Below are 55,675 nucleotides of genomic sequence, written 5' to 3' on the forward strand. Positions count from 1 at the left end.
GCGAGCACGAGGTCGGACACCGGGCCGTTGGCGGGGACGGCAGCCGTCGAGACGAGGTGGTCGATGGGGCCCGCGGCTTCGGCGAGCGCGGCGATCGAGTCCTCGTCGGTCAGGTCGGTCTGCTGGATGCGGGCCGCTCGCGGCCCGGGCAGCGCGTCCGCCGTCGCGGCCAGCTTGTCCGCGTCGGGGCCGGCAAGGACGAGTTCGGCACCGGCGGCCGATGCCGTGCGGGCCAGGGTGCGGCCGATGTGCGAACCGGCGCCGATGACGACGAGCCGCTTGCCGTCGAGGGAGTCCTGGAGGAGGGCAGTGTTCATGAAGGGCGTCCTGTGGTCCGTGGGCCCTGGGGCCCGAATCTCGGGGTGGAACGGTGGAACGGTGGAAGGGTGGAGCAGTGGAGCGGGAGCCGGCCGGTGGCAGTGGGGGCCGCCGGCCGGCGGTAGCGGCGGGGGCCGCTGCTCACGACTCTCCCTCGCCCGGAGTCCATACGTCCAAGACTTGGTTTCTACTGCTGCCATAACATTTGCTCATGACTACGTTGCGGCAGCTCGAATACCTCGTCACCGTCGTCGACTCCGGCTCCTTCACCCGGGCCGCCGAACTGCTCCACGTGTCCCAGCCCGCCCTGTCCCACCAGGTCCGTGCGCTGGAGCGGGCCACGGGCGGAGCGCTGCTGGAACGACTACCGCGCGCGGTCCGGCTGACCCCGATGGGCCGTGCGATGCTCCCGCACGCCCGCGCGGCGCTCGCCGACGCCGAACGGGCCCGCACTGCCGCCCGCCGCGCCGTGGGCCTGGACGGCGGCGAGATCCAGGTCGCCGCCGTGTACTCGATCACCCTCGGGATCCTGCTCCCCGTCCTGCGTACCTGGCACGAGCGCCATCCGCAGGTACGCATCCGCCTGATGGAGTTCCCGCACACCGACGCCCTGCTGGCCGCCATGGCCGCGGGCCGCGCCGACCTCGCCGTGGGCCCGGAGCCCCGGGCGTGGGACGGTCCTGTACGGGAGTTGGGGCGGGAGGAGTTCGTGGTGGCCGTCCCCGCCGACGATCCGGCGCCGGACCGGGTGAGCCTCGCGGACCTGGCGGACCGCTCGTGGGTGCACTACGCCCCCGGCAACGGGTTGGCCGATGTGGTGGACCAGGCCTGTGCGGAAGCGGGCTTCCGGCCGCGGGCCGCCGTGCGGACCGAACAGACCGCCGCCGCACCCCTGTTGGCCGCCACCGGGCTGGGCCCGGCCCTGGTCCCCGAGAGCGTCCTACCGCCCGGATTCGCGGGCCGCGTCCTGCGCCCCGAGCCGCCGGTGCGCCGGATGCTGGCCGCGTACACTCGTCCGTACCCCGACCCGCTCACCACGGCGTTCCTGGACGCGCTCACCGGGCACGCGCTCACCGGGCAGGCAGGTGCCGGCCCCACGGCGGACGCGTGACCGGGGTACTCCCGCTCCTCCGCCCTCCGGCGCTCCCGGGCTCGGCCGGGGCAGCCCGACCAGCCCGACCAGCCCGACCAGCCCGACCAGCCCGTTCAACCTGTTCAGCCCCGCCGGGCCGCGGACTTCCCGCGGACTTCGAGGGCGGTGCGCCAGCCGGGCGCCTCGGGTTGCGGCTGCGGGGTGGTGCGGCGTCCGCCGGTGGCGAAGAACGCCGACAGCGGGAGCGTCGCCGCCCCGACCGTGACGGCGTCCGGGCCCAGTGAGCCCAGGTCGATGGAGACGCGCTCGGCGGGATGGCGCAGCGCGTACCTCGTCGCGTGCTCCCGCACTGCGGGCAGGATGTGCGGGCCCAGCAGTAGCCCCGCCCAGCCGCCGATCAGGATGCGCGCCGGCTGGAACAGGTTGATGAGGTCCGACAGGCCCGCGCCCAGGTACTCCGCGGTCTCGTCCAGGACCTCCTGGGCCACCGGATCCGCCGCGACCGCCGCCGCCAGCAGGGCCGACAGGGCCTCTTCCTCGTCCACCGTGTCGGCCATCGCGCCGTCGACCGGTTGCACGGCGCCGCCGCCCCGCTCGGCCCAGCGGGCCAGCAGGGCCTCGGCCCCGGTGTACGCCTCCAGGCAGCCGAGCGCCCCGCAGCGACAGCGTCGTCCCCGGACCGACACGGTCAGATGCCCCCACTCCAGCGGGGTGCCCTCGGTCGTCCCCCCGTCGGGCGAGCCGTCCGTGATCAGGCTCGCACCGACACCGGAGCCGAACAGGACGACGACGGCCTCCCGGGCTCCGCGCCCGGCCCCGAACCACATCTCGGCCTGGCCGAGGGTGCGCGCGCCGTTGTCGATGATGTACGGGACCTCGTCCGGCAGGGCTCCGGTGGCCCGCAGCAGCGCCTCCAGCGGCACCGCGTCCCACCCAATGGTCTGTCCGTACACCACCGCTCCGCCCGGAGCCTCCCGGTCCACGATTCCGGGGACGCCGACGCCGACGCCCAGCAGCCGCTCGGTTCCGATCCCGGCCTCGGCGAGGACGGTGGCGATCCCGGTCCGGACGTGGTCCACGATCGGGCCGACGTCGTAGCAGCCGCGGGGCCGCAACGGCAATTCGGTGCGGGCGAGTTCGGTCAGCGCCAGGTCGAACAGCTCGACGCGGACCCGGGTTTCGCCGACGTCGACCCCGATCATGTGGGCGCTGCCGGGAGCCACGCGCAGCAGGGTGCGCGGCCGGCCGCCGTCGGAGTCGACGATGCCGGCCTCCTCCAGCAGTCCGTCCGCGACGAGTTCGCCGACCACGTTGCTGACGGAACCGGAACTCAGCCCTGTGGCGGGCCCCAGTTCCTGCCGGCTCATCGCGCCGCCGAAGTACAGCCGCTGGAGTACGGCGCTGCGGTTGCCGCGCCGCAGGTCCCGTACCGTACGGCCGCTACGCCCTGTGGTCATCTGGCTCCTTCCGCCCTGCCGTCGCTCGCAACATACCCTTGCGGGACCCCTTGACGCGACCCTTTCCCGAGGCTTAACTCACGTCCTAAATTAAGGCCTGGATGGAGCGGGCGTCGGCGAAGTGCCCGAGCCGAGAACACCCCGCCGGCCTTCTCTCGACCTTGCCGAAAGGGGCCGATCCGCCATGCGCAGAACCCGAGCCGTCGCTGCCACCGCCGTCGCCGTCTCCCTGCTCGCCGCCGGTGCCACCGCGTGCGGCGGCGGCACCGCGGACCACGGAGGCGGTACCAACACCGCCCCGAAGGAGCTCACCTATTGGGCCTCCAACCAGGGCCCCGACCTCGCGGCGGACCGGGCGGCCCTCGGCCCGGAGCTGAAGAAGTTCGAGGAGCGGACCGGCATCAGGGTCAAACTGGAGGTCGTCCCCTGGTCGGACCTGCTCAACCGGATCCTCGCCGCCACCGCCTCCGGTCAGGGCCCCGACGTGCTCAACATCGGCAACACCTGGTCCGCCTCCCTCCAGGCCACCGGAGCCCTGTTGCCCTGGGACGCCGAGAACTTCGACGCCATCGGCGGCAAGGACCGCTTCGTGGAGTCGGCCATCGGTGCGGCGGGCGCCGCCGGACAGGACCCGGCCGCCGTCCCGCTCTACTCCATGGCGTACGCGCTCTACTACAACAAGAAGATGTTCCAGGAGGCGGGCATCGAGAAGCCCCCGGCCACCTGGGACGAGATGGTCACGACCGGCCGCAAGCTGTCCAAGGACGGCAAGTGGGCGCTGGGCGCCGAGGGCTCCAACCCGTCCAACAACATCCACCAGGCCTTCGTCTTCGCGAAGCAGCACGGCGCGGACTTCTTCGACGCGGCCGGCAGGCCCACCTTCGACGGCCCGGACGCCGTCGACGCGGTCAAGCAGTACGTCGACCTGATGGCCAAGGACGGGATCATCGCGCCGGGCAACGCCGAGTACGCCCAGAACCAGTCCCTCCAGGACTTCGCCCAGGGCAGGACCGCCATGGTCCTGTGGCAGAGCGCCGCCTCCTCCTTCAAGAGCCACGGCATGAAGGAGGGCGACTGGGGAGTGGCCCCCGTCCCCGTGCCCGCCGGCGGTACGCCCGGCACCGGCCGAACCACCAACTCCATGGTCGCCGGCATCAACCTGGCCGTGTTCAAGAACACCGACAACATCGACGGCTCCCTCAAGTTCGTGAAGTTCATGACCAGCGACGAGGAACAGAAGATCCTCAACAAGACCTACGGCTCCGTACCGCCCGTCAAGGCCGCCCAGAGCGACCCCGCCTCCGGCGACGACGACCTCGCCGTGCTCCGTACCACCCTGGCCACCAGCGCCGCCCCGCTCCCGCAGGTCCCGCAGGAGTCCCAGTTCGAGACCGCCGTCGGCACCGCCGTCAAGGAGCTCTTCGCCGACGCCGCGGCGGGCCGCCCGGTGACCACCGATTCGGTCAGGGCGAAACTCACCAAGGCCCAGCAGCAGATGGCGAGCTGAGTCGGCCCGATGAGCCTCCGGACCGCACGCCTGCGCCGCGGCGCCCTGCCCTACCTCCTGCTCCTGCCCGCCCTGCTCCTGGAACTGCTCATCCACCTCCTCCCGATGGTGATGGGCGTCCTGATGAGCTTCCGGCAGCTGACCCAGTTCTTCATCCGGGACTGGACCCGGGCCCCCTGGACGGGGCTGGCCAACTACGAACTCGCCGTCGACGTCAACCGGCCCGTCGGAGAGGCCCTCCTGCGCTCCTTCCTCACCACCTGCCTCTTCACCCTGCTCTCCGTCGGCCTGTGCTGGCTGCTGGGCACCGCGGCGGCGGTGTTCATGCAGGAGGGGTTCCGTGGGCGCGGCATCCTGCGCGCCCTGTTCCTGGTCCCGTACGCCCTGCCCGTCTACACGGCCGTCATTACCTGGGCGTTCATGTTCCAGAGGGACAACGGCCTGGTGAACCACGTCCTGCACGACCAACTGGGTCTCGTCGGGGGCGAACACACCTTCTGGCTCCTGGGCGACAACAGCTTCTGGGCCCTGCTGACGGTCTCCGTGTGGAAGGGCTGGCCCTTCGCCTTCCTCATCGTGACGGCCGCCCTGCAGAACGTCCCCGGGGAGCTGTACGAGGCCGCCGCACTGGACGGCGCCGACATCTGGCAGCAGATACGGCGGATCACCCTTCCCTCGGTCGGCGCGGTCAACCAGGTCCTGGTCCTGGTGCTGTTCCTGTGGACCTTCAACGACTTCAACACGCCGTTCGTGCTGTTCGGCAGAGCGGCTCCCGAAGCCGCCGACCTGATCTCCCTCCACATCTACCAATCCAGCTTCGTCACCTGGAACTTCGGCACCGGATCGGCGATGTCCGTCCTCCTGTTGCTCTTCCTGCTGCTCGTGACCGCCGGGTACCTGCTCGTGACGACACGAGGACGGAGGAACGCGGATGCCTGAGCGCCGATCGGCGACGGACCCGCCCGCATCCTTCCGGGTGGTCCGCGCCGTCTTCCTCACCCTGCTCTCCGGGTTCGTGCTGCTGCCCGTCTACGTGATGGTCACCAGCTCCCTCAAACCGCTCCAGGACGTCACGGGTCGCTTCCGGTGGATCCCCAGCGGGCTCACCCTGCGCCCCTACGTCGACATCTGGCACACGGTCCCGCTGGCCGAGTACTTCGTGAACTCGCTGATCGTGGCGTGCTCCGCCACGGCCGCCTCCGTCATCGTCGCCGTCTTCGCGGCCTACGCGGTCAGCCGGTACCGCTTCCGCGGCAAGCGCCTGTTCACCGTCACCGTGCTCTCCACCCAGATGTTCCCCGGGATCCTCTTCCTGCTGCCCCTGTTCCTGATCTTCGTGAACATCGGCAACAGCACCGGAGTTGCCCTCTACGGCTCCCGCGGCGCGCTGGTCCTCACGTACCTGACCTTCTCCCTCCCCTTCTCCATCTGGATGCTCATCGGCTACTTCGACGCGGTGCCCCGCGACCTCGACGAAGCGGCCACCGTCGACGGCTGCGGGCCGCTCGGAGCCCTGCTGCGGGTCGTGGTCCCGGCCGCCGTCCCCGGCATCGTCGCCGTCGCCGTCTACGCCTTCATGACCGCCTGGGGCGAGGTCCTCTTCGCCTCCGTCATGACCAACGACACCACCCGCACGCTCGCCGTCGGCCTGCAGGGCTACTCCACGCAGAACGACGTCTACTGGAACCAGATCATGGCCGCCTCGCTCGTCGTCAGCATCCCCGTCGTCGCCGGATTCCTGCTGCTGCAGCGGTACTTGGTGGCCGGACTCACCGCAGGAGCCGTCAAGTGACCCTCTCCGACACCCGCGTCGACCGAGCCCCCGAATGCGACCCCATCGACCTCGCCGCCCTGCCCCGCGACTTCGCCTGGGGTACCGCGACCTCCGCCTACCAGATCGAGGGGGCCGTCGACGAGGACGGTCGGGCCCCCTCCATCTGGGACACCTTCTCCCACACCCCCGGAGCCGTCGCCGGCGGCCACCACGGCGACACCGCCTGCGACCACTACCACCGGTGGCGCGAGGACATCGCGCTGATGCGGCAACTCGGCACGAACGCCTACCGGATGTCGGTCGCCTGGCCGCGCGTGGTTCCCGGCGGGGACGGCCCGGCCAACCCCAAGGGCCTGGCCTTCTACGACCGGCTCGTCGACGGCCTGCTGGAGGCCGGGATCACCCCCAGCGTCACCCTGTACCACTGGGACCTACCCCAGGCCCTCCAGGACCGAGGGGGCTGGCCCGAGCGGGCGACCGCCGAGCACTTCGCCGCGTACGCCGGTCTCGTCGCCGGCCGACTCGGCGACCGGGTCACCCAGTGGGCCACCCTGAACGAGCCGCTGTGCTCGGCATGGATCGGCCATCTGGAAGGCAGGATGGCTCCCGGCTGGACCGACCTGCCGGCCGCCGTCCGCGCCTCGTACCACCTGCTACTCGGACACGGCCTCGCGGCCCGGGCCGTCCGCACAGCCGCCCCCGGCGCGCAGATCGGGGTCGTCAACAACCTCTCCACCGTCGAACCAGCCACCGACGGCGCAGCGGACCGGGCGGCTGCCCTCCGCATGGACGGACACGTCAACCGCTGGTGGCTCGACCCCGTCCACGGGCGCGGCTTTCCCGCCGACATGCGCGAGGTCTACGCCGTGGACCTCCCCGAACGCCCCGGCGACCTCGACACCATCGCCGCCCCGCTCGACTGGATCGGCCTGAACTACTACTTCCCGCAGATCGTCCGCGCCGACCCGGCCGGCCCCGCACCGTACGCCTGCCAGGTCGAACGGCCCGGCGTGCCGCGCACCGGCATGGACTGGGAGGTGGACGCGAACGGCCTGGAGACCCTGCTGATGCGGCTGACCGAGGAGTACGGGGCCCGCCGAATCCACGTCACCGAGAACGGCTCCTCCTACGAGGACCGTGTCGCCCCCGACGGCAGCGTCCACGACCCCGAGCGGTCCGCGTACCTGACGGGTCACCTGGCCGCCTGCGCCCGCGCCGCCCGCCGCGGCGCTCCGCTGGCCGGGTACTACGCCTGGTCCCTGCTCGACAACTTCGAGTGGGCCTACGGCTACGACAAGCGCTTCGGCCTCGTCCACGTCGACTACGCCACCCAACGCCGGACGATCAAGTCCAGTGGCCGCCGCTACGCCGAGGTGATCGCCGCGCACCGGGCCCTGTGAGTCACGGACCGTCGTGCGCGCTGTGCCGTGCTGTGCCGTGCCGTACCGTGGCGCGCCGCGCCGTGCCCGCCCCGCCTCTCGGGGCGGGCACGGCCTTTCGTGGTGGGATGGGGAAGGGGTGCTTCCACAGATCACGGATCGCGGCTCACAGCTGACGGAGAGGTCGGGTAGATGTCCGAGGACACCATGCGGGCGATGGCGTACGAGACGTACGGCGGGACGGAGGTGCTCACCGAAACCCGGCTGCCGATGCCCAAGGTCGCCCCCGGCGAGGTCCTCGTCCGGGTCCGGTGCGCCGCCGTCAACCCCGTCGACTGGAAGATCATGGCGGGTGGGCTCGACGGCCTGATGGACGTCATGTACCCGGTGGTCCCCGGCTGGGACGTGGCCGGCACGATCGAGCGGCTCGGGATCGACGTCCCGGAGTTCTCGGTCGGTGACGAGGTCATCGCGTACGCCCGCAAGGACTACGTGCACGGCGGGACCTTCGCCGAGTACGTCAGCGTGCCCGTACGCGCCCTCGCGGCCAAGCCGGCTTCGCTCAGCTGGCAGGAGGCAGCCGGGCTCCCGCTGGCCGGGCTCACCGCCTACCAACTGCTGACCCGCCTCGCGACCGGCAAGGACGACACCGTCCTGATCCACGGCGCCGCGGGCGGGGTGGGGTCCTTCGGCGTGCAGATCGCGCGGGCGCTGGGCGCCCGGGTCATCGGAACGGCTTCCCCTCGCAACCACGACAGGCTGGGCGAGATGGGCTGCGATCCCGTCGAGTACGGGGAGGGCCTGATCGACCGGGTGCGTGCGCTCGCCCCCGACGGCGTCACCGTCGCCGCGGACTTCGTCGGCGGAGTCCTCGACGTCACCCAAGCTGTCCTGGCCAAGGGCGGCCGACACGCCTCCATCGCCGACCAGAGCGTGCTCGGCGCGGGCGGCCAGTGGATGTGGGTACGGCCCGACGCAGACGGCCTGGCCGAGCTGGGCCGGCTCGCCGACAGCGGGCAGCTCACGGTCCCCATCGCGCGGACCTTCCCCCTGTCAGAGCTGGCGGCGGCCTTCGAGCTCAGCCAGACCGGCCGCGCCGCAGGAAAGATCGTCCTGGAGGTCTGACGGTCGGTCGGTCCGGTGCCGCAGGCCAGGACGCCGCGCCGCGTCGGGCCGCCCCGCCGTCGTCCGGGCGTCCGTGAGCCGCGCGGTCATGCGGTCGTCAAGGGGCCCCGGCCGTGCCGCGCGGCCGGGGCCCCCGCCGGTGGATCAGGGGAGGCGGATCAGGGGAGGCGGATCAGGGGAAGGAGACGACGGTGGACGGGGTCGTCGACGTGCCCGAGGTCGGCGCGCCCGTGCTGTTGATGACGTGCTCGTACTGGCCCTTGCCGCCGAGCGAGACGACGAGCAGGTCGTGGAACCGCACGCCCGGTTTCACCGGCGCCCGAAACCCGTGGTCCTGACGGATGGTCGGATCCACGTTGTAGTAGCAGTAGCTGCCCAGGCCCCAACCCTCGTGGGTGGTCACGGAGTCGGCCACCTTGTAGGCCGCGTAGCCCTTGGTCGCACCGTCCTGGATCGCCGCCTGGTCGGGGGCGTCGTACGCCTTCTCGTTCTGGAAGAAGATCGTACGGCCGCGCTCGCCGTTCCACTCCACGTCGTACTTGTTGAAGTGCTCGACGAACAGCCCGGTGGCCAGTACGTCGTCACCGTTCACGCGGAACCCGTAGTCGGAGCGGTTGGTCTCCCAGCCCACCCCGTCGCCGTGGTCGGCGCGCCATATCCAGGTGTGGTCGACGATCGTGTCGTGGTTGTTGATCACCATGCCGACGGTGGCCTTGCCGGCGCCTGCGCCGCCGACCCGGAGGAACACGTCCTGCACGGTCGTCGGGTTCCCGCCGTGGTCCGTGGTGGTGCCGGCCGGACCGACCTCCAGCAGGCTCGCCGAGTTGACCGGGCCCGCGTCGATCAGGAACCCGGCGAGCCGCACCCCGTCCACGTCCGCGACCTTCATCGCGGTCACCCCGTTGTCCGGGACGATGGTGGCCAGGCCGAGACCGAGGACGACCGTGTCCGGGCGGTTGACCTGGATGGTCCGGTCCACGTGGTAGACGCCGGGGGTGAAGAGCAGGTGCAGGCCCTGGGCCAGCGCCTGGTTCATCGTCGCGGCGGTCGTGCCCGGCTTGACCACGTAGAACCGGCTCAGCGGGATCGAGGTGCCCTGCGGTGCGCCGTTGCCCCAGGAGGTACCGCGCGCGTTCACCCGGCGGGCGGGGACGAACACCTTGTACTCGGTGCCGTCGAGGTGGAGGAAGGGCTTCTCGCGGGAGACGGGGGTGGTGTCGAGCGTGGTGTACGGCGGGTCGGGAAAGCCCTGCGCGGGCGCGCCCGGGACCCCGGAGAAGACCTGGTTCCAGACGCCGTTGCCCCAGCCGCCGATCTGGCTGTCGCGGGTGTACCACTGCTGCTGCGAGTAGTTGCCGATCTGTCCGTCGATCTTCGAGTCGGCGATGTAGCCGCCCGAGGCCCAACCGTAGCCGTCGGGAGCCAGGTTGAGGCCGCCCTTGACGTGCATGCGGCGGAAGGGCGCCGCCTGCGATACGGCCCATCGGTCGGTGCCGTTGACGGGATTGAGCGCCAGGTTCTCGGCCGAACGCCAGAAGTTCTGGGTGGCGTTGCCGCCGAACCAGCCGGCGTCCACGGTCACGTCGCCGTTGATGGTGGTGTCGTCTGGGCTGAGGCCCAGCCCCGAGACGGAGGTGTAGAACCCGATCTGGGCGTTGAGTCCGTTGTACGTGCCCGGCTTGAACAGGAACTGGTAGCGGCCCGAGCCGAACTGGGCCGACTCCTGCTTCCGGAAGACCTCGTCGAGTTTGGCCTGGATGTTGGGCGTCGACGGGTCGAAGACGATCACGTTGGGTCCGAGGTCGCCGCCACCGGGGAGGGTGGGGCCGCCGCCGGCAGTGCCGTAGACCTGGAACTCGTAGAGCGAGTAGCCCCACTGGGTGGCGCGCTGGGTCCCGTAGACCCTGACGTAGCGTGCGGTGCCCGTGACGTCGTGGGTCCGGATCCCGCCCGCGCCGGCGGTCGTCGCGTAGGCGGTGCTCCAGGTGCTGCCGTCGCCGGACAGTTCGATCCGGTACGCCGTCGCGTACGCGGTCTCCCAGCGCAGCACCACCTGTTCGACCCGGGCGGGGGCCCCGAGGTCGACCTGTATCCACTGCGGGTCGGCGAACCGGCTGGACCAGCGGGTGCCGATGTTGCCGTCGACGGCGGCGGAGGCCGGGGTCCCGTCGTTCTCCTGGCTGGAGGCGGTGGCGGGTTTGCCCTGCGAGAGCAGGACGGGCGCGGCGTGGGCGGTGGTACCCGGCAGCAGCACGAGGAGGGCTGCGACCAGCGCGGCGGCGAGGGCCGCGACCGTCAGTCGCGGCGGATGGTCCGAGAGACGTGACATGGGGGGCTCTCCTGACGTCGTGGATCCGGGGGATCGAAGCGTGAGTGAACTGCCCGCCACGAGGGTCGTCAAGGGTTTCAGCGTTCACGAAGTGAACGCTTCATGTCATGTCACGGCCCGGCGGGCCTGTGAACTCGGAGTTTCTTCAATCCTTGTGAAAAGTGTTGACGAAAAAATCCCGCGGGGATCTACTGAGGCTCCTGACCGCTCCGTCCCGCCGTGCCCGTGAGGATGACGGAGCGTCGGCAGCGTTCGGAGCGTGGCCTCGATCCGAGGGCAGGTGGTGCACTGTGTTCGCTACTTGTCGTCAGAAGCCCGCGGGCCCCGGCCCGGGGCCGAGCCCGGGGCCGAGCCCGGGGCCGGGCTCACCCGAGGGAGGGAACGGCCCCGCACTCCGTCCGAGCGACCTCGACGCCCGGCAGGTCGGCGCACCAGCGGCCGGCCAGGGCGGACAGCCCGAGCGCATCCGGCGGGGTCCGCCCGAGCCCTATGGCGTAGCGGGCCGAGACGGGGGAGGACGCGAAGGGGCGCGGCCAGGCGTGCGCGTCCCGGACGCCGGCCTCCGCCAGCGCCCCCAGCAGGGCGCGCATCCGCCCCCTCGCCCGGCCCAGACGCTCCTCGAACTCCCGGGGGGCGTCGCCCCGTACGGTCACCACCGCCCACGCCGAGTGCCGGCGGTGCAGTGGTGGGGCGGCCAGGGCGCGATCGAACGCCTCGGGCGCCGCCTCCAGGAGTTCCCACGTCCGGTAGAGCTCGCGCCCCAGCAGGTCGCGCAGCCCGGGGTCCACCTGGGTCGTGCAGCTGCGGACCGGTGCGGAGGGCGTGAGGACCGTGACGGGGTCGCACTCCGGACCCGGTTGCGGACGCGGTTGCCGATCCTCGGTCGAGGGCGTCAGCGCGATCGGGTCGCGCCAGTCCCAGGCCGCCCAGTTCCCGAAGAACTCCCGGAGCAGGGCCGCGGGGGACAGGTCGACGGCTTCGCTGACCGTACGTGCCGCCAGTACCGCCCAGGCCAGTCCGGGCAACCCCCCGAAGGGAGCCGAGTCCAGCCCCCGGGCCCGGGACCAGGCCTTCACCTCCCGTGCCAGCCGAGCGAACGCCGCACGCCGCTCGGGGCCGACGGCGTCCCGTACCGCATCGGCATCGCTCACCGCGCTCAGTGCGACCGCGGCCGCCGGGCCCAACTCCGCCCGCCGCGCCACCGCCCGGGCCGGGTCCACCGCTCCGGTGGCGACGACCACCAGGTCCACGTCCAGCCCGCCCGCCCGCAGCCGCATCCCCGGCACCCGCGCACCGACGACCTCCCGGACCCGCTCGGCCTCGGGGAGCGCCGCTGCGACCCGCTCCCGTACCTCTGCGAGGCCGATCCCGCCCGGGAGCGCCGCGACCAGATCGAGGTCCGCCCCCGGAAGGGCGCAGCCCATGCGGCGGGATCCGGCCACGTGCAGTACCCCGTCGCCCAGCGCTTCCGCGATCCGCGCGGTGACGTCCCCGGCCCCGTCCCCGTGCGCCGGCGTCGCTTCCGCTTCCGGGGGCGCCTCCGGCACCCAGCGCCACGCGCCGGTGCCCAGTTCCACCACCGCACGCACCCGCATCGGCCCGTCCCCGCGTCGCGACAGCACCGCCAGTTCCCCGACCCGGGCCGACGTCCCGGCCCCCAACCCGCTTCCCGTCCCGTTGTCGCCCAGTCGCGCGGCGAACTCCGTCGTCGCCCGCTGCGGCTCGCGGCTACGGCCCAGCGTCAGGTGCGGGGTGAAGCCCTCGCCGCGCCCGCGGCATCCCGGGAACCGCTCGGCGAGTGCCCGCCGCAGCTGCTGCCACGGCGTGGCGCCGGCCGCCGCCGGGTCCAGCCACACGGTGGCGTCCTGCCGGTGCCCGAAACTGTGGACCCCCGCCAATCGGGCCTCGAACGGCGCCGTCCCCGCGGCCACTTCGGCCAGCACCGGCAGCGCCTCCTCGAAGGAGGACTCCGGTACGAAGCCGAACAGCAGGTTCACGTGGGCCGGCCAGCGGTGGACCGCCGGGTCGTGCTCCCGGCGCAGCTCCTGGACCGCCGGGTCGTGCGGCGGCAGCCACGCCACCGCCGTCCTGGGGGTCGCCCGCTGGTCGAGCCCTGCGGGCCGCTCACCCCCTTCCACGAAGTCAAGAGTGGCCTCCATCCCGAAGTGGTCGGAGATGAACAGTCCGTTCTGCGCAGGGGAGTCGCCCCGTAGGGCGGCGCGCCGTACCTGCGCGCGCGCCGAGCGCAGCAGGATCCGGTCCAGTCGGGAGGCCCGGCCCGACAACGAGCCCACCGCGGCCAGGGGGTTGGCCACCGGATCAAAGGTCGGCGTAGCGTCATGCGCTCCGTGCAGCTCGCTCCAGGCGTCCCGCATGCCGAGGGCGGCAGCGGGCCCCTCGGCTCCGGACCGGCCGTCGTTGAAGTCGCCGAGTAGTACGACGTCCGCCTCGACGCCGCTCAAGCCATCCGCGATCGCCGTCAGTTCGAGCCGGCGCCGCTCGGCGCCATTCTCGGTGTGATCGCTCGTCAGGTGTACGCAGGCGACGACGAGGGGGCCCGTCGCAGTGTCCACCGTCACCGCGGTGACCGCCTTGTGCGGCCCGAGCAGGTGCAGCCCCACTTCCCGCACCGGCAGCCGGCTCAGCACCAGCAGCCCGCTGGAGTCCACGTCCTTGCCGCGGGGGTCGGTGCCCACCGTGTACCCGGCCCGTACCCACGGCTCGGCCAACAGCATGGCGAGCAGGGCGGGTTCGACCTCCTGGAGGGCGATCACATCGGCGTCCGCGGCTGCCAGGTCGGCGAGCAGCAGCGGCCTGCGCCGGGCGGTGTCGATGCGCGGGGCGTCGTACCGGTCCCACAGGGTGTTCCAGGTCAGCAGCCGCACCCGCTCCGGCCCCGGAACCGGTCCCCCCGACCCGGACCCGGCTGTCCCCGACCCGGGCGCCCCGGAGCCGACCGGCCGCCATGCGCCGCCGCCCGCCGGGTCCCACGCGTGCGGGGTCCGTACGGTGAAGAACGGCGCACGCAGCACCCGCGGTTCGCGGAGCCGCCCGGCGTGCGTGGAGTCGATCCGGTCCACACCGCTCGCCCGGTCCCACACGAGCTCGCCGTCCGCTTCGACGAACAGTACCCGGTGCCAGGGGATGTCGCCGCCGGGCACGAAGGAGTGCAGCGGGATACGCTTCGGCGGCGCCCCGCGCTGGTGCAGGCCGAACACGAACCGTGCCGGGTCGAACCGGGGGTCCCAGCGGACCTGGTGGTAGAGCTCCTCACTGGTCCGCATCAGCCGTCCTCGCCCGCTTCCGCTGTCGCGAGGGTTCCCGCGGTGTCCTCCACGGTCCCGCCCGCGCCGATGTACCAGGTACGGTGCGCCTGCCCGTGTCCGGGATAGGGCGGGCTGAACCGGTGCAGTTGGGAGGCCAGCACCCCAGGCGGTACGGGGTGCTGGCGGACGGCGTTGCGCCGGAGCAGCTCCTCCTCCTCGACCAGCACCACGGCCACGGTGACCAGCGCATCGCGGCGCTGCGCGACCGAGCAGGCCAAGCCCCGCTGCTGCTCGGTCAGGGACGTGGCGTCCCACACCACGGTGCCGCCGGCGGCCAGGGCGGCGTCCAGTCGGTCCAGGCCCTCGCGCAGCACGTCGGCATTGGCCCGCTGATCGGCCCGGGAACCCCGTGCGGTGCGCAGGTCGTCAAGACTGACGTACGCGTCCACGTCCGGCAGGTTCCTGGCGTACGTGCTCTTCCCGCTGCCTGAGGGCCCGCACAGCTGCACCAGCCGCGGGAAGCCGCCGTCGCGCCAGCGCCAGGTCGCGGCGACCGCCTCCTCGGCGGTGGAGACACCGCCCCGCCCGAGGGCCTCCTGGGCCTCGGCCCAACACCGGTCGGCCGCGTCCGTACCGAGACCGTCGAGCGCCGTCCGTACGCCGGCGCGCAGCGGGCCCAACGGATCGGGGCCGAGCAACCCCGCCTCCTCGGCGTACAGCGCGGACCATTCCACGCAGTCCCGAGCCCCGGAGTCCCCCTCGGTAGCCGCCCCGGCGAGCGCGTGCAACACCCCGAGATCGGCCGCCGAGGCCATCCGCACCAGTCCGGCCCGCCGCCCTTCGTCCGGGAAGGGCCGTTGGAGCCGCGGGTACAGCCCCACCAGGTCGGCGACCCGCCGGGCGAGTGGCATCCCGAGCGGCCCCGCCGCCAGCCGAGCCCCGATCCGGGCCCGCGGCGCACGGTGCAGGAGGGCGGCCAGTACGCCGGCCAGCCGGGTCTCCCCGGTGCGGCCCCACGCGTCCAGCCGGTCCGCCACTTCGGCGACGACCGTCTCGACCCCGGCCTCGGGCGGGGAACCCGGCCAGAGCGCGGCGGCCAGCCCCGCCGCATCGGGCTCGGAGCCCGACCGCACCGCCCACAGGGGGGCCTGCGGGCCGAGTCCGTTCGCCACCACGGGGGCGTACATCCAGTGCGTGTCGGTCTGCACGTGGCCGCCGCGCACCCACTTGGCCACGCACCGGCCGAAGTCCGCACGCGCGAAGCCGGCCACCGTCCGTACGACGTAGCCCTCCTGCCGTGTGGTGTCGAGCCGCAGCCTGCGCAGCGCGCGCTCGTCGAAGACGCCCCGCCACAGCACCCGAGGGGTGGGAACCCCGAGTCCGTGCAGGATGCGTACGGTCCGGTCCCAGTCCAGGCAGTGTTCGCCGTCCCACACGGAGAACCCGTAGAACCAGCTGTCCAGGTCCTCGTAGCCGAGCGAGTGGCGGGCGTAGAGGTTCTCGCCGCACACCCTCAGGCCCGCGGGTATGCCGGCACCGATCCGGCTCTGGAGGCCCTTGACCCAGGCCCGCGAGGGGTGGTGGCCCGAGTCGAGCGAGCGGGCGTGCGATCCGTCCCGGTACAGGGTGGTGTTCTCGCCGTCGAGCTTCTCGGTGACCACGACCTCGCGTCCGGTCAGCCCCGCAAGCCCGCTGGCCCGCACGTCGTCCGCGGCTGCGCCCGGCGACCAGGGCAGATGCGGTGTACGGGGATAGTGGGTGCGCATGTCCGGCTCCTGCTCGACGACGTGGTGCGCCGTCACCCTAGGTATTCGGAGCGCGCTCATCCACCGATTATCCCCGCGTACGCCGACGCTTCACGGCCGCCGCCCCTGACGCCCGCAGCCCGCTACGGCCGTCGCCCGGCCCAGGCCACCAGCCGGTCGATGGCCGGCGCGTCGGCGTCCACGGCCACCACCTCGCCGTACGGCACCTGCCCGCCGCGGCTTTCGGCGGGCAGCGCGCGGCGTACGACGGCGCTCACCCGCTCCACCAGCGCCGGGTCCCAGTCCGGGCGCTGGCCCGTCGCGGTGGCCAGGTCCCAGGTGTGCACGGTCAGCTCGTGGGTGTAGACGGCCGCGGCGGCGGCTCCCGGCAGGACACCCATCGGCAGGCGCAGCGACCGGTCCAGGACCGTCGGGTCCGCCCACACCCGGGCCACCTCGCGGGCGCCCGGCTCCCAGGCCGCCGCCCATGCGCCGTCGGCGACCTCGTCGGCGAAGGAAGGGACGCTGAACGGGTCCTCGCCGCGCCCGATCACCGCGATCCGGCGCACGACGGCGACGAGGTGGCTCGACAGCCGCCGGACGTCGAACTCGTCACAGGGCGTCGGGGCGTCGTACTGGTCGGGTCGTACGGCGGCGAGGGTACGGCCGGCCAGTTCGACGGCCGCGGCGAGGTCCTGCCGGGGGTCGAACGGGGCGGGGGCGGAAGGGGTCTCGATGAGCTGCGTGGTCTCGTTCATGTGTCCATCCTGGAATTAAAAGTGGCCACCTTCTGGCCAGTTTTCCGAGGAGAATTGAAGAAGAGCGAGACACCGAAGCACCGAAGCACCGAAGCAGTGGGAAGAGGGACATGAGAGCCGACCGGCTGGTGGCGACCCTGCTCTTCCTCCAGGAGCGCGGCCGGGTCACCGTCCCCGAGGTGGCCGCCGAGCTGGAGGTGTCCGAGCGCACGGCGCGCCGTGACCTGGAGGCCCTGGCCGCGTCCGGTATTCCCGTCTATGCGCAGCGGGGCCGCGGCGGCGGGTGGTCCCTCGTCGGTGGGGCCCGCACCAACCTCACGGGGCTCACGGCCGACGAGATCCGGGCGCTCTTCCTCGTCACCGGCCCACTGACGGCCACCCCCGAACTGCGGGCCACCTTGCGCAAGTTGGTCCGGGCCCTGCCGCCCACCCTGCGCGCCGGTGCCGAAGCAGCCAGCCGCGCCAAAGTCGTCGACGCCACGGACTGGTCGCGCAATGCCGTCACGGCCGATGCCGCGCACCGTTCCGCGCTCCAGCGTGCCGTCGTGGACGGGATTCGCGTCCGTCTCGGGTACGCGGGCGTCGGCAAACCGGCCACCGAACGCACGGTCGACCCCCTCGGGCTCGTCGCCAAGGCGGGGGTCGACTACCTGGTCGCGGGTACGGAGAAGGGCTTGCGCACCTTCCGGCTCAGCCGGGTCCTGGCCGTGGAGCCGACCGGCGAACCCGTGGTCCGGCCTGCGGACTTCGACCTGGCCACGGCCTGGGCCGCGCTGGCCCGGGCCTTCGAGGACGGCATGTACGCGGTGACCGCGCGGGCCCGCGTCCACCCCGATGCGGTGGCCCTGCTGCAACGGCTCCTCGGCGGCCGGGTGCGCGTCGGTGATCCGCTGCCCGACGGCTGGACCGAGGTGTGGGTCGACGGTCCGGCCCCCAAGGCCCTGGCCGCCCACCTGTCCGGGCTGGGCGCGCGGCTCGAAGTCCTGGATCCGCCTCAGGTGCGGCAGTGGCTGGCTAGGCTGGGCGCCGAACTCACCGCGATGTACGGCCCGGACGGGCCGCCGCCCGGTCAGTAGCCGACGGTGAACCGCTTGCCCGTGTGCGCGTCGCGTTCGATCTCGTCGACCAGGGCAACGGCGTAGTCCTCGGTCGAGATGTGGCTGCGGCCGTCCTCGTCCACGACCAGATCGTCGAGTGCCAGCCGGTACGTGCCGGTGCGCTCGCCCGGCTCGATCTGCGCGGCGGGGCTCAGGCAGCTCCAGCGCACCTCCTCCACGGGCACGGTGCGCAGGAAGTCCAGAGCCTTCTCGTGGGCCTGCATGACGGCGCGGACCGCCTCGGGGATTCCCGTCGCGTCCCTGACCGGCGGGCCTTCGGGGGTGCGCAGCGAGCCCGCCCCGCCCACCGTGATCACACGGGGCCGGGGGGTCTCTGCGTCGAGCGTGCAGACTCCGCCGATCAGCGATTTGGCGGCGGTCACCAGGACGCCCGGGTCCCCGGCCCCGGGCCCGACGGCACTGACGACCACGTCCCGGCCGGCCGCCGCAGCGGCGACCGAGTGCGGGTCGAGGACGTCACCGTGCACCACTTCCGCCCCGGCCGCGGCCGGCGACCCCGCGAGTCTCGCGGGGTCGCGGACGACCGCCGTGACCTGGTGGCCGCGCCCGAGCGCTTCGCGCAGGACGAGGGCTCCGATGGTGCCGGTCGCGCCGAACAGGGCGATCTTCGCCATGGCGACTCCCTGGGAGTGGGTGGAGGCGGTACGGGCCTCCGGTCCGGGCCCGCGCCGTCCATCCAAGCGAAACCGCCCGCCCGCCCCCGGCAGCCGGGCCGGGGCCAGTCGGATGATCCGGTGCGGCCCGTCGGCCGCCGGGTGCGCGCAGCGGGCCTGCCATTCGACCCCGGCCCGCTGGGCGCGCAGTTCGGAGCGGACGGTGGTCTTCGTAGCGACCGCGGCCCGGCGAAACCTCCCACCGGCCAGGTCGTGGGCGGACACCTCGCCGCCCACGGGGAGGTCGGCGGCCACCCGGCCGGAGCGCAGCATCACGGCGAACTCGTCGAGGGTGACCGGGCCCAGCTGTCGACGAGCCTCCCGGGACGTGTACGCCGTCCGCCGTGCGGTGAGTGATCCGGTTGCCGACCATCAGCTCATCGGGTCGGGTGCGTAAACCGCCTATCGGCACAGGGCGGCGATCGACGGGGGCACCGTGCCCTTGGCCGCCTCGCACAGGGCCGTCATGTCGTACGCGGGCTGCGGCGCGGGCTGCGGCCAGGGCTGCACGGGCGGCCGTTTGCGGGACTTGGGCGCCGGAGCGGGGTGCGCGGGGCGGGCGGGTTCGGCCGCGCCGGTCCGGCGGTGCCGACGGTCCTCGGCGGACCGTTGCGCGGTCGGCGCCCCGGGGAGCTCGGGAGGCTCGCCGTGATCGGGCTCCGCCGCGGCCGGGGGCGAGGGGTCCGCCGATGCCGGCAGCGGGCCCAACGGCAGGGCCCCGGCCGCAGCTTCCCGAGCAGACGTCCGGTCCGCTGCGGGACCCGGGCGGGCCTGCTCGACGGGCCCGTGCGGCCGTACGGTCACGCACCCGGCGCTCAGCGTCAGTGCGGCGAGGATCAGGGGCAGGGGCATGGCTGCCCGGCGCAACTGCATCCGCCCACCCTGCCGTACGGAAGCGGGCCGGATCTACGCACCGTCACGCGAACGGGTGAGGGAGGCCGCGTGCGACGCCGCGTCCGACGCGGGCTGCGGGTCGTGCCGGTGCCGGCCCGGAGCTCCCGTGGCCGTGGCCGTGCAGGGCGCACACCGCATGCTGCCGGCCCTCCCTCCGGGCGTGCGGTCGCCGTAACCCGCGGACCGTGCGCGCTGTTGCACAGGCGGAGGGTTCCCCCCACGGTGAACGGAGTTCCGATGCCGCAGCTGACCGACGAGGCCGTGACCGACGATGCCGGCGGCGGGTCGGGCACGTGGATGACCCCGCAGGAGTACGGGGCTTCGCGCGCCGCCCTCTGGACCGGAGCCGTCGTCCTCGTCACCGACACCGACGGCCGGATCCTCCTCCAGAGCGTCGACTACCGCGCCGACCGACTGCTGCCCGGCGGTGCAGTGGACGCCGGCGAGGCACCGTCCGCCGCGGCGGCCCGCGAGATGCGCGAGGAGCTCGGTGTGGAGGGCAGCTATCAGCGCGGCCTCGCAGTGGACTGGATTCCGGCGGACACCCCCGGCATCCCGCCCGAGATGCGCTTCCCGGGGGAGATCCTGCACGTGTACGACGGCGGCACCTGGACGCCGGACCGGATCGAGGCGATCCGCCTCCCCGCACAGGAGATCACCGGAATCCACTTCGCCGAACCGGCCGACCTGCCCGCCCTGATGGACCCGGGTGACGCCCGGCGCGCCCTGTCGGCGCTGCGCGCCCGCATCAACGGCGGCGGCCCGGCGCTGCTGGAGGACGGCCGTCCCACCACCCCCACCGCTCTGGACCGGCTCGGGGTCCTGCGCACCCGCCGCGCCCCGCACCACGGCACCTGGCATCACGGTCCGGTGCCCGCGCAGGTACCCGTACGGGCGACCTCGGCCTGGCTGTTCGCCCCCGACGGCAGGGCCCTGGTGCTCGTCTCCCGCGCCACCGGCGCCGTCCACCTCCCGCCCGGGGCCGCGTCCCCCGTCGCCGGCGCCGTCCCGCTCGGCTACCGCTACGTCGACCGGGCCGCCCACCCCCGCATCGCAGCCCGCCTCACCGCTCTCCCGCCGGTCGCGGACCCGGCGTACGCGCGCCTGCTCGCCACTCCCGACCAGGTCCGTGAGCTCACCGACTGGGGCCCGGCCGGCCACGCCGAAGTCGCCACGGTGCACGCGGCGGCCCGCACCCGACTCACCCTTCCTACCCCGCCCCGTACGCCGCTCACCGAAGTCCCCGAGTCGGGCGTCCAGTGGTGAGCGTGCAGGGCGTTGTCAGGGGAGCCCCCTAGCGTGAACGTCATGGGAATCACCAGTGTCTGGTCTATCAGCAGCCACCGCGACCACGTCATCGCGCACCTCGCACCCCGCCTCGCGCCGGCCCTCGAAGCCGACCGCACGGATCCGGCGGCCCGCCGCCGCTGGGCGGCCTGGCGGCGCGCACCGCTGCCGGACCACCGCACCTGGTACGCGGACACGTCTCACGGCGGGGCGATCGACGCGTTCTGGAGCCTGACCCGGCCCGGCGAGCACGTCGACGACGTCTGCAACGGGATCACCGATCCCGGCTTCCACGTCATGGAGAACATCTGGGAGCCCGAGCCGGACCGCGCGGACATGTTCGTCTCGGTACACAGCAAGGACTACGCGGTGGCCGCCCTGTTCCATGCCATCGGTCCGGACCGCGCGGCCCTGCTGCCCGGCTGGTGCGGCAACGTGCTCCTCAGCGCCACCGAGGTCCGCCGGACGCTGCCGGACGTGGAGCGGGCCCTGACCTTCACCCCCGGGGAACGGGCCCGCGTCGCCGAACGGGACTGGCTCGACTACGGCGCCCGTGACGAGCGGGTCATCGACGGCCCCCTCCGGGTTTGGCGGACGGCAGCCGCGTCCGGCCGCGGCCTGTGCGCCGTCGCCCTGCACGTCTACTGACCCGCCGGCCGGGCCGTCGGGAGGCCGCCGGGGCAGTACGACGCGTCGTCCGGGCGGGGCGGACCCGCCCCCAGGGGCGTCCGGGTGGGCGGGCAGGTCGGCCGGGGCGGTGGTTGCCGCCGCGGTCGGGGAAATCCGGCATCCGCGGGACCCCGTCCCGCAGCATGGGGGCATGAGCGACAGCGCGATCACCTACACCCTTTACATCCAGGCCGATCCCGCGAGGGTCTGGCAGGCACTCACCGAACCGGCCTTCACCCGGAGGTACTGGGGTCTGAGCTTCGAGACCGACTGGGCAGTGGGATCGAGGATGGAGTGGGTGGAGCGCGGGGCCCGGACCAGTGATCCCGAGCAGGTGGTCCTCGACTGCATCCCGGACCGCAGGCTCTCGTACACCTGGCACAGCTTCACCCCGCAGTGGGCGGCGGCGGTCGGGGTCAGCGAGGAGCTGCGGGCCGAGCTGGCCGAGGAACGGCGCACGAAGGTGACGTACGAGATCGAGCCCGTCGGGGACACCCTCGCGCGGCTGACCGTCCTCCACGAGGGCTTCGAACCCGGCGGCACCCTCATCGGGATGTGTGGCCGCGCCTGGCCGATGCTCGCCTCCAGTCTCAAGACCCTGCTGGAGACCGGGGCCGCGCTGCCCGAGCCGGGACACGACCTGGACCAGGGGTACGGCGGGTACGAGACCCACGAGGGCTGAGTCCCGCTGGGCCGGCGGGCGGTCGGCTCCCGGCCCGCCCCGCCGAACAGCCGTACATCGCGCCTGAGATCATGTGTAACGACCACAGGATCAGGAGCGTTGACATGGCACTCGAACACCACCGCGTCGTCGCCAGGGGTACCGGGCGTGGGGCCGGGCGCACCCTCGGGGCTGCCGAACGCGTCCGCTTCGAGCAGGTGTGACGGACGTGGGACAGACCCTGGAGGAGATCCTGGACGCGGTGGCCGGCGGGCAGTTCCCGCCGCCCGACGGCGGAACGACCGTGGTGCCGCAGTCGGGTCCGCGCGATGCGGGTGTCATCGCGTTCACCGCACACTCGGTGGTGTTCACCGACGAGGACCCGCAGTGGGTGCACGCCGCCCTCGCCGCCCTGGACTGTGACGCCCTGGCGGCCACGATGAACCCGCGGTTCCTCGCCGCCCTGCTGGACCGTACCGGGCGCACCACCGACACCATCGACCTGCTCACCGTCGCCGGGCCGCTGCCCGGCGACCCCCCGCTGGAGCTGCGCGAGATCGACGACCCGGACCACCCCCGGGTCCGCCGCGCCCTGGGCCGTCGTGACGACGTACGCGTCTGGGCGGCCGACGGCGGAGTGGTCGTCCTCGGCCGCGGCGTGGCCGGCCGCTGGGAGACGGCGATCGAGGTGGACGAAGCCGTCCGCCACCAGGGGCTGGGGCGGGACCTGGCCCGCGCCGCCCGTCACCTCGTCCCCGACGGCCGACCGGTCTGGTCCCAGCAGGCCACGGGCAACGCCCGGAGCGTCCGCGCCTTCCAGGCCGCCGGCTTCCGCCCGGTCGGTTCGGAGGCCCTGCTGCTGCCGGCCGGGCCGTCGAGAGCCGGCTGACGCGACCCTGGGCACCGGCCGCTCACGGCGGTCGTGTGGAATGGATCGCATGCGGAGAAGCGAGAAACAGATACGCCAGGGAGGCGGCCCGGAGGGCCGGGCCGAGGGCACGACGACCGCACCCGACCACTGGCGCTACGCCCGTCACCTCGACGACCTCGCCGCCGCGTCCGGTGCGGCCGTCGAGATCGAGGCGGACGCGGTGGCCGCCGTGCTGTGCGATCCCGACCTGGTGATGGCCGAGAGTGCGGTGGTCACCCACCTCGACCGCCGCGCCGCCCAACTGCTGGCCGACGGTCGGTTCCCCAACTGGGCCGGCGCGATGGCGGCCGCGATCGGATCCCGCGCCTTCCCGGCCCGCCGGGTGCGCGAGTGGAGCCTGCTCAAGGCGATCGCCCACGGAGAGCCCTGGTCGGCCGCGGACCTCACCGCCGCCTCCGACTGGTGCCAGCGCACCGCCGTCCAGTTGCCGACCTCGTACGAGGCCCTCGGCCTGCTCGCCACCACGGCCCGCACCCGGCGCGTCCGCAACACCGCCGCGCAGCGCCTCTACCGCCGGAACATGACGGGCTGAGGAGCCGCGCGCCCCGTCCCGCCACGGGACCGGCCCGGCGCGGCCGGGAGCGGGGAGGAAGGAAAGGGGCTTAAGAGATCAAGACGGAGAAACGGCGGCTGTGGTTCCGTCGCAATGCCAAAGAGTCTCGTCATACGGCCGTTCGAGGGTCTATGGTCTGCCTACCTGGCCGGGTATCAGCGTTGATCCGATGCCGTTCCGCTGGAGGCTGCTCTCCGTGTCGCACGTTTCTCATGCTCCCGTCACCACCCCCGACGGCGAGCCGGCCCTGCCCGTCCCCTCCACGTACAGCCAGGTCAAGGGGTGGTTCTCGGTCTGTGACCAAGTGCTCTTCGACTGGTTCCTGACGCGCGGGAACCGTGCAGAGGAGAAGGCGGGTGATCTTCTCGAACTCGGCGCGTACATGGGGAAGAGCGCGATCTTCCTCGGGGGGTACCTCCAGGAGGGCGAGGAGTTCACGGTCTGCGACCTCTTCGATTCGCCCGCGCCGGACGATTCCAACCTCGCGGAGATGCAGGGTTCCTACCCCACGCTCACCCGCCGCGGCTTCGAGACGAACTACCTCGCCTTCCGCGAGGAGCTGCCCACGGTCATCCAGGCCCCGACCTTCGTCGTCGCCGATCAGGTGCGCCCGGCCAGCTGCCGCTTCATCCACGTCGACGCCTCCCACCTCTACGAGCACGTCGCCCAGGACATCGAGTCCTCGCGCCTCGTGGCGGCTCCGGGCGCCGTGGTCGTCTTCGACGACTACCGCGCCGCACACTGCCCCGGCGTCGCCGCCGCGGTGTGGGGAGCGGTGGCCACCGGCGAGCTGCACCTGATCTGCGTGTCGGCGTCCAAGCTGTACGCCACCTGGGACGACCCGGCGCCATGGCAGGCAGAACTGCTCACGTGGCTGGAGGGCCGGACGGACCTGTGGCACGGCGTGGACCTCGTGGCCGGTCAGACGCTGGTCCGCATCGGCGACGAGGGAGCCGTCCCGCCGGCGCTCCCCGAGCCGCTGCACCCGGCGGCGCCGTCCGTCGCGGCGCCCGCGCACCTGCCCGGACCCCGCCCGCGGATCGGCACCACCTGGCGCAGGCTGGCCAAGGACCTGCTGCCACCGGTCCTCACCCGCGCGATCGTGGCCTGGCGGCGCCGCCGGCGCGGCTGAACCGCAGTGCGCCGCGGCGTCAGCCGCCGCGGCGCACGCGGGCCGCTCGGCGTGCCTCGGCGAGCTGCCGGGCCTCCGCGGTCTTGCGGGACTCCTTGCCCGCCCCCGGTCGGCCCGGGCGGGTGCCGATGCCGCGGAAGCCGAGGTCGGACCCCGAGGGCCGGCCCTTCGCGTCGGTCGGCTCGGCGCCCGACAGCGGGACGCCGGACGGGGTCTTGGCTCCGGTGATCCGGCTCAGCGCCGCCTCGCCGGAACGCACCTGCGTGGTGGTCGGCCGGATCCGGGCGTCGGACATCAGCCGGACCATGTCCCGACGCTGGTTCGGGGTGACCAGGGTGACGACCTTGCCGGACTCGCCCGCGCGGGCGGTCCGGCCGCCCCGGTGCAGGTAGTCCTTGTGGTCGGCCGGCGGGTCCACGTTCACGACGAGGTCGAGGTCGTCGATGTGGATGCCGCGCGCGGCGACGTTCGTCGCGACGAGGACCGTGACGGCCCCGCTCTTGAACTGCGCCAACGTCCGCGTCCGCTGCGGCTGCGACTTTCCGCTGTGCAGCCCCTCCGCCCGTACGCCCATGGCCCTCAGGTGCTTCACGAACTGGTCCACGCCGTGCTTGGTGTCCAGGAACATCAGCACCCGGCCCTCGCGCGCCGCGATCTCCGTGGCCGTCGAGTACTTGTCGGCGGCGTGGATGTGCAGCACGTGGTGGTCCATCGTGCTCACCGTGGCCGCCGACGGGTCGACGGAGTGGGACACCGGGTCCTTCAGGTAGCTCCGCACCAGCTGGTCCACGTTGCGGTCCAAGGTGGCCGAGAACAGCATCCGCTGTCCGGCGTGGTGCACCTGGTCCAGGATCTCGGTGACCTGCGGCATGAAGCCCATGTCGCACATCTGGTCGGCCTCGTCGAGGACCGTGATCTTCACCCGCTCCAGGTGGACGTCACGCCGTCCGACCAGGTCGCTCAGGCGTCCGGGGGTGGCCACCACCACCTCGGCGCCGGTGCGCAGGGCGCTCACCTGCTTGCCGATCGACAGCCCGCCGACCACCGTGGCCATGCGCAGGTTCAATGCCGCGGCGTACGGGGTCAGCGCCTCGGTCACCTGCTGGGCCAGCTCGCGCGTCGGTACGAGGACCAGCGCCAGCGGGCGCTTCGGGTCCGCCGTGCGACCCGCCGTCCGCGCCAGCAGGGCCAGGCCGAAGGCCAGGGTCTTGCCGGATCCGGTCCGCCCGCGGCCGAGGATGTCCCGGCCGGCCAGGGAATTGGGGAGCGTGGCCGCCTGGATGGGGAACGGCTGGTTCACCCCCAGGTCGGTCATCGTCTTCACCAGCTCACGAGGCAGGTCGAGCTCGGAGAACGACTCCACCGGCGGCAGTGCCGGCTCGATCGTCTCGGGCATGGCGAACTCGCCCTGGAGGCCGGTGCTCCGGGGCGCCTTGCCGGCTGCCTTCGCACCGCCCTTGTGGCCTGCCTTGGCTCCGGCCTTGATGCCGAAACGCCCGTGAGCTGACGGGTTCTTCATGCAGAACCTTCCGTGAGACGTGAAAAGAGGAATTTTACCATCGGGGCTACGGAGCAACGGGGGCCGAGCTGCCCCGCCCGCACCCGGCGCCGGCCGGGCCGGCACCACCCTGGGCCACGCCGGGCTGCACCGCAGCCGACCTCGCGGGCTGCGCGCCCCGGACCCCCGGCAGCCGGCTCGGCCTCGGCTGCTGGATCAGCGGGCGCCGACGGGCCGCCGCAGTAGCCCGTCGGCCTTGATCCGCCGCGCTGTCGCCCGCTGCGGACGGCGGGTGCATGAGCATCCGCGCCCTTCCCGCGGCACCGAGCCCGCCCCCGGCCAGGCGTTCGAACACTCCCCGGTTGGCCCCGCCCGGGGTGTGGCGTGAGTGACGGACGGGCAGGATCGAGACGGCTGCACCGCACGTGCCGCCCGCGTGGAACGTTGTGAAGGATCAGCACAGATGGCTACAGGCACCGTGAAGTGGTTCAACTCCGAGAAGGGGTTCGGCTTCATCCAGCAGGACGACGGCGGCCCCGACGTGTTCGTGCACTTCTCCGCCATCCAGACCACCGGCTTCAAGGAGCTGCAGGAAGGCCAGAAGGTCGAGTACGACGTCACCCAGGGCCCCAAGGGTCCGCAGGCGGAGCGGGTGGTCACCCGATAACGCCGCTTCGCGAGCAAGGCCCGTGACATGAGCCCCGCCGGCCGGACCGGTGGGGCTCACGGCCGTCACGGCGCGGGCCGGGACCCCGCCCGGTGCAGGGCCGGGCTCGGACGGCCGCCGGCCCGGGCGCGACTAGGGCCGGTGAACCCTGCCGGTCACAGCACTAGGCTGGCCGGATGACCCCGCTCGTCCACGAGGACTTCGGCACAGGCCGCCACCGCGAGAGTTCGCTCATCCGCCATGCACTCGGGAGCGTGCACGAAGAAGTGCTGGTCGCCGGCCTCGCGGGCGGGATCGGCTTCATGTACTTCGTCTTCGAGCACGCGGGCCGGCCGCCGGTGCCGACGATCGTCGCCCAGGCGCACCCCCACCCCTGGGTGCAGACGGCGCTCGGCCGGCTGCACGTCCCGTACGAGGCCACGCGCAGCGCCAAACCCCGCTGGGCCCGGGTCTGCGCGGCCCTCGACGACGGGCGTCCGGTCTTCTGCACCGTCGACCGGTCCCGGCTGCCCTGGCACCGGGGGGTCCCGGAGCCGGCCGGCGCCGACCAGTACACCGTGCTCGTGGTGGGCTACGAGGGGGTCGAGGGCGAGACCCTGTACGTGGAGGACGGAGCCGAGGCCCCGTACCGGATCGGCCGGGAGGAGTTCGGCGCCGCCTGGACCGGGCACCGGACGGGCCACCACCAGATGGTGGTGCCCACCGGTCCGGCCACCGCAGCGCCGGACATCGAGGAGGCGGTCCACACCACCGCCGCCCGGCTCACCGGACCGGTGCTGGGCAACGCCTTCGACGTGAACTTCGGGTTCGCCGGCATGGCGAAGCTCGCCGCCCAGTTGCGCGACACCGGCACCGAGTCGGGTTGGGAGCACCGGTTCGGCAGCCCGGAAGCCTTCTCCATCGGCACCGGACGGCTGTACGCCTGCCTGGAGGAGGAGTGGACCGCTCCCGGTGCCACCCGGCCGCTGTACGCCGATTTCCTCGACCTCGCCGGGCGGCCGGAGGCGGCCGCGCTCCTGCGGGACTCCGCCCGGCACTGGTCGGGGCTGGCGGACGCGGCCCGTACGGCCGACCCGGGCACCGACGCCCGGGGGCGGCGGGCCCTCTTCGACGCGTGCGCCGACCTGGTGGACCGCTCGCTGGCACTGGAGCGGCAGGCCGTCGCCCTGCTCTGAGCCGTACGGGACCCCGCGGAGGGTTACGGCTCCTGGATGGTGATGGCCGAGACCGGGCAGGCGCGCGCGGCCTCGCGCAGCAGCGGGCTGCCGCTGCCGTCCTCCCGGCCCGGGAGCACCTGGCTGAAGCCGTCGTCGTCCTGGGTGAAGACGTCGGGAGCGGTCAGGGCGCACTGGCCGGCGCCGATGCAGACGGACGTGTCGATGTCGATGCGTCGTGGCGACATGTACCTCACCATGCCACGGGGAGCTCGACCATGCCCTGGATGGTGTCCCCGGGCCGGAACGGGATCCGGTCCGGCTCGGCGGCCAGCCGGAGCCCGGGCAGTCGCTCGAAAAGCGTGCCCAGGGCGATCTCCATCTCCGCGCGGGCCAGGTTCTGCCCGAGGCACTGGTGGACGCCGAAGCCGAAGGCGACGTGGTGCCGGGTGGGCCGGTGCCAGTCCAGCGCATCAGGTTCCTCGAACACCGTCGCGTCCCGGTTGATGACCGAGGTGGAGAAGACCACCCCGTCGTCCGCACGGACCGTCACCCCGCCGATCTCGATGTCTTCGGTGGCCACCCGCAGCATCCCGTCCGCGATGGACAGGAAACGCATCAGCTCCTCCACGGCCGCCGAGATCAGCGACGGGTCGGCCCGTAGTTCGGCCAGCTGCTCCGGGTGGCGCAGCAGGGTGAACGTGCCGAGCGAGATCATGTTCGCCGTGGTCTCGTGGCCCGCGATCAGCAGGATCGCGGCCAGTGAGACCAGCTCCTCGACATCGGTCTCGCCCGTCTTCAGGCGCCGTTCGACGAGCTCGTCGAGTAGCCCGTCACCCGGGTGCGTCCGTTTGCGTGCGATCAGATCGGCCAAGTAGCCGTTGATGCGGTCCCGGGCGTCCTCCACGTCGGCGAGCTCCGGCCCGCGCAGCAACCGCCGGGACTGCGCCTCGAAGAACTCGTGGTCCTCGTAGGGAACTCCGAGCAGGGCGCAGATCACCATCGACGGCACGGGCAGGGCGAAGGCGTTGACCAGTTCCGCTCCCGGGCCCGCGGCGACCATCTCGTCGATCAGCCGGTCCACGGTTGCCTGGATCGCCGGCCGCAGGGCGGCCGTGCGCTTCAGGGTGAAGCTCGGGATGAGCATCCGGCGCTGGGCGTTGTGCACGGGATCGTCGACGCCGAGCAGGGCGGTGCGCCGGTTCTGCAGGCCCTTGAAACGCTTGGTGGGGGTGGGGAAGGCGTCGTTCTGCCGGTCGGCGGAGAGCCGTCCGTCGGAGAGCAGGGCGCGCGCCTCGGCGTGCCCGGTGACCACCCACACGGAGCGGCCGTCGAAGAGGGTGACCCGGGAGAGCGGCCGGCCCTCGCGGAGGGGATCATAGGCGGCCGGCGGGTGGTAGGGGCAGGTTCGGTCCTGGGGGAAGGCAACGGTCTCTGACATGCAGCACCTCGTAAGCATGGTTCCGTGGCTCCGTCTTGCCGGAACCCATTACATGCCCTAGGCACCTATCTAACCTATGCCAGTTTCGGCCAGATAGCCCACTTTCGCCCGCGCGGTCCGGTGGGCCCGCAACCGCTCAGAGATGGGAGTCCAGGAACTCCCGGAACTCCGTGCGGCCCATCGCGCCGGCCCGACTGGCCACGGCCTCGCCGCCTCGGACGATGACGACGGTGGGGGCGCCGGTCACGCCGAACCGCCTGGTCGGCTCGGGGCAGCGGGTCATGTCGGTGCGCACGGCGGTCAACCGCGTGCCGTACTCCTCGGCGGCCTCGGCCACGAGGGCGTCCATCGCCCGGCACGCCTCCAGGGCCTTGGGCCAGGTTCCGATGAAGTAGGCGAGAACCGGCCCCTCGGCCATGCCGAGGATGAAGTCGAACTCCTGGTTCTCCAGCGGCTGGTGTACCCGACGTGCCATGGGTGGTGCTCCTGCTCCGTGTACCGAGTGATCCGAAGGTCGGCCCCCATCATCGCCGCCCGGCCCCACCGCTCCCGCATCCGCGCCCGGACGCGGAGTCCGTCGCCGGTGTGCCCGCCACCGGCCGGGCGCGACCTCCGGCCGTCGCCGGGTCCGTTGTCAGTGGTGCCTGTGAAGCTGGACGGTATGGACGACAGGATGCTCCGGCGCCGGGTCTACGGCGCCGACCACGACGACCCCGACCCCGGCCCGCGCCCCGGCCACGTCTACGGCGAGCTCGTGGGCGGCCCGTTGGACGGACTCCTCCTGGACGTCACGGGCTGGAGCGCGCCCCAGCTCGCCGAAGAGGCCGGGCTCCCCACGGAAATAGGACGCTACGGAGCCGGCGGTCGCGCCCACTACCGCCGTCGCGCGGCCGACCCCGACCGATGGGACTGGGCGGGCGACAGTCCGTGACTGCGGTGGCGCGGCGTCAGCGGGCCGCGCTCCGGCTCACGTTCCGGGCCCACAGGACCAGCGGGAGCTGGAGCGGAAGCCGGCCGATCGCCCCGGGGTCGGCCGTACGGAACCCGATGGCCCGGGGCCCGCCCGCGGGGAGGCGCGGAGCGCCCGCGTCCACGAGGGGCGGAGTGTCGCTGCACGCCGCATTCCGCCGGGGTTCGGAAGATTCTTTGAAGAAGTTCCGGGGAGCTGTCGATCCGGGCGTCTCCCGTTCGACGTAGGGGTGAGAGGCGGGGAGAGCCCCCGCCCGACCGACCGAGGAGTCACCGTGCCGCGCTTCCTTTCCATGATCCGCATCGACGAGCAGAGCCTTCCCGCAGACACTGACTTCCCGCCGGAGTTCCAGCAGCGCATGGGCGCACTGCTGGAGGAGATCACCAAGGCCGGAGTGATGCTGGACACCGCCGGGCTGCTCCCCACCTCCGAGGGCACCCGGGTCACCTGGTCCGGCGGCAAGCTGAGCTACACCGACGGCCCCTTCACCGAAACCAAGGAGGTCGTCGGCGGCTACGCCATCCTCCAGGCCAAGGACAAGGCCGAGGCGCTGGAGTGGACCAAGCGGTTCCTGGAGATCCACCCCGAGCACTGGACGGTCGGTGCCGAGCTGCGCCAGATCGCCGAGGCCTGACCGCGCCGCGTTTGCCCTGCTCCGTCACGGCTGCTCTGATGGGTGGCCGTGACGGCAGTGAGTACGACCCAGGCGGTCGAAGCGGTGTTCCGCATCGAATCGGCGCGGATCATCGCCGCTGTGGCGCGCATCGTGCGCGACGTCGGCATCGCGGAGGAACTCGCCCAGGACGCACTGGTCGCCGCCCTCGAACAGTGGCCGGAGTCGGGTGTCCCGGACAGGCCGGGCGCCTGGCTCATGGCCACCGCCAAACACCGGGCGATCGACCTCGTGCGCCGCAAGGAAACCTACGCCCGCAAGCTCGCCGAGGTCGGACGGACCCTGGAGGACGTGCCGCCGCCCTCCGAGCCCGCCGGCCCGGACGACATCGACGACGACCTGCTGCGGTTGATCTTCACCGCCTGCCACCCGGTGCTGGCCACCGATGCGAGGATCGCGCTCACCCTGCGCCTGATGGGCGGGCTGACCACCCAGGAGATCGCCCGTGCCTTCCTCGCCACGGAGCCGACCGTCGCCCAGCGCATCGTCCGGGCGAAGCGGGCGCTGGCAGCGGCGGCCGTGCCCTTCGAGGTCCCGTACGGGGCCGACCGCGAGGAGCGGCTCGCCTCCGTCCTCGAAGTGATCTACCTGATCTTCAACGAGGGCTACGCGGCGACCGCCGGCGACGACCTCGTCCGCCCCGCCCTGTGCGAGGACGCCGTGCGGCTGGCCCGGGTACTGGCCGCCCTGATGCCCAAGGAGCCCGAGGCGCACGGACTGGCGGCCCTACTGGAGTTCCAGGCCTCCCGGATCGCCGCCCGTACCGGCCCGGACGGCGAGCCGGTGCTGCTGGCCGACCAGAACCGGGCCAAGTGGAACCGGATGCTGATACGCCGGGGCGCCCTGGCCATGCAGCACGCGGGGAGCGGCCCGTACTCCGTGCAGGCCGCGATCGCGGGTTGCCACGCGGAGGCGCTCCGCTACGAGGACACGGACTGGCCGACGATCGCCACCCTCTACGGGCGGCTCGTGGAACTCGTCCCGTCGCCGGTCGTCGAACTCAACCGGGCGGTCGCGGTCTCGATGGCCGAAGGACCGGAGGCGGCGCTCCCCCTGGTCGACGCCCTCGCCCAGGAACCGGCCCTGCGCGCCTACCACCTGCTGCCGAGCGTACGGGGCGACCTGCTGGAGCGGCTGGGCCGCACGGAGGAGGCCCGGGCCGAGTTCGAACGTGCGGCCTCGCTCACCCACAACGCCCGGGAGCGGGCGCTGCTGCTCGGGCGTGCCGCCCGCGCGTGAACGCGGGCGGTCGGCGCCGTCAGGAGCGAGGGGCCGGCACGGCCGCGTCGACCGGCGCGCCGAGGGGACGACGCGGCGACGCCAACGCGATCGGCCGGCGGAACGCCCCGTGCCGGGCGATCTCCCGGACCGTCCCGCGCAGCGCCTCCTGGAAGTAGTCCATGGTGCGACGCGCGGCGTCCGTGTCCACGTAGATGGAGTTCATGTGCAGGCCGTCGGAGTCCCGCTGGAACCACGAACAGGCGCCGTTGGCACGCGCCGACCACACGTGCGACGTCGGTTGCCACTCCTCGTGCCGGTCGGCGCCCGGGCACTTGCGGATGTCGATGTACGAGAAGAAGTTCACCGGGTACGGCCAGGAGCGGGCGGCGAACTCCACCGGTGCCAGCAGTTCCCAGGCCCGGACGAACGGCACGTCGACATGGCTCATCATCTCGCCGAACCCGGCCCGGACCGCGGCCATGACCTGGGCGAAGTCCCGGCCGGGCGAGGCATCGAACTCGATGGGCATGGTGTTGACGAACCAGCCAACCGAGTTCGCCCACCCGGCCCGGCCGCGCTCGTTGACCGGCATGAACCCCCGGTAGACGCCCGGTCCGCCCGCCTCGCGCAGACAGACCGCGACGGCGGCCAGTACCCCCATGAACGGCTTGCCGTCGACCGCCCGACAGGCCTTCTCGAACACCTCGGCCTCGGCGGCGTCCAGCAGCGGCGAGGCCTCGTTCACGATCGGGTACATCCGGTCCGGCTCCACTCCGAGTTCGAGCGGGAACCGCGGGAAGAACTCGCCGCCGCCCCGCGCGATGAACCGCTTCCAATGGCCGAGGCGCTCGTCCTCGGCGTCGATGGAGAGGTAGCGGCGCCGCTGTTCCTCGGCGAAGTCGAGGTAGCTCGGCGCCGGCGGCAGATCGACCTCCTCGCCGCGGCGCAGGGCCTCGTAGGCGTTCTGCACCTCGTGGACCACGATCGGCATCGACAGGCCGTCGCACACGATGTGGTCGAAGGCCAGGTAGACGGTGGAGGAGTCCTCGCGCAGGACGGCGCCCATCGTGAACAGCGGCCAGGACAGGGTGTCGATGTTCCGCTTGAACCGCTCGGAGAGGAAGCCGCGCAAGGCCTCGGAGGAGTCGAACGTCTCCACGGGCACCGTGTCGAGGACGAGTTGGTCGGCGGTGATGGGTTCGCACGCCAACTCGCCCGCGAGGCGCCGGAACTCGCACCGCAGCACCTCGTGCCGGCGTACGAAGGCCAGCAGGGCATGGGTCAGGGCCTGCTCGTCCATGACACCGGCAACCTCGAAGGTGACCGCGATCCAGGACGCGACGGGGTCGTCGGCGCCGCGGCTCTCCTCGGCGACCGTGAAGTGCTTGTCCTGGTTGAACGAGGCCCTCCTGCCCGCTGCATCGCCCCGGCCGTCGGCGTCTGCCGCCGCCCCGGCCGTGCACCGCAACCGCCACTCGACGACCTGCCCGGGTGCCATGTGGTGCATCTCCAGAGGAAACTGCCGCATTCCGTCGTCCCTTCGCCCCCAGAGTCAACCCCGAGGCCCTAACGACACCCGCCCCGCGGAAGTGACGCCCACCAGTTCGTTCGCCGTTTCCTGGCGTCTCACGGGCCGCAGCACGCGGCACTTCGCTCCGGCTCAGGCCTGCGGGTCCTCCGTGGAGTCGGGGCGCACCTCGATGTGGTCCGGAGCCAGGTCGACCGCGACCCGGTGTTCCATGCCCAATGCCTCCAGGAACTTCTGCGGGAGCTGCACCCGACCGGTCCGGTCCAGCATCACGTACTCGCGCTCGCTCACCGATTCCGCGCCGTGCTCGTCCGTGACGGTGCGGCGCAGCACCTCGCTGCTGGTGCGCCCGTCGCGGATGGCCACCGTACGGCGGACCTCGCCCGCGACGAGCGGGTCGTGCGTCACGATCACCACGGTGGCGCCGAGCTCCCGGTTCACGGTCCGGAAGGCCTCGAAGATCGCAGCGCCGGTCTCGGAGTCGAGTTCGCCGGTGGGCTCGTCCGCGAGGAGGACGGGCGGATTGTTGGCCATTGCCACGGCGATGGCCACGCGCTGCTGTTCGCCACCCGAGAGCTGGGTGGGCCGGCGGTCCGCGAGGTAGCCGATGCCCAGGGTTTCGAGGAGCTCCGCGACGCGGGCGGCATGGCGCTTCGCTGCGCCGCGCCGCGGGCCGCCCCTCAACTGGAGTGGCATCGCGATGTTCTGAGCTGCCGTCAGAAAGGGCAGGAGGTTGCGGGCGGTTTGCTGCCACACGAAGCCCACCGCCTCCCGACGGTAGCGCAGGCTGTCCCGCGGGGACATCTCCAGCAGGTTGTAGCCGCCCACGGTCGCGCTGCCCGCCGTGGGGACGTCCAGACCCGCCAGGATGTTGAGCAGGGTGGACTTTCCGCTGCCGGAGGCGCCGACGAGAGCCACCAGATCCCCTTGGGCGACGGTCAGCTCCAGCCCCTGTAGGGCCTGCACCTCGATGCCGTCGCTGCTGAAGATCCGGACCAGGCGGTCGCAGGTGATGGCCGTGTCCGCCCGGGGGCTCCGGGGCTCGGTGGCGGCCAGGGCCCGCCGGCGCAGCTCTTCGTAGGTCGGCTGGTCGCTGTTCAACGCTGGTCTCCCGCTCTCAACTCGGTGGTGATCTGGCGCCGGCCGGACAGTGCCGCCTCGGCGATCACGGCTGCGGCGACCAGGCCGGCCAGGCTCAGGGCCTGCGTCAGCACGGGCCACGGGGTCAGCCGTACGCCGGTGTGCGCGGGCGAGCCGATCAGCGCGGACAGGTCCACGGCCGGCCCCAGCAGGGCCACGGCGACCGCCGCGACCAGGGCCCCGCCCAGTGCGGCGGCCAGGGCCTGCGGCAGGGCCTCCGTCAGGATCATCGCGATGCCCTGCCGGGGGCGCAGGCCCATGGTCCGCAACCGCGCGAGCAGCGCGGCCCGTTCGGGCGCGGCCCGCACCATGGTGAGCAGGACGGCCAGCAGGGCGAGGCCCGCCGCCCCGGCCACGGACGCCCAGAACAGCCGGCCCGCCGAGCGCTTGAGCGGATCGCTCGCCAGCTGGGCGCTCGTGGCCGCGCTGGTGTGCACTGCCCAGCCCTCGATGGTCGGACCCCGACGTGCCGTCCGGACCAGTGCATCCAGCTCGGCCTCGTCGGGGGTGCCGAGCGCGAACCACCGGTTGGGGCGCGTCGTCTCGACCGCGGACGCCGTGGCCGGGCCGGCCGGCAGTACCACGAAGGCGCCGCCTGCGCCCGGCAGGGCGGGTGTTCCCTCGACGAACCCCGCGGCCTTCAGCGCCAGCGGGGGAGAGTTGCCGATGCGCAACTCGTGCGGGCCGCCCAATCGTTGGAGTTCGGGGCTGAGCAGGGCGGGGGCGGGCGCGCCGGCACCGCCGCCCGCCAGCAGGGCCGGGTCGAACCCGCCCCACCCGACGGCCCGCGCCAGCTTCGCGTACGTCACCGGGTCGGCGACGACCACCTTGACCTTGGTGGACGCCTGAGCGGTGCCGGAGAGGAACCAGGCGTCGTCCGCCCAGACCGGTACGGACAAACGCACCTCGGGCAGCGCCGAGGCGGCCTTGACCAGGGTCTCCGGAAGGTTCTCCCCGTAGGGGGCGATGATCTGCGCGTCGCCGCCCACGTTCACCCGGGCTGCCTGAAACCTCGCACTGTCCACGGTGTCGAGGAGGGCGGCCCCGAAACCTCCCGTGGTGATGGCCAGCAGCAGCGCGACCACCGGAAGGACCGAAGGACGCCGCCGGCCGCCGGTGCCGCGTGCCGCCCGGGCCAGCCCGAGGAAGCCGATCACCCCGGACCGCCGGCCGGCCAGCCAGGCAAGCGCTCCGACGACGGCGGGCACCAGCCGCGCCAGGACCAGCCCGCCGCACAGGGCGAGCAGCAGCGGGGCGGCGACCAGCAGCGGGTCCAGTCCCTCCCCGGCGGGGGCGACCCCGCGCAGGCGGACCTCGTAGACGGCGGCGACGGTCGTGGCGAGCACGAGGAGTTCGCCGACCAGCCTGCGCCGGGGGCGCGCGCCGCGCGGAGCGGACAGCACCACGGCCGCCCGTACGGGGAACGCCAGCAATGCGAGGAGCGTCGCGGCTGCCGCGGCCAGCAGGGTGGCCGTCCACCGCGGGGTCGGCAGCAGCAGTACGGCCAGTGCGGTCGCCAGCGCGGCGGCCGGCACCACGGTGACCGCCCCCTCGCCGAGCAAGCGGAGCAGGAGGGTGCGGCGGGATCCCCCACGGGCGCGCAGCAGGCGCAGCTCGGCCTCCCGCCGGTCTGCGGTGAGCGCACCGGCGAGGCAGAAGACCACGAAGGCTACGCCGGCGACCCCTGCCGGGCCGACGGCGGTGAGCGGCGCGGCAGCCGCCTGTCGGGCCCGCGCCCGGGTGAACAGTGTCGGCAGCGAGGAGCTGATCCGCAGCTGGGGCCGGGCCGTGGCGGTGGACAGGTCGGCCGCGGTCTGCCCGGCCAGGTACCGGGCGATCTCGCCGCTGACGGTGGGCAGTTGATCCGCCCGGAGCGCGTCGACGTCCACCGGGAGCCGCCAGAAGTCCTCGGCGCCCCTGCCCCACGAGGTGAGACGGTCGAGTGCTTCGGGCCCGACGAGGGCGGCGGTCTCCCAATACCTCAGCGGCGGCAGCTTCGGGGTGTAGAGCTGGCAGGCGCGCGTGGGGCAGGGCAGGTCGGTCCAGTAGACGTCCGCCTCGTCGTTCGCGGCGTAGAGGCCGACGACTTCGGCGCTCGTGCTGTCGGGGGAGGAGGTCCGCAACACCATGCCGACCCGGACGCCCAGGGTTTGCGCAGCCTTTTGCGACAGGGCGACCGGGATCGGGCCTTCGGGCGCCGCGGCGCCCGGCCAGCGCCCCTCCACCAGCCGGACGTGTTCTTCGGCTCTGCGCAGGTGCATCAGGTGGAGCATGGGCGGGACGCCCTCGGGACGGGCCAGTTCGGGATTGTCGAGGGCGCGCGGCTTCGTGCTCATGGAGCCGTGCACCGGTCCGCTCGCCGCGATGCGGTAGTCGGGTCCGGTACGGGCGAGCAGAGTGGCCAGCGCGGAGTCCAGGTCCCTCGGGCCGAGGTCCTCCTCCGACACGGGGGAGGCGACGTGCAGGCTCGTGGCGCTCGGGCCGCGGTCGTGCAGGAAGGTGCGCAGGGCCTGGTCGGCGCCCCGGTCCAGGGCGCGCGGCAGGGCTGCGGCCAGCAGGACGGTGACGAAGGCGAGTGCGGCGGCCAGCAGCGCGGTCAGGGGTGCCGCGCGCAGCCGGGTGCGCACCCAGGGTGCCGGACGGGTGGCTCCGGGCGCGGCGCCGGGACGGGGACCCGGCGGGGAAGCGGGCGCCGTGTCCGCGGCCGGCGTGGCCGGGCTGGTCATATCTCCTCCAGGTACCGCAGCCGGGCGGCCACATCTCGATCGCGTCGACCGCCGAGCACGGCGGAGAGCAGGGGTACCGCGGCGATCGCGGCGGCCAGCAGCAAGGTCTGGCCGCCCGGCAGATCCACCAGCGCCGGCGGCAGCGGGCGCCGGCCGGCGGAGGTCAGCACCATCAGCGGCACCACCAGGTGCACGACGGCGGCGCCCAGCCCGACACCGACCGTGGTGCCGAGGCCGACCAGGACGAAGCTTTCGGCAGCCGCCGTGCGCGCCAGGCTGCGTCGGGGCGCACCGAGCGCCGACAGCACGGCGAACTCCCGCTTCCGTTCCCGCGCCGCCGCTGCGGCCGAGGCGGCGAATCCGATCGCCGCCAGGACCGTACAGGCCACGGCGAGGGCGGCCAGCGCGCTCTGCGGGCCCGCGCTCAGCGGATCGTCGAGTAGTTCGGCGGCCACTTCCTCGCGCAGCTGTACGTCCTGCCGGTTGGTGCCGGCGCGCAGTTCGGCGGCAGCCCGTGCGGGGAGCGGGTCGCCGGCGGACGCTGCCGGGAGCCACCACTCGGTGGGCGGGGGCAGCTCGCGCCCGTCGTCCGCGGCGAGCTTGCGGCCCAGGGCGTCCAGATCGACGGCCAGTGCGGTGTCCCCGGCCACGGGCAGCGAGTGCACGGCGGCGGTCACCCGCACCCGGACGGTCGCGCCGCCGAGCTCGACGGGGATCGTGTCGCCCACCTTCGCGCCGACCGCGGAGAGGTAGCCCGGCGTGGCGATGCCCGCGATCGCGTCGGGCGCCGCCGGTACGCCGGCGGGGGCCAGCGCGACGGTGACGCCGCGCGTGGCCTCGTACGCGCCGTGGTACTGCATCCGCAGCAGCTCCGAGCCGTCGGTCGAGCCGGGTACCAGGGTGCCGGCGCTGGCCTTGGCGGGCGGGGTCGACAGCTTCCAGCCGGCGGTCGCGGCCGTGGGGACCGGAACGGCCGGGCCGTTCCCGCTGTCCGAAACGGAGATCCGACGGACACTCAACTCGCCCGCGACCGACTCGACTTGGCCGAGGGTTTCCTGGGCGACGTACCGGACCACCATGGCGGTGAGGCTCAGCGGTCCGGCGGGAGACCCGAGCGGGGCACCGCTCAGCGTGGCGAGGGGAACGGAGAGGGTGGCCGGTCCGTCGGAGGGGATCCGGACCATCGGCGTCCGGTAGGTGAGACCGAACCGGTCGCGCAGCAGCAGGGAGAGGCTGGGGCTCCCGGTCGCCCCCTGTGCGCGCAGCGCCACGTCGATGTCGATCCGCAGCGGCTTTCCGGGCAGTTCGATGCCGCCCGCGCTGGCGGTGCCCGAGCCGGTGGTGCCCGCGGCCGCGGGGCGGTTCCCGGGCGCCGGGTCCGCGCCGGGGGCGAGAGGGGCGAACAGCTCCCGCATCGGGCGGCCGTCACGCAAGTCGGCCCGCATCGGCACGCGTTCGGCCACTCCCGCGGCGTCCAGCGCGAGCAGCTGCGCAGGGGTTCCGCCCACTAGCTCCTGCTGGTTGCGGATCACCGGGATGACCCGGTCGCCCCCGGGCAGCGCCGTGTACCGGCCGCCCTGGCCCATGGCGACCAGATCGGTGCCGGAGATGCGCAGTCCGCCCGCGGTGGTGAAGTCGGCCCGGTCACGCTGTGACGCCGACCAGGAGGTCTGTTGGCCGAGGGCCAGGACACCACTGGATACGGCCAGGACGAGGAGCAGCACCGGCCCGGTGGCCCGGCCGGGCCGCCGGGCGAGCTGCCAGCCGACCAGTGCCGGGCCGAGGCCGCGCCCGCGGGTCACCATCCGCCCGCCCAGCCGGGTGCCGACGAGCGGCATCAGCCGCAGCACGAGCAGGGTGCCGGCGCACAGTGCGAGGCTCGGCGCGGCGACCAGTACCGGGTCGACACCGAGCGGGTCCGGGGCGCCGGCGGCCCCGGACCCGGCCGCCGTGTTCCCGGAGTCGTGGTACCGCGACAGCTGCTGGTACGCGAGGACGGCGAGCGCGACCAGCGCGAGGTCCGCGCCGGAGCGGGTAGCGCGCGCGGCCAGCACCCTCCGTGCGCGCGTGCGGCGCAGGGCCGCGGCCGTGGCACCGCGCAGTACGGCGGGCAGCGTGGTCAGCAGGACGCAGACCAGGGCGCAACCGGCTGCGGCCGGCCACAGCAGCCAGGACCGGGAGGTGTCCAGCGGCACCCGGGACAGCGGTCCGAAACCGGCGAGCAGGCGTAGCAGCGGAGGGGTGAGCAGGGGCGGAAGTACGACGGCGGGCAGCGCGAGCAGGATCGCTTCCGCGGCCGTGAGCGCTCCGAGGCGGCGCCGGGACGCCCCACGGGCGGCGAGCAGCACGTGCTCGGTTTCCTGGCGGGCCGTCAGGAGGTGGGAGACGAGCAGCAGTGCGGCTGCGGCCAGGACGGCGAGTTGTAGTGCGCCGACCAGCAGGATGGACCGGGCTACGCGCAGCCCGGACTCCAGTTCGTCGAGTAGTTGGGGCAGTTCGGTCTTGGCGTTGAGCCCCGCGGAGTTGCGCAGGGTGTCCGCGGCACCGGTGGTGCGGGCGCGGATCGCCCTGACCTCGGAGACCCGGGCGGTGGCGAAGTCGGCGGTGACGAGGGAGTCGCGGCTGTTCTGCACCAGCCCGCCGGCTCCGAAGACGGTGTCGTCCACGAGCAGCGGTCCGTACGTGGCGAAGCTGGCGAGCTGGAACTCCCGTCCGCCGAGCGGGTCGAGCCGCCAGTACGCCGCATCGGCGTCGGCCGCCCGGTACACGCCCGTGATCGTCACGGTGAGCGGGGCGCCCCCGAACCGGTCGTCGAGGCGCAGTTCGGCGGGGAGAGCACCCTGCGTCAGCCCGAGCCGGGTCAGGGCGGCCTGCGGAACGGCCACCTGTACCCGTCCCCCCGGAGCGGCCACCGGCTCGGGCCACTGCCCGGCGAGCAGCCGTACGCGGTCCCGGGCGAAGGCGGCGAGCACCGTCAGGTCGGCATCCCGGCCGGGGGCGGCCGAGCCCGGCAGCCCGTACGAGCGGCTGCGCGCCGCGCTCTCGACGGTGACCGGCAGCCGGCCGAACACCTCGGCCACGTAGGTCCGTACGGCCTCGTCGTCCTTGCCCCGCGCTGCCGTAGGGTGCTCGCCGGTGACCAGGACGGTGGCCCGGGCGGCCTGCCCCGACCCCTGGAGCGCGCGGCGCAGTCCGGCCTCGCCCACGCCGCGGTTGAACGCGAGCAGTGCGGTCAGCACGGTCGTGGTGATCAGTACGGTCAGCAGCACGGCGGCGGCGAGCGGCAGGCGCCCCCGTAACCGGCGCACGACGAAGCCGAGCATGTGCCGTTTTCCTCCCCCATCCGGACCTCTGGTACCGGATAACGGACGATGCTGTCAGATTCGTATGCGCATCGGAAGGGACTTGCGCTACTGATGCGACAGATGAGCAAATTCGAAACGGCGGAGTTCAGACGGTGTCCGCCCGGCCGATCCAGGGGGAGACCCGACCATGACGCAGCATCAGACCGGCGCCGCCGCACCCATGGTGGTGGTGAACGACCTCCGCCGCAGCTTCGGCAGCGGCCCCCGAGCCGTACACGCGCTGCGCGGAGTGTCGTTCGAGGTTCGCCGCGGCGAACTCACCGCGCTCAAGGGCCGGTCCGGCTCCGGCAAGACCACCGTGCTGAACCTGGTCGGCGGCCTCGACACGCCGACGGGCGGCACGATCTCCCTCGACGGGACCGATCTCGCCGGGCTGGACGAGGCCGGACTGCTCGCGCTGCGCCGCGACCGGATCGGTTTCGTGTTCCAGTCCTTCGGGCTGATCCCGATCCTGACCGCCGTCGAGAACGTCGGCATTCCGATGCGGATGCGAAAGGTCCCGGCCAAGCAGCGCGAGGAGCGGGCCCGCACTCTGCTCGCCCTGGTCGGCCTGGCCGAACACATGGAACAGCGCCCCGGCGAACTCTCCGGCGGTCAGCAGCAGCGGGTCGCCGTCGCCCGCGCCCTGGCCAACGAGCCCGACCTGATCATCGCGGACGAGCCGACCGGCCAGCTCGACTCCGAGACCGGCCGCTCGATCATGCAGCTGCTGCGCGCGGTGGTGCGCAGCGAGGGCGTCACCGTCCTGGTGGCCACGCACGACCAGGCCCTGATCGAACTCGCCGATCGCGTGGTGGAGTTGCGCGACGGCCGGATCGTCGAGGAGAACGAGGGGCGGCCCGGCGCCGGTGCCCGGGCCGGCGCGGGCACGGGGCCGGGGCCGGCGGACGCGAGCGCCTGACCAGGCCCGGTGCTGCGCCCGCCGGTGGACGCGGGCGCGCGGTCACTCCGGCCGGTCCGGGCTACTCGGTGTGCAGTACCGTCGCGATCGTCATCCGGGCCGCCGAACGGGCCGGAACCAGCGCACCCAGGACGGCGATCACCACGCCGGCGAGCAGCAGGGCCACCAACTGGGGTGGCTGCCAGACGTCCTTCATGGACTCCGGGAAGGCGATCACGCCGACGTGGTCCACCACCAGGCGGTGTGCGAGGACGCCGAGCGGTATCCCGAGCAGCCCCCCCACCGCGCCCAGGCCCGCCACCGAGGTCACCGTCATCAGCACGACCTGCCGCGGGGTCATCCCGATCGACTTGAGCATTCCCAGGTCGCGACGGCGCTCCCTGGCGTTCAGGAGCACGGTGTTGAAGACACCGAGTGCCGCGACGACCGTCAGGAGCACCGTGAACACGGAGGAGAACCCGACGACGGTGACCGTGGCGGTCTTCGAAGAGTCCGGCACCGACGCGCGCAGGCCGGGGTCGATCGCCTCGACGGCGGTGGCGTACGCCTCGGCATCGGAGCCGGGGGCCAGCCGCACCCTGTACTCGGTGGCGCCGGTACCCGGGGCGAGCTGTGCCAGGGTGTCCCAAGATGCCTCCAGAGCACGGGCATCGCCCTCGACGAGCTGCCCGACGACGGTCGTGGTGGCCCGCCTGCCGCCGAGCACCAGGACGACCCGGTCGCCGACCTTCAGCCCGCGCTCGGTGAGGAAGGCCGGCCCAGCCACGATCTCGCCCGCCACTCGCGGCATCCGACCCTTGAAGAGCCGGTCGGCGTACGGGGCGCTCTCCCCGCGGTAGAAGTCGGCGAAGGCGGGCTGGCTCTGCCCGACCAAGGTCACTTGGGAGAGCGCGCGGGCCCGTACGGACCGCGCGCCGGGAAGGGCGCGCAGCCGCTCCTCGATCTGCGCGTCGCTCAGCTCCGGCCGGGGCAGCTCGTTGCCCGGCGCACCCGCCTGGACCTGGATCACCGGGCCCCCGTCCCCGCGACCGAGGTTGCCGTACGCGACCATCGTGCTCGTCAGGCCGGTCGTCAGGGTCACCGTGGTGACGCCCAGGACGATGACGGCCAGGGTCAGCAGGGTGCGGGCGGGTCGTGCGAACGGTTGGCCCAGGCCCAGGGTGACCGGGCGCGGCAACCGGGTGCCACCGAGGATGCGCTGCACGCGCAGCCCGCGCCCGGCCCGCGGGGCACCGCCCGCGCTGATCGCCCGGGCGGCCGGCAGCCGGTGGGCCCGCAGGGCGGGGACCAGGCCCGCGAGCAGGACGAGGACGGGCGTGCCGAGCAGGCAGACGGCCGACACCCAGCCGGCGACGGAGTCGACGGAGGCTCGACCGGTCTCGATGCCGGAGAAGGCGATCCGCAAGATCGGCCCGGCCAGTGCGTTGCCGAGCAGGGTGCCGAGTGCGCAAGGACGTCACCCCCGAACACCTCGCGGCTGCCGTGCGCCTCGTGGGTACCGGTGACGCCCTGCTCGCCCCGTCGATCACCCGTCGCCTGGTGGAACGCTGCGCCGCCACGGCGGACCACGACACGGTCCCGATGGCGGCCCACCGTGACCTGGCCGCCCTCACCCCGCGCGAGCGGGAGGTGCTGACCCTGCTGGGCCGGGGCCGCTCCAATGCCGAACTGGCACGGGACCTCACCCTCAGCGAAGCCACCGTGAAGACCCATGTGGCTCGGATCTTCGCCAAACTGTCCCTGCGCGACCGTGCCCAGGCCGTGGTCCTCGCCTACGAGACGGGCCTCGTCACCCCGGGCTCCGGGTGAAGGGGACTGGCGGCCCGACCAGCGGGCAACCGGCGATCCGGAGCGGTCGTCCGGAACGGGGGCGCCCCGACTTCCCGTGCACCCTCGCCCTCACCCCTTCGTGAGGAATTGCACCATCACGCCGACCGGCAGTGAGGGGCTGCCGCCTGCGCGACCGCGCACCGTCGAGCAGCTCGGCCGGCAGCGCCGGGTTGGCCGCGAGGCCGCAGAACAGGTGCCGGTTCACTCGGCCACCGCCTCGGCCAGGGCTTCGGTGAGGGCCCCGGTGTACGGGTGGGGACGCCGTCGGCGCGCGGTGACCACCCCGATGTGCCGGGCGGGGCGCGGCGGTTCGATCCGTACCACCGCGAGCGAGGCCGCCGGGGCCAGGGACACGTGCGGGACCAGCGAAACGCCGACGCCCGCTGCGACGAGGGTCTGCGCGAAGAAGTAGTCGGTGGTGGCCGCCGCCACCCGGAGGGCGAAGCCCGCCCGGTCGGCGTACCGGCGCAGGAAGGCCTCCGTCTTGAGGCAGCCGAGCACCCAGCGTTCGGCGGCGAGTTCGGCGAGGTCGAGCGAGGCGCGGCCGGCGAGGCGGTGGTCGTGGGGCAGGACCAGCCAGAGCGGATCGTCCATCAACGGTGTCCAGTCGACTCCGGTCCGCGGCGGCAGCGGTCCGTCGAAGTGGTAGGTCAGAGCGAGGTCGGCCGCGCCGCTGCGCACCATCGGCAGCGCGTCCTCGGGTTCGGCCTCCCGTACCGTCAGCTCGACGTCGGGGTGCGCGGTCACGAACCGTGCCAGCGCCGCCGGCAGCAAGTGCCGTCCGCCGCTGGTGAAGGTGGCCACCGTCAGCCGAGGCTGCTCCGACGTCAGCCGGTCGATCGCGTGGCGCACCTGGTCCAGCTCGGCGGAGATCGTCTCCGCCGCCTCCACCAGCAACCGCCCCGGCTCGGTCAGGGTGACCCCGCGCGTGCTGCGCACCGCCACCGGGTGGCCGAGGCTCCGCTCCAGCGAGGCGATGTGCTGGGAGACGGCCGAAGGGGTCAGGAGCAGGGCCCCGGCCGCCTTGTTGAAGCTGCCGTGCTCGGCCACGGCCCGCAGGACGCGCAACCGCTGCACATCGATCATCAGTTTTCCTTCATACCCGTTCAGTAGGTCATCCGTTCTCCTGGGGACGGTAGCGCGGCACAGTCGAGTCCATGCAGAAGATCCTCGTCATCGGCGGAAGCCGGTACTTCGGAAAGCACCTGGTCACCCTCCTGCGCGACGCGGGGGAGGAGGTCACCGTCCTCAACCGCGGCAGCGCCGCTCCGCCGCCCGGCGTCGCCCACCTCGCCGCCGACCGCGACGACGGACGGCAGCTGCTCGCCGCCCTGGGGCCGCGCACCTTCGACGTCGTCATCGACCAGGTGTGCTACACGCCCGCGCAGGCTTCCGTCGCCCGCCGGGTCTTCGCCGGCCGGACCGCACGGTACGTGATGACCTCCACGATGGAGGTGTACGACCCCGCGCCGCCCACCCCCGAGGCCCTCGCCTACGCCGAGGGCAAGCGGCGGGCCGAGGCCGTGTTCCTCGGCGAACCGGAAGGCGGCCCGGAGGCCTTCGGCTTCGCCGCCGTACGCACGGCGCACGTCCTCGGCGGCGGTCGGGAGGAGTTCACCGGACGCCTCGCGCACTACGTCGAGCGGATCGCCGCCGGAGCGCCGGTGGAGGTGCACGAAGCTCCGCACGCCACCTCCTTCATCCACCACCGGGAGATCGCGCGGTTCCTGCAGTGGGCGGCGGGACAGACCTTCACCGGCGCGGTGGACGTCGCCTCCCACGGGGCCTTGGACGTCCTCGGACTGTGCGAGTCGGTGGCCGAGCAGGTCGGCCGGCCCGCTCGCTACCGGGTGGTCGAAAACGGAGCCCCCGCCTCGCCGTTCTCCTTCGACCGCGCCTACGCCCTGGACAACAGCCGGGCCTCCGGTCTGGGGTTCGACTTCGGTCGGGTCGCGGACTGGTTGCCCGGGGCGATCGCCGAAGAGGTCGGGCAACCGATGAGCGATGACTGACGAGCAATGCCCGACGGGCGATGACCGATGACCGATGACCGCTCACCGGTCTCCCGTACGGCGCTCCAGGGGTGCGGCTACCGCCGAGTTGTTCACACTGAAGGTGACGCTTCCGGCGCGGTAGCGGTCGTCGGACCATTCGATCGGGCGGCCGGTGGCGGTCGCGGACACGTGCCGCTGGCGCAGGAGCGGGCTCCCGCGGCGCACCTCCAGCAGCCGGGCGTCCTCGCTGCCGGCCGGGAGGGCGTCGATGAGGTGCTCGCCGTAGTGGGCGACGATGCCGGAGTCGTTCGCGAGGCCGTCCATCACCGAGCGGCAGTCGTCCGGCATCGCCTCGACGGCGGCTGCGACCCAGTCCGCGTAGGCGGTCCGTTCCACCATGGTGGGTTCCCCGTCGAGGAGGCGCAGCCGCAGAACGGCCAGGACCGCGGTGCCCGGCGAGAGCGCGAGGCGGTCCGCCTCCTCCGCGGTGGCCGGCCGGCGGGTGCGGGAGAGGAAGCGGCTGGAGACCTCCTGGCCGAGTCCCTCGGCCCATTGGGCGAAGCTGTTCAGTTCGCCGAAGCTGTGGCGGCGTTCGTGGCGCAGAACGATCCTCCGCGCGCCCTGCCGGGAACCGATCAGCCCTTCCGCGGCGAGCGTGGCCACCGCCTGTCGGACGGTCCCGCGCGAGGCGGACCAGCGGGTTGCCAGATCGCTCTCCGAGGGCAGTTGGGCGCCCACCGCGTACTCGCCGGAGAGGATCGCCGTGCGCAGTGCCTCGGCGATCTCCAGATACCGGACCGTGCCCATGTCCTGCTCCCCCTTGTCGCCGACTGCGTCACCCCTGGCCCCGAAGCCCGTCGGCCGTCGTCGATCCTGTCGTCGATGTGTCGAACGTGTCCGCCAGCCTAGGCGTTGAAGATCATTCCAACCGCTGTTGTCACGGCTGCTTTCGGTCATTCTCGTCTCTTCGTCGAGTCGTGCCCCGTGGTCCAGCCGCCGTTCACCGTCCGTACAGTGAGGCCGGGCGAACTGGAGTCAACTTGTTCAGACAAGTAGACCCCCGCTCAGGTTCCTGTCTCCGGGAGAGACCGTGCTCAGTTCCTCCGCCCGCCGTGGTGCGGCCGTACTCCTCAGCGCCGCCGTCCTCACCACGCTCAGCGCGTGTGGCGCCGCTCCTGACCAGGCCGCCGGCGCGGCTGCCGACGGCAAGGCCAAGGTCCAGCCGGGCGCTGCCGCCTCCGTCGCCGACCTCGGCGGCATGGACGCGCTCGTCGCGGCCGCCCAGAAGGAGGGTCAGCTCAACGTCATCGCGCTGCCGCCGGACTGGGCGAACTACGGCGAGATCATCAAGGCCTTCGAAGCCAAGTACAAGATCAAGGTCAACAGCGAGAACCCGGACGCCTCCAGCTCCGACGAGATCGCCGCCGTGAAGTCCCGCAAGGGACAGAAGCGCGCCCCCGACGTCATGGACCTCGGCATCGCCTTCGCGCGCAGCGGCGCCGGCGAGAACCTGTTCGCCCCGTACAAGGTCACCGCCTGGGACAAGATCCCGGACGCCCAGAAGGACGCCGACGGCCGCTGGTACAACGACTACGGCGGCTACGTCTCCATCGGCTGCGACGCGGCCCGGATCCCGAACTGCCCGCAGACCTTCGCCGACCTGCTGAAGCCCGAGTACAAGGGCAAGGTCGCCCTCAACGGCAACCCGACCAAGTCCGGTTCGGCCTTCGGCGGCGTCTACGCGGCCGCCCTCGCCAACAAGGGCTCCTTCGCCGACATCCAGCCCGGCATCGACTTCTTCGGGCAGCTGCGCAAGAGCGGCAACTTCATCCCGGTCGAGTCCACCCCGGCCACCGTGGAGAAGGGCGAAACGCCCATCTCCATCGACTGGGACTACCTGAACGCCGGCTACGCCGAGCAGTTCAAGGGCAAGGGCGTCGACTGGAAGGTCGCCGTCCCCAGTGACGGCGTCTACGCCCAGTTCTACTCGCAGGCGATCAACAAGGAGGCCCCCAACCCGGCCGCCGCCCGCCTGTGGATGGAGTTCCTCTACAGTGCCGAAGGGCAGAACCTCTGGCTGAAGGGCCATGCCCGCCCGGTCCTGCTCCCCGTCATGACCCAGGACAGCACCGTCGACAAGGACGCCGCCGCCAAGCTCCCCCAGACCCAGGGCACCCCGACCTTCCCCGCCTCCGCGGAGCTGGACAAGGCCAAGGCCACCCTCGCCGAGAAGTGGGACAAGGCCCTCTCCTGATGTCCGACTCCACCACCTCCCACCCGGAGGGGACCGCCGGCGGCAGCACCAGCCGCCGCCGGCGGCGCGGCCCGCGCACCTGGCTCGCCACCCTCCCGCTCCTCGTCTTCACCGGGCTCTGCTTCGGCGTCCCGCTCGGCGCCATCGCTTTCGGCGCCGTCACCCGTACCGATCCGGCCGGCGGTGCCACCCGGCTGACCGGCGAGCACCTCGCGCGCTCGCTCCAGGGCCCCTACCTCGGCTCGCTCGTCGGCAGCGTCCAGCTCTCCGGACTCACCGCGCTGATCGGCGGGGTGCTCGGAGTCCTGATCGCCCAGGCCGTGGTCACCTCCCGCTCCCGAGCCCTGCGCAACGTGACGTTGACCGCCTCGGGCGTCCTCGCCAACTTCGGTGGCGTTCCGCTCGCGTTCGCGTTCATCGCCACCGTCGGCATCTCCGGAGTCGTCACCCAGCTGGCCGATCTCGGCGGCCTCGGGTGGAGCCTGTACTCCTTCACCGGGCTGTCCGTGGTCTACCTGTACTTCCTGATCCCGCTGATGGTCCTCGTGATCGTGCCGGCGTTGGACGGACTGCGCCCGCAGTGGCGAGAGGCCGCACGGAACAACGGGGCCACCGCGTGGCAGTTCTGGCGCCACATCGGACTTCCCGTGCTCGCGCCCTCCCTGCTCGGCGGGTTCGTGCTGCTCTTCGGCACCGCCTTCGCCGCGCACGCCACGGCCGCGGCCCTCGTCGGTGGATCGGTTCCGCTGGTCACCCTCAAGATCGCCGACGCACTGTCCGGTAACGTGCTGACCGGGCAGGAGAACGTGGCGCTCGCCCTCGGCCTCGACATGATCCTGATCGCCGGCCTCGTCATGGCGGTCTACCTGCCCCTCCAGCGACGGAGCGCCCGATGGCTGCGATGACCCCGACACCCGCGTCGACCGCCCCGGACACCTCTGACCCCGCCCCGGACACCGGGGCGGCCCCGGCCGGGGCCACCGTGCAGGGCCGGGCGACCCCGCCGGTCCAGCGTCCCCGCCCCCGTGTCTGGCGCGGAGCCGTACTCCTGCTGGCGGGCGCGTACTTCCTGGTCCCGCTCCTCGCCTCCTTCGTCTTCACCGTGCACGTGCCCGGCCAGGGCGTCAGCTTGGCGGCGTACACCGAGCTGCTCGCCGCCGACGGGTTCACCGAGAGCCTGTTGCTCTCCCTCGGGCTGGCCGCCGCGACCATCGTCCTCTCCCTGCTGCTCGCGGTGCCCGCGCTGGTCGCCGTGCGGATCGGCTCGCCCCGGCTGCGCCCGGTGGTCGAGGTGATGTGCATGCTGCCGCTCGTCGTTCCGCCGATCGCGCTGGTCACCGGTATCACCACGGTGCTGCGCTGGGGCCCCGATTACCTGTCGCGGACCCCGCTCTACCAAACCTTCCTGGCCGTGCAGGACGAACGGTTCCCGGTCGTCCTGGTGCTCGCCTACACCGTTCTGGCGCTGCCCTTCGTCTACCGTTCGCTCGATGCCGGCCTGCGCGCCGTCGACGTCCCGACGCTGGTCGAAGCCGCGCGCAGCTGCGGAGCGAGCTGGCGGTACGTGGTGCTGCGCGTGCTGCTGCCCAACCTGCGGGCCTCGCTCGCCGGAGCCGCCTTCCTCACCCTGGCCCTGGTGCTCGGCGAGTTCACCATCGCCTCCCTCCTGGGTTTCAGGCCCTTCGCCGTGTGGATCGTCTCGATCTCAGGAGCCCACGCCCGGATGTCGGTGGCCGTCTCCGTCCTCAGCCTCCTGATCACCTGGCTTCTGCTGCTCCTCCTCTCGCGGGCCGGGACCAGTCCCGCCGCGGTGTCCTCCGCCCCCAGCACGTCCCCCACCTCCCGCAAGGAGTCCTGACCGACATGTCCACCACCCTTCCCGCGGCCCGGACGCCCGAGAAGCCCGAGAAGCTCGCGGACGGTGCGACCCCGACCGGCGCCCGCGTCGAGTTCCGCGGACTGCGAAGGGCGTTCGGCTCGACCGTCGCCCTCGACGGACTCGACCTGACCATCGAACCGGGCGAACTCGTCGCCCTGCTCGGCCCGTCGGGCTGCGGAAAGACCACGGCCCTGCGCGTGGTCGCGGGCTTCGAGCAGCCCGACTCCGGTGAGGTCCTGGTCGACGGCGAGGACATCACCCGCGTGCCGGCCAACCGCCGCGACGCGGGGATGGTCTTCCAGTCGTACAGCCTCTTCCCGAACCTCAACGCCCGCGACAACGTCGCCTTCGGCCTGCGCGTGCGCAAGGTCGGGGCGGCGCAGCGCCGCGAGCGGGCCGCCGAACTCCTCGACCTGGTGGGCCTGCCGGACCACGGCGACCGCTACCCGCACCAGATGTCCGGCGGCCAGCAGCAGCGCGTCGCCCTCGCCCGCGCGCTCGCCCTGCGCCCGCGCGTCCTGCTCCTCGACGAGCCGCTGTCGGCACTGGACGCCAAGGTACGGGCCAGCCTGCGCGACGAGATCCGCCGGCTCCAGCTCTCCCTCGGCATCACCACCGTGTTCGTCACGCACGACCAGGAGGAGGCACTGTCGATGGCCGACCGGGTCGCCGTCCTGAACGCCGGCCGGCTGGAACAGTGCGCGCCGCCGGCCGAGCTCTACGAGCGTCCCGCGACCCCGTTCGTCGCCGAGTTCGTCGGCACCATGAACCGGCTGCCCGGACGGCTCACCGACTCGGGCCTGGTGGAGGTGGCGGGCACCCGGCTGCCCGTCGACGGGTCGGTACCGGAGGCGACGCGGGAGGTGGAGGTACTGGTCCGGCCCGAGAACGTCACGGCGACCGCCGACCCCGAGGGCACGGCCACGGTGGTCTCCGCCTCCTTCTTCGGCGCGGTGACCCGGCTCCACCTGGACCTGCCCGACGGCACCTCGGTCAAGGCGGACCTGTCCTCCCGCGATGCGGGAGAGTTGGCGCCGGGTGCACGGGCCGCCGTCGGACTGGCCGAGCGGCCGGTGCTCGTCGTGGCCCGGTCCGCGTGAGCGGGCTCGCCGCCGTCCTGTTCGACATGGACGGCACCCTGGTCGACACCGAGGTGCTGTGGTGGCGCACCACCGAGCAGGTCGCGGAGGGCCTCGGCCACGAGCTGACGGCCGCCGACGCACCCGAGGTCGTCGGCCGGGCCGTGGCGGACACCGCCGCCCACCTCGTGCGGGTCTCGGGCAGGGCAGACCCGCACGAGGTGGCGGCAGCCCTGACCGCGGACTTCTTCCGCCGGGTGGAGGCCGGGGCGCCGATGCGGCCCGGCGCCCAGCGGCTGCTGACCGCACTGGAGGCACAGGGCGTCCCGTTCGCCCTGGTCAGTGCCTCGCCACGGCTGGTCGTCGACTCGGTGGTCGGCGGCTCGCTCGCCCACGTCCCGTTCGCGTTCACCCTGTCCGCGGACGACACGGCCCGCACCAAGCCGCACCCGGACCCCTACCGGACGGCCGCGGCGCGCCTCGGTGCCGCCGCGCAGGACTGCGTGGCCGTGGAGGATTCTCCTGACGGCGCGGCCTCGGCGGAGGCGGCCGGCTGCGGGGTGCTGGTGGTCCCGTCGCTGCTGCCCGTCCCCACTTCGCCCGTACGCACCTTCGCGCAGTCCCTGGACGAAGTCACCGCGGAGGTACTGCGGGGATGCCTGGCGGGCGTGCCGCGGCAGGCCCGCCAAGCCCCTTGGACCTCGCAGGCATCCTGCCCCCCTCACGCACCCTGATCTCCGCAGGCACCCTGGCCCCCTCAGGCGTCCAGGCCGAGGAGCTCCACGATGCCGCCCACATAGGCCGCCGACACGGAACCCGTGGCGGCGGCCGCCGCACGGCGCAGTTGCGGCAGGCCGGCCCGGACGAACGCCGCGCACTGCCCGTACAGCCCGGCCTCGTACGAAGACCCGTCGTCCTCGGAGCCGAGCAGGGACAGCAGCGTCCACAGCAGGGCCTCGCGGGTGGCGAGCCGGGGCGGCCCCGCGGACCACACGGCCATCAGCACCCCGCACACCGCAGGGGCGGGCGGGTACAGGCGCGCCGACAGGAAGGCGTGGCCCTCCAGGGCGCGGAAGGCTGCCGGATGTCCCTCGGCTGCCGCCCACAGGGTGTCCACGAGATGCCCTGCGGTGCGGCCGCAGCCGCACGTGATGGACTCCCAGTCGTGCCGGGCGATGTCCGCCCCCACCGCGTCGGGCACCAAGGGGCTGCTGCGCGGCTTGTCCGTCCCTCTCATGCGAGAAGTATGGGGATCAGCCACCGGCCTGACCAGGGGGTTCCGCCTGTCGGAACGAGCTGGTGGTCGGGCTCCGGACCGCGGCCGGAACCGGATCACGACGGCCTTCGTCTGAGAGCCCGTGCGGATGAAACGAAGAATTGCGGCCCTGCTGGCGGTCCTGCTCGCGACGCAGGCGGGATCCCTGATCAGGCCGGCGTACGCCTGCGGCTGCGGGGCGATGATTCCCGAAGGCCACGCTCGGATCGGCGTCGACCGGGAGACCTCCGTCGTGCGCTTCGACGGTCGCAGCGAACAGATCGTGATGCGGTTCGTCGTCCGTGGGGACGCACCCCGGGCGGCCTGGATCATGCCCGTGCCCGGGCGGGCGACGGTGGACCTGGGCGACGGTGACATGTTCGACGAACTGAACCGGCTGACCCTGCCCGAGGACAGGGCCCGCCACTACTTTTGGCCGCGCGACCGGGACTGGCCGCTCTCCGCCAGCTCGTCCGACACCGTAGGAGCGGCACCCCCGCTCCCCGGCGCGGCCCCGGTCGGTGTCGTCGGCCGTGAACGGCTCGGTGACTTCGACGTCGCGCGCCTCACTGCGACCGACCCCGACGCACTGCGCAACTGGCTGGAGACCAACGGCTTCGCACTGCCCGCCGGCCTGGCCACCGAACTGAAGCCGTACGTCGACCAGAAGTGGGAGTACGTCGCCGTACGCCTCGCCCCCCGGCAGCAGGGCCGGACCCTGAAGGGCACCCTCGACCCGCTGCGCATCCGCTTCGACAGCGACCGGCTGGTCTACCCGATGCGGCTGTCCCGGCTGGCCAGGACCCCGCAGTCCCTCGGCCTGTACGTCCTGGCCGACCACCGCATGGAGCCCGCCTCCCCGATCGGCGGCGCCAAGCCGAAGGTCACCTTCGCCGGCACGGTCACCCCGAAGGGCGCCCTCGCTTCCCTCACCGCGGGGAAGCCCGCCTTCCTGACGGCGATCGACCAGGAGTTCCCGGAGCCGAGCCGTATCGACGCCGACCACGAACTGCGCCCCACCGCCGCCGACACCCCCTACCGCAGGACCGTCTACCACGACGAACTGCTCACGGTCGACGGGGTTCCGGCCTGGCTGCTGACACTCGCGGGCGTCCTGGTCACGGTACTGGCGGCCTCGTTCGCCCTGCTCCGCAGACGGTCCCGCCCCCGGTCCTGACTGCGTCCGGTCCTGACCGCCTCGGTTCGCCACCCGCCCCGCGTGCCGGTAGCGGGCCGCGGGGCAGGCTCGGCGGGATCTGCGAGGTGCGCGGCGAGGGCGGGCCCGCCGGAGGGACGGGGCCGCCGCCGGCGGGCCCGCGCGCGGCGTCGGGCCGCCGCAGCTGCCGCAGGCGCAGACGATCGGCACGGTGACCCGGTCCCCGACCCGCCGGCCCGGGACACCGGAGCCGGTCGCCGCCACGACACCGGTGAGTTCGTGCCCCGGCGCGCGCGGCAGGACGATGCCCGAAGCGTGTCCCCTCCAGCCGTGCCGGTCGCTACGGCACGGGTCCGGTCGCCTCGACGCGCACGACCACCCCGCCCGGGGAGGGACTCAGACGGTCCTACGTTGTTGGTGGGTCGGACGGGCCGTCGTAAGGTCCAGAGATCCAGAGACACCGGGTATGGCTTTCAGGCGGTTGCCCTCGATGGTTCAGCTCACCTGGCCGCCCGGTGTCTCACGACGACTCGACCGCTGATTAGGAGCTGCGGGCCCCTCGGGTGCATCGCTGGCTCGAACATCATCGCGCGCATGCGGACCGCCATCCGTCGAGCGCCCCGCACGCTCTTCACGGCGCGCTCGTCCCGGCCCGGGCGAGCGCCATGACCCCGGCGCAGATCAGCGCCACGCCCAGCAGTTGGGGGAGCACCCACCACCCGGCCCGCAGGTGCTCCTCGTACAGGGCCACCCCCAGGGCGATGCTGACGGTCGCGTCGCCCAGGGTCAGCGCGGGCTGCGAGGCGACCAGCGGGCCGCCCTGCATGGCGTGTTCGAGCAGCAGCAGGGCGCAGATGCCGGTCGCGCCGAACGCGTACGTCTGCCACGCGGTCAGGAACGCGCCGATGCCGCTCTCGGTCAGGACGTACACGGAGTGCTTCATCAACGCGGCCGTGAGCGCGTAGCAGACGGCGGTGGCCGCGCCGAGACAGCCGGCCCGGGCGCGTCCCGGCGGGCGGCGCAGGCCGACCACCGTCAGGGCGGCGACGACGGCCGCGCACGCCGCCAGTGCCGGGACCCACCGGTCGGCCGGTACGTGCGTCCGGTTCCCGGCGGGGGAGGCTGCGGCCAATGCCACCCCGAGCCCGACCACCACCCCGACCACCGCCAGCCACAGCGCCCCGGGCAGCCGCCCTCGCGCCACGAGCGAGGCGATGAGCAGCGCGAGCGGCAGCTCCAGCACGAACAGTGGCTGTACGAGGACCAGCGCGCCGGTGGCCAGCGCCGCGGCCTGCCCCACACCGGCTGCGATCACGGCGAGGATGCCGGCGATCCACACGGGCCGGCGCAGCAGGTCGAGGACCAACCCGAACCGGAATCCCTTGCTCTGCGGCACGGTGAGCGCGGCCCGCCGCTGGAGCACGGTGGCCAGCGCATTGCTGAGCGCCGCGAACAGCGCGAAGAGGACCGGCAGCACGACGCCCATCCGCCGATCTTCACCGTGCTCGCGGCACGCCCGGCCCGCCGACACGCCCCGACGGCGCGGATTCCCGCGTCCGGGGCTCGGCCGGGTGACGGTCAGCGGCGGGTGCCCCGTTCCAGGGCCAGCGCCGCCAGGGCCTCCGGGGCGCCGGCCTGGCCCCGGATCCCGGGGAAGGCGTTGACGTCCACGATCAGCGGGGTGCCGCCGCCCGTGTCGATGAGGTCGACCCCGTAGACGTCGAGGGCGAACTCCTCGCCGACCCGGCGGACCAGATCCTCCCAGCCGGGAGGCAGTTCGGCCCGGGCGAGCGGACGAGTCGGGCCCCGGCCCTCCGGCGCGAGTTCGGAGCGGCGCAGGGCGGCGAAGACCCGGTCGCCGATCGCCCACAGCTTGTGGTCCCAGCCGCTGTTGGGCGCGAACTCCTGCACCACGACCGGCTCCTGCGGCCAGGCCCGCGCCAGCTCGTCGAGCCGGGTGCGGTCGTCGACCCGGGCGACCAGATCGTGTCTGCGGCTGTGCCGGCTCTTGACCACCACGGGGGAGGAGCCGAGCGGGGCGCCTGCCGCCCAGGCCGCGAGGGAGTCGTACGTGCGGGTGCCCGCGAACGGCAGGCCGCTGCGCAGGGCTAGCTCCGCCATCGCCGTGCGGTCCTGGCAGAGGGCGGTCGCCGCCGCCGAGTTCAGCACCGGGGCCCCGTGGTGCTCCAGCTCCCGCGCGAGGGCCAGGGCCTGCGGTGTCCGCGACTTCAGCAGATGGACGTCGGCGGGCTGCTCGGGTGCTCCGGCCTCGCCCAGCGCAGTCGGATCGAGTGA

General features: G+C 73.1%; 48 protein-coding genes and 2 pseudogenes (2 of these 50 cut by a window edge). 27 read left to right on the forward strand and 23 right to left on the reverse strand.

All coding sequences use genetic code 11. From position 1 onward, the window contains the following. A protein-coding gene (locus tag ABZZ20_RS02110) for an SDR family oxidoreductase (RefSeq protein ID WP_356865742.1) crosses the window boundary here: on the reverse strand, positions 1 to 317 show its beginning. The gene continues 424 nt to the left of window position 1, outside the view; the window shows 317 of its 741 coding nt (coding positions 1–317); it begins with the start codon at positions 315 to 317; its stop codon lies beyond the left edge, outside the window. Positions 318 to 529: 212 nt separating this feature from the next. Here ABZZ20_RS02110 and ABZZ20_RS02115 point away from each other — a divergent pair, with 212 nt between their 5' ends. Further along, positions 530 to 1,429 carry a LysR family transcriptional regulator gene (locus tag ABZZ20_RS02115; RefSeq protein ID WP_356865744.1) on the forward strand — a complete coding sequence of 300 codons (900 nt, stop codon included), beginning with the start codon at positions 530 to 532 and terminating at the stop codon, positions 1,427 to 1,429. A 104-nt stretch (positions 1,430 to 1,533) separates the two neighbouring features. On the opposite strand, the gene ABZZ20_RS02120 is transcribed toward ABZZ20_RS02115, so the two are convergent. Beyond that, positions 1,534 to 2,868 (reverse strand): ROK family transcriptional regulator, encoded by a 1,335-nt coding sequence (locus tag ABZZ20_RS02120; protein ID WP_356865746.1) that lies wholly within the window; start codon positions 2,866 to 2,868, stop codon positions 1,534 to 1,536. Between the two features lie 184 nt (positions 2,869 to 3,052). Between ABZZ20_RS02120 and ABZZ20_RS02125 the strand changes: the two genes are divergently transcribed. The 5 genes from ABZZ20_RS02125 (at position 3,053) to ABZZ20_RS02145 (ending at position 8,653) form a co-directional block, all read left to right on the forward strand. After that, positions 3,053 to 4,375 carry a sugar ABC transporter substrate-binding protein gene (locus ABZZ20_RS02125; RefSeq protein ID WP_356865748.1) on the forward strand — a complete coding sequence of 441 codons (1,323 nt, stop codon included), beginning with the start codon at positions 3,053 to 3,055 and terminating at the stop codon, positions 4,373 to 4,375. Positions 4,376 to 4,384: 9 nt separating this feature from the next. Beyond that, positions 4,385 to 5,314, forward strand: coding sequence for a sugar ABC transporter permease (locus ABZZ20_RS02130; RefSeq protein ID WP_356865750.1), 930 nt, complete (start codon positions 4,385 to 4,387; stop codon positions 5,312 to 5,314). After that, positions 5,307 to 6,167 carry a carbohydrate ABC transporter permease gene (locus ABZZ20_RS02135; RefSeq protein ID WP_356865752.1) on the forward strand — a complete coding sequence of 287 codons (861 nt, stop codon included), beginning with the start codon at positions 5,307 to 5,309 and terminating at the stop codon, positions 6,165 to 6,167. The genes ABZZ20_RS02130 and ABZZ20_RS02135 overlap by 8 nt, the downstream gene beginning before the upstream one ends. After that, entirely contained in the window at positions 6,164 to 7,549 is a 1,386-nt protein-coding gene (locus ABZZ20_RS02140; RefSeq protein ID WP_356865753.1) for a GH1 family beta-glucosidase, read from the forward strand. Before ABZZ20_RS02135 ends, ABZZ20_RS02140 begins: the two co-directional genes overlap by 4 nt. A gap of 186 nt (positions 7,550 to 7,735) precedes the next feature. Next, a complete protein-coding gene (locus ABZZ20_RS02145) occupies positions 7,736 to 8,653 on the forward strand; it encodes an NADP-dependent oxidoreductase (protein WP_356866130.1) in 918 nt (305 codons plus the stop codon). A gap of 172 nt (positions 8,654 to 8,825) precedes the next feature. On the opposite strand, the gene ABZZ20_RS02150 is transcribed toward ABZZ20_RS02145, so the two are convergent. From ABZZ20_RS02150 to ABZZ20_RS02165, 4 genes are all read right to left on the reverse strand, one after another. After that, the gene (locus ABZZ20_RS02150; protein ID WP_356865755.1) at positions 8,826 to 10,982 is read right to left on the reverse strand and encodes a discoidin domain-containing protein; all 2,157 of its coding nucleotides are present in this window, start codon (positions 10,980 to 10,982) and stop codon (positions 8,826 to 8,828) included. A gap of 365 nt (positions 10,983 to 11,347) precedes the next feature. Further along, a complete protein-coding gene (locus ABZZ20_RS02155; RefSeq protein WP_356865757.1) occupies positions 11,348 to 14,266 on the reverse strand; it encodes a poly(A) polymerase in 2,919 nt (972 codons plus the stop codon). Then, positions 14,266 to 16,014 (reverse strand): RNA ligase family protein, encoded by a 1,749-nt coding sequence (locus ABZZ20_RS02160; protein WP_356866132.1) that lies wholly within the window; start codon positions 16,012 to 16,014, stop codon positions 14,266 to 14,268. The genes ABZZ20_RS02155 and ABZZ20_RS02160 overlap by 1 nt, the downstream gene beginning before the upstream one ends. A 122-nt stretch (positions 16,015 to 16,136) precedes the next feature. Then, positions 16,137 to 16,751, reverse strand: coding sequence for a TIGR03086 family metal-binding protein (locus ABZZ20_RS02165; protein ID WP_356865759.1), 615 nt, complete (start codon positions 16,749 to 16,751; stop codon positions 16,137 to 16,139). A 110-nt stretch (positions 16,752 to 16,861) separates the two neighbouring features. Between ABZZ20_RS02165 and ABZZ20_RS02170 the strand changes: the two genes are divergently transcribed. After that, positions 16,862 to 17,827: a WYL domain-containing protein gene (locus tag ABZZ20_RS02170; RefSeq protein WP_356865761.1), complete on the forward strand. Its 966-nt coding sequence runs from the start codon at positions 16,862 to 16,864 to the stop codon at positions 17,825 to 17,827. Here ABZZ20_RS02170 and ABZZ20_RS02175 read toward each other — a convergent pair. After that, positions 17,821 to 18,483 (reverse strand): NAD(P)H-binding protein, encoded by a 663-nt coding sequence (locus ABZZ20_RS02175; RefSeq protein ID WP_356866134.1) that lies wholly within the window; start codon positions 18,481 to 18,483, stop codon positions 17,821 to 17,823. The genes ABZZ20_RS02170 and ABZZ20_RS02175 overlap by 7 nt on opposite strands. 441 nt (positions 18,484 to 18,924) lie before the next feature. Then, the gene (locus tag ABZZ20_RS02180; protein WP_356865763.1) at positions 18,925 to 19,395 is read right to left on the reverse strand and encodes a hypothetical protein; all 471 of its coding nucleotides are present in this window, start codon (positions 19,393 to 19,395) and stop codon (positions 18,925 to 18,927) included. A 258-nt stretch (positions 19,396 to 19,653) separates the two neighbouring features. Between ABZZ20_RS02180 and ABZZ20_RS02185 the strand changes: the two genes are divergently transcribed. The 6 genes from ABZZ20_RS02185 (at position 19,654) to ABZZ20_RS02210 (ending at position 24,649) form a co-directional block, all read left to right on the forward strand. Next, positions 19,654 to 20,682 carry an NUDIX domain-containing protein gene (locus ABZZ20_RS02185; protein WP_356865765.1) on the forward strand — a complete coding sequence of 343 codons (1,029 nt, stop codon included), beginning with the start codon at positions 19,654 to 19,656 and terminating at the stop codon, positions 20,680 to 20,682. Positions 20,683 to 20,724: 42 nt separating this feature from the next. Further along, complete coding sequence (locus tag ABZZ20_RS02190; RefSeq protein WP_356865767.1) at positions 20,725 to 21,351, forward strand: hypothetical protein; 627 nt, start codon at positions 20,725 to 20,727, stop codon at positions 21,349 to 21,351. 172 nt (positions 21,352 to 21,523) lie between these two features. Beyond that, the gene (locus ABZZ20_RS02195) at positions 21,524 to 22,054 is read left to right on the forward strand and encodes an SRPBCC family protein (RefSeq protein ID WP_356865769.1); all 531 of its coding nucleotides are present in this window, start codon (positions 21,524 to 21,526) and stop codon (positions 22,052 to 22,054) included. Between the two features lie 208 nt (positions 22,055 to 22,262). Then, a complete protein-coding gene (locus tag ABZZ20_RS02200) occupies positions 22,263 to 22,922 on the forward strand; it encodes a GNAT family N-acetyltransferase (protein ID WP_356865771.1) in 660 nt (219 codons plus the stop codon). A gap of 49 nt (positions 22,923 to 22,971) precedes the next feature. Continuing rightward, on the forward strand, positions 22,972 to 23,496 hold the full coding sequence (locus ABZZ20_RS02205; protein ID WP_356865773.1) for a hypothetical protein: 525 nt from the start codon (positions 22,972 to 22,974) through the stop codon (positions 23,494 to 23,496). Between the two features lie 268 nt (positions 23,497 to 23,764). Further along, positions 23,765 to 24,649 carry a class I SAM-dependent methyltransferase gene (locus tag ABZZ20_RS02210; RefSeq protein WP_356866136.1) on the forward strand — a complete coding sequence of 295 codons (885 nt, stop codon included), beginning with the start codon at positions 23,765 to 23,767 and terminating at the stop codon, positions 24,647 to 24,649. A 19-nt stretch (positions 24,650 to 24,668) separates the two neighbouring features. Here ABZZ20_RS02210 and ABZZ20_RS02215 read toward each other — a convergent pair whose 3' ends face one another. Next, complete coding sequence (locus tag ABZZ20_RS02215; protein WP_356866138.1) at positions 24,669 to 26,045, reverse strand: DEAD/DEAH box helicase; 1,377 nt, start codon at positions 26,043 to 26,045, stop codon at positions 24,669 to 24,671. Positions 26,046 to 26,610: 565 nt separating this feature from the next. On the opposite strand from ABZZ20_RS02215, the gene ABZZ20_RS02220 reads away from it, so the two are divergent. Together ABZZ20_RS02220 and ABZZ20_RS02225 are read left to right on the forward strand one after the other, a co-directional pair. Then, positions 26,611 to 26,814: a cold-shock protein gene (locus ABZZ20_RS02220; RefSeq protein ID WP_356865774.1), complete on the forward strand. Its 204-nt coding sequence runs from the start codon at positions 26,611 to 26,613 to the stop codon at positions 26,812 to 26,814. Between the two features lie 176 nt (positions 26,815 to 26,990). Then, the gene (locus ABZZ20_RS02225; protein WP_356865776.1) at positions 26,991 to 27,989 is read left to right on the forward strand and encodes a BtrH N-terminal domain-containing protein; all 999 of its coding nucleotides are present in this window, start codon (positions 26,991 to 26,993) and stop codon (positions 27,987 to 27,989) included. 23 nt (positions 27,990 to 28,012) lie between these two features. On the opposite strand, the gene ABZZ20_RS02230 is transcribed toward ABZZ20_RS02225, so the two are convergent. The 3 genes from ABZZ20_RS02230 to ABZZ20_RS02240 all read right to left on the reverse strand — a co-directional run bounded on the left by ABZZ20_RS02230 (position 28,013) and on the right by ABZZ20_RS02240 (position 29,884). Beyond that, positions 28,013 to 28,216: a ferredoxin gene (locus tag ABZZ20_RS02230; RefSeq protein ID WP_356865778.1), complete on the reverse strand. Its 204-nt coding sequence runs from the start codon at positions 28,214 to 28,216 to the stop codon at positions 28,013 to 28,015. Positions 28,217 to 28,221: 5 nt separating this feature from the next. Further along, positions 28,222 to 29,409: a cytochrome P450 gene (locus ABZZ20_RS02235; protein ID WP_356865780.1), complete on the reverse strand. Its 1,188-nt coding sequence runs from the start codon at positions 29,407 to 29,409 to the stop codon at positions 28,222 to 28,224. A gap of 136 nt (positions 29,410 to 29,545) precedes the next feature. Beyond that, positions 29,546 to 29,884 (reverse strand): thioredoxin domain-containing protein, encoded by a 339-nt coding sequence (locus ABZZ20_RS02240; protein WP_356865782.1) that lies wholly within the window; start codon positions 29,882 to 29,884, stop codon positions 29,546 to 29,548. A gap of 186 nt (positions 29,885 to 30,070) precedes the next feature. Between ABZZ20_RS02240 and ABZZ20_RS02245 the strand changes: the two genes are divergently transcribed. The 3 genes from ABZZ20_RS02245 to ABZZ20_RS02255 all read left to right on the forward strand — a co-directional run bounded on the left by ABZZ20_RS02245 (position 30,071) and on the right by ABZZ20_RS02255 (position 32,291). Further along, a complete protein-coding gene (locus ABZZ20_RS02245) occupies positions 30,071 to 30,340 on the forward strand; it encodes a hypothetical protein (RefSeq protein ID WP_356865784.1) in 270 nt (89 codons plus the stop codon). A gap of 313 nt (positions 30,341 to 30,653) precedes the next feature. Then, a complete protein-coding gene (locus ABZZ20_RS02250; RefSeq protein ID WP_356865786.1) occupies positions 30,654 to 31,013 on the forward strand; it encodes a YciI family protein in 360 nt (119 codons plus the stop codon). Positions 31,014 to 31,070: 57 nt separating this feature from the next. Beyond that, entirely contained in the window at positions 31,071 to 32,291 is a 1,221-nt protein-coding gene (locus ABZZ20_RS02255) for an RNA polymerase sigma factor (RefSeq protein WP_356865788.1), read from the forward strand. Between the two features lie 19 nt (positions 32,292 to 32,310). Here the strand turns inward: ABZZ20_RS02255 and ABZZ20_RS02260 are convergent, their stop codons facing one another. From ABZZ20_RS02260 to ABZZ20_RS02275, 4 genes are all read right to left on the reverse strand, one after another. Continuing rightward, on the reverse strand, positions 32,311 to 33,801 hold the full coding sequence (locus ABZZ20_RS02260; RefSeq protein WP_356865790.1) for a condensation domain-containing protein: 1,491 nt from the start codon (positions 33,799 to 33,801) through the stop codon (positions 32,311 to 32,313). 132 nt (positions 33,802 to 33,933) lie between these two features. Beyond that, a complete protein-coding gene (locus ABZZ20_RS02265; protein ID WP_356866139.1) occupies positions 33,934 to 34,857 on the reverse strand; it encodes an ABC transporter ATP-binding protein in 924 nt (307 codons plus the stop codon). A 41-nt stretch (positions 34,858 to 34,898) separates the two neighbouring features. Next, entirely contained in the window at positions 34,899 to 37,667 is a 2,769-nt protein-coding gene (locus ABZZ20_RS02270) for a hypothetical protein (RefSeq protein ID WP_356865791.1), read from the reverse strand. Next, on the reverse strand, positions 37,664 to 40,990 hold the full coding sequence (locus ABZZ20_RS02275; protein ID WP_356865793.1) for an ABC transporter permease: 3,327 nt from the start codon (positions 40,988 to 40,990) through the stop codon (positions 37,664 to 37,666). The genes ABZZ20_RS02270 and ABZZ20_RS02275 overlap by 4 nt, the downstream gene beginning before the upstream one ends. A gap of 169 nt (positions 40,991 to 41,159) precedes the next feature. Between ABZZ20_RS02275 and ABZZ20_RS02280 the strand changes: the two genes are divergently transcribed. Further along, positions 41,160 to 41,933, forward strand: a complete 774-nt coding sequence (locus ABZZ20_RS02280; RefSeq protein WP_356865795.1) for an ABC transporter ATP-binding protein — start codon at positions 41,160 to 41,162, stop codon at positions 41,931 to 41,933. A 61-nt stretch (positions 41,934 to 41,994) separates the two neighbouring features. Here the strand turns inward: ABZZ20_RS02280 and ABZZ20_RS02285 are convergent, their stop codons facing one another. Beyond that, a complete protein-coding gene (locus ABZZ20_RS02285) occupies positions 41,995 to 43,338 on the reverse strand; it encodes an ABC transporter permease (RefSeq protein ID WP_356865797.1) in 1,344 nt (447 codons plus the stop codon). A gap of 38 nt (positions 43,339 to 43,376) precedes the next feature. Between ABZZ20_RS02285 and ABZZ20_RS02290 the strand changes: the two are divergent. Continuing rightward, positions 43,377 to 43,742, forward strand: a pseudogene (locus tag ABZZ20_RS02290) (response regulator transcription factor); the annotation flags it as partial. Positions 43,743 to 43,964: 222 nt separating this feature from the next. Here ABZZ20_RS02290 and ABZZ20_RS02295 read toward each other — a convergent pair. Then, on the reverse strand, positions 43,965 to 44,849 hold the full coding sequence (locus ABZZ20_RS02295; protein ID WP_356865799.1) for a LysR substrate-binding domain-containing protein: 885 nt from the start codon (positions 44,847 to 44,849) through the stop codon (positions 43,965 to 43,967). A gap of 71 nt (positions 44,850 to 44,920) precedes the next feature. On the opposite strand from ABZZ20_RS02295, the gene ABZZ20_RS02300 reads away from it, so the two are divergent. After that, complete coding sequence (locus ABZZ20_RS02300) at positions 44,921 to 45,775, forward strand: NAD-dependent epimerase/dehydratase family protein (RefSeq protein WP_356865801.1); 855 nt, start codon at positions 44,921 to 44,923, stop codon at positions 45,773 to 45,775. A gap of 42 nt (positions 45,776 to 45,817) precedes the next feature. On the opposite strand, the gene ABZZ20_RS02305 is transcribed toward ABZZ20_RS02300, so the two are convergent. Continuing rightward, the gene (locus ABZZ20_RS02305) at positions 45,818 to 46,564 is read right to left on the reverse strand and encodes a GntR family transcriptional regulator (RefSeq protein ID WP_356865803.1); all 747 of its coding nucleotides are present in this window, start codon (positions 46,562 to 46,564) and stop codon (positions 45,818 to 45,820) included. A 283-nt stretch (positions 46,565 to 46,847) separates the two neighbouring features. Between ABZZ20_RS02305 and ABZZ20_RS02310 the strand changes: the two genes are divergently transcribed. The 5 genes from ABZZ20_RS02310 to ABZZ20_RS02330 are packed head-to-tail and all read left to right on the forward strand — an operon-like array spanning position 46,848 to position 51,703. Then, the gene (locus ABZZ20_RS02310) at positions 46,848 to 48,011 is read left to right on the forward strand and encodes an extracellular solute-binding protein (protein WP_356865805.1); all 1,164 of its coding nucleotides are present in this window, start codon (positions 46,848 to 46,850) and stop codon (positions 48,009 to 48,011) included. Then, entirely contained in the window at positions 48,011 to 48,916 is a 906-nt protein-coding gene (locus ABZZ20_RS02315; RefSeq protein WP_356865807.1) for an ABC transporter permease subunit, read from the forward strand. The genes ABZZ20_RS02310 and ABZZ20_RS02315 overlap by 1 nt, the downstream gene beginning before the upstream one ends. Then, positions 48,904 to 49,869 carry an ABC transporter permease subunit gene (locus ABZZ20_RS02320; protein WP_356865808.1) on the forward strand — a complete coding sequence of 322 codons (966 nt, stop codon included), beginning with the start codon at positions 48,904 to 48,906 and terminating at the stop codon, positions 49,867 to 49,869. The genes ABZZ20_RS02315 and ABZZ20_RS02320 overlap by 13 nt, the downstream gene beginning before the upstream one ends. Before the next feature lie 5 nt (positions 49,870 to 49,874). Next, positions 49,875 to 50,990, forward strand: a complete 1,116-nt coding sequence (locus ABZZ20_RS02325; RefSeq protein ID WP_356865810.1) for an ABC transporter ATP-binding protein — start codon at positions 49,875 to 49,877, stop codon at positions 50,988 to 50,990. After that, complete coding sequence (locus ABZZ20_RS02330; RefSeq protein ID WP_356865812.1) at positions 50,987 to 51,703, forward strand: HAD family phosphatase; 717 nt, start codon at positions 50,987 to 50,989, stop codon at positions 51,701 to 51,703. Before ABZZ20_RS02325 ends, ABZZ20_RS02330 begins: the two co-directional genes overlap by 4 nt. A 23-nt stretch (positions 51,704 to 51,726) precedes the next feature. Here the strand turns inward: ABZZ20_RS02330 and ABZZ20_RS02335 are convergent, their stop codons facing one another. Then, the gene (locus tag ABZZ20_RS02335) at positions 51,727 to 52,206 is read right to left on the reverse strand and encodes a hypothetical protein (protein WP_356865814.1); all 480 of its coding nucleotides are present in this window, start codon (positions 52,204 to 52,206) and stop codon (positions 51,727 to 51,729) included. 127 nt (positions 52,207 to 52,333) lie between these two features. Here ABZZ20_RS02335 and ABZZ20_RS02340 point away from each other — a divergent pair, with 127 nt between their 5' ends. Continuing rightward, entirely contained in the window at positions 52,334 to 53,401 is a 1,068-nt protein-coding gene (locus tag ABZZ20_RS02340; RefSeq protein ID WP_356865816.1) for a DUF2330 domain-containing protein, read from the forward strand. A gap of 159 nt (positions 53,402 to 53,560) precedes the next feature. Here the strand turns inward: ABZZ20_RS02340 and ABZZ20_RS02345 are convergent. From ABZZ20_RS02345 to ABZZ20_RS02355, 3 genes and pseudogenes are all read right to left on the reverse strand, one after another. Then, positions 53,561 to 53,780, reverse strand: a pseudogene (locus ABZZ20_RS02345) (alcohol dehydrogenase catalytic domain-containing protein); the annotation flags it as partial. A 231-nt stretch (positions 53,781 to 54,011) separates the two neighbouring features. Further along, the gene (locus ABZZ20_RS02350; protein ID WP_356865818.1) at positions 54,012 to 54,866 is read right to left on the reverse strand and encodes a DMT family transporter; all 855 of its coding nucleotides are present in this window, start codon (positions 54,864 to 54,866) and stop codon (positions 54,012 to 54,014) included. Positions 54,867 to 54,958: 92 nt separating this feature from the next. Then, positions 54,959 to 55,675 carry the 3' portion of an alpha-L-glutamate ligase gene (locus tag ABZZ20_RS02355; protein WP_356865820.1) on the reverse strand. It continues 90 nt past the right edge of the window, so 717 of the gene's 807 nt are visible here — the last part of the coding sequence; its start codon lies beyond the right edge, outside the window; it ends in the stop codon at positions 54,959 to 54,961.

This window comes from Streptomyces sp. NPDC006430 (assembly GCF_040612395.1).
Classification (GTDB): domain Bacteria; phylum Actinomycetota; class Actinomycetes; order Streptomycetales; family Streptomycetaceae; genus Streptomyces.

Bases quoted from the DNA above. Each gene is read 5' to 3' on its own strand.
- ABZZ20_RS02295 (WP_356865799.1), bottom strand. From the start codon at position 44,849: ATGATCGATGTGCAGCGGTTGCGCGTCCTGCGGGCCGTGGCCGAGCAC.
- ABZZ20_RS02300 (WP_356865801.1), top strand. From the start codon at position 44,921: ATGCAGAAGATCCTCGTCATCGGCGGAAGCCGGTACTTCGGAAAGCAC.
- ABZZ20_RS02175 (WP_356866134.1), bottom strand. From the start codon at position 18,483: ATGGCGAAGATCGCCCTGTTCGGCGCGACCGGCACCATCGGAGCCCTC.
- ABZZ20_RS02245 (WP_356865784.1), top strand. From the start codon at position 30,071: ATGGACGACAGGATGCTCCGGCGCCGGGTCTACGGCGCCGACCACGAC.
- ABZZ20_RS02315 (WP_356865807.1), top strand. From the start codon at position 48,011: ATGTCCGACTCCACCACCTCCCACCCGGAGGGGACCGCCGGCGGCAGC.
- ABZZ20_RS02180 (WP_356865763.1), bottom strand. From the start codon at position 19,395: ATGCAGTTGCGCCGGGCAGCCATGCCCCTGCCCCTGATCCTCGCCGCA.
- ABZZ20_RS02325 (WP_356865810.1), top strand. From the start codon at position 49,875: ATGTCCACCACCCTTCCCGCGGCCCGGACGCCCGAGAAGCCCGAGAAG.
- ABZZ20_RS02145 (WP_356866130.1), top strand. From the start codon at position 7,736: ATGCGGGCGATGGCGTACGAGACGTACGGCGGGACGGAGGTGCTCACC.
- ABZZ20_RS02240 (WP_356865782.1), bottom strand. From the start codon at position 29,884: ATGGCACGTCGGGTACACCAGCCGCTGGAGAACCAGGAGTTCGACTTC.
- ABZZ20_RS02305 (WP_356865803.1), bottom strand. From the start codon at position 46,564: ATGGGCACGGTCCGGTATCTGGAGATCGCCGAGGCACTGCGCACGGCG.
- ABZZ20_RS02150 (WP_356865755.1), bottom strand. From the start codon at position 10,982: ATGTCACGTCTCTCGGACCATCCGCCGCGACTGACGGTCGCGGCCCTC.
- ABZZ20_RS02160 (WP_356866132.1), bottom strand. From the start codon at position 16,014: ATGCGCACCCACTATCCCCGTACACCGCATCTGCCCTGGTCGCCGGGC.
- ABZZ20_RS02230 (WP_356865778.1), bottom strand. From the start codon at position 28,216: ATGTCGCCACGACGCATCGACATCGACACGTCCGTCTGCATCGGCGCC.
- ABZZ20_RS02335 (WP_356865814.1), bottom strand. From the start codon at position 52,206: ATGAGAGGGACGGACAAGCCGCGCAGCAGCCCCTTGGTGCCCGACGCG.
- ABZZ20_RS02115 (WP_356865744.1), top strand. From the start codon at position 530: ATGACTACGTTGCGGCAGCTCGAATACCTCGTCACCGTCGTCGACTCC.
- ABZZ20_RS02155 (WP_356865757.1), bottom strand. From the start codon at position 14,266: ATGCGGACCAGTGAGGAGCTCTACCACCAGGTCCGCTGGGACCCCCGG.
- ABZZ20_RS02350 (WP_356865818.1), bottom strand. From the start codon at position 54,866: ATGGGCGTCGTGCTGCCGGTCCTCTTCGCGCTGTTCGCGGCGCTCAGC.
- ABZZ20_RS02135 (WP_356865752.1), top strand. From the start codon at position 5,307: ATGCCTGAGCGCCGATCGGCGACGGACCCGCCCGCATCCTTCCGGGTG.
- ABZZ20_RS02120 (WP_356865746.1), bottom strand. From the start codon at position 2,868: ATGACCACAGGGCGTAGCGGCCGTACGGTACGGGACCTGCGGCGCGGC.
- ABZZ20_RS02235 (WP_356865780.1), bottom strand. From the start codon at position 29,409: ATGTCAGAGACCGTTGCCTTCCCCCAGGACCGAACCTGCCCCTACCAC.
- ABZZ20_RS02270 (WP_356865791.1), bottom strand. From the start codon at position 37,667: ATGACCAGCCCGGCCACGCCGGCCGCGGACACGGCGCCCGCTTCCCCG.
- ABZZ20_RS02195 (WP_356865769.1), top strand. From the start codon at position 21,524: ATGAGCGACAGCGCGATCACCTACACCCTTTACATCCAGGCCGATCCC.
- ABZZ20_RS02125 (WP_356865748.1), top strand. From the start codon at position 3,053: ATGCGCAGAACCCGAGCCGTCGCTGCCACCGCCGTCGCCGTCTCCCTG.
- ABZZ20_RS02215 (WP_356866138.1), bottom strand. From the start codon at position 26,045: ATGCCCGAGACGATCGAGCCGGCACTGCCGCCGGTGGAGTCGTTCTCC.
- ABZZ20_RS02220 (WP_356865774.1), top strand. From the start codon at position 26,611: ATGGCTACAGGCACCGTGAAGTGGTTCAACTCCGAGAAGGGGTTCGGC.
- ABZZ20_RS02170 (WP_356865761.1), top strand. From the start codon at position 16,862: ATGAGAGCCGACCGGCTGGTGGCGACCCTGCTCTTCCTCCAGGAGCGC.
- ABZZ20_RS02185 (WP_356865765.1), top strand. From the start codon at position 19,654: ATGCCGCAGCTGACCGACGAGGCCGTGACCGACGATGCCGGCGGCGGG.
- ABZZ20_RS02190 (WP_356865767.1), top strand. From the start codon at position 20,725: ATGGGAATCACCAGTGTCTGGTCTATCAGCAGCCACCGCGACCACGTC.
- ABZZ20_RS02260 (WP_356865790.1), bottom strand. From the start codon at position 33,801: ATGCGGCAGTTTCCTCTGGAGATGCACCACATGGCACCCGGGCAGGTC.
- ABZZ20_RS02275 (WP_356865793.1), bottom strand. From the start codon at position 40,990: ATGCTCGGCTTCGTCGTGCGCCGGTTACGGGGGCGCCTGCCGCTCGCC.
- ABZZ20_RS02225 (WP_356865776.1), top strand. From the start codon at position 26,991: ATGACCCCGCTCGTCCACGAGGACTTCGGCACAGGCCGCCACCGCGAG.
- ABZZ20_RS02165 (WP_356865759.1), bottom strand. From the start codon at position 16,751: ATGAACGAGACCACGCAGCTCATCGAGACCCCTTCCGCCCCCGCCCCG.
- ABZZ20_RS02205 (WP_356865773.1), top strand. From the start codon at position 22,972: ATGCGGAGAAGCGAGAAACAGATACGCCAGGGAGGCGGCCCGGAGGGC.
- ABZZ20_RS02130 (WP_356865750.1), top strand. From the start codon at position 4,385: ATGAGCCTCCGGACCGCACGCCTGCGCCGCGGCGCCCTGCCCTACCTC.
- ABZZ20_RS02280 (WP_356865795.1), top strand. From the start codon at position 41,160: ATGACGCAGCATCAGACCGGCGCCGCCGCACCCATGGTGGTGGTGAAC.
- ABZZ20_RS02340 (WP_356865816.1), top strand. From the start codon at position 52,334: ATGAAACGAAGAATTGCGGCCCTGCTGGCGGTCCTGCTCGCGACGCAG.
- ABZZ20_RS02320 (WP_356865808.1), top strand. From the start codon at position 48,904: ATGGCTGCGATGACCCCGACACCCGCGTCGACCGCCCCGGACACCTCT.